Genomic DNA, 54,555 nt, shown 5'->3' on the forward strand with positions numbered 1-54,555 from the left:
CTCCGCCGGATATCTGGAGGCGCACCTCAGGGGCGTGATCGAGTGGATCGAGAAGGTCTCGCCGGTCCAGCTCGTCGCCATCGGCATCGGCCACGACGTCACCCGCTACTACCGCCGCGCGGTGACGATCATGGACGTCGAGCAACTGGGCGGCACGATCATGGAGCAGCTCGCCGAACTGTTCGAGGACGAGAAGGGCGTGAAGGGGCGGCGCTAGCCATCATCCGCGCTATTTTGAGGGGTTGCAATTCGCAACTCGATTGCCGCATTGGTTCACCTCGTCGACAGACTGCGCCACGCGCGCGTGCCACCGGGGAACCACAATGAACGTCACCGAAGCCGTCACATCCCGCCGTTCGATCCGCGAGTTTCTCGAGAAGCCCGTGCCGCTCGACGTCATCACCCGGGTGATGGACAAGGCGCGCTGGGCCGCCTCGGGGTGCAACTACCAGCCGTGGGAGGCGACGATCGTCACCGGCCAGCCGCTGCGCGACCTGCAGGCGAAGATCACTTCCACCCCGCCGCAGAAGCTCGAATACGACTGGGACGCGCCCAAGCAGGAGGAGGCCTACAAGCAGCGCCTCCACGGCATTTCGCGGGGGATGTTCGACGCGCTCGGCATCGCGCGCGATGATGGCGCGGCGCGCATGGCGGCGATGGGGCGCAACGCGACCAGCTTCGGCGCGCCGGCGGTGATGTTCGTCCATTTCCCGCGCCTGATGAAGGAGCCGCAGTGGTCGGACACCGGGATGTGGCTCGCCACCATCGCGCTTTTGCTGCGCGAGGAGGGGCTCGATTCCTGCTTCCAGGAGTTCATGGCCTACTACGCCACCGTGATCCGCGACTTTCTCGGCCTCGACCACGAGCGCACCATGTTCTTCTGCGGCATGGCGATCGGCTACCGCGACCCAGAGGCGCCGGTGAACAATTTCGTGCGCGAGCGCGTGCCGCTGGAGGAACAGGTGCGGTTCGTCGGGTTCTGATGTCCGTCGTCATTGCGAGCCGCGAAGCGGCGCGGCAATCCAGGGCGTCGGGCTCGCCGCTCTGGATTGCTTCGCTCAGCTAGCAATGACGAGGGAATTGACGTTGTGCGCGCCGCTGGCCAAAGCGCGGCCCATGACCGACGTCGCCCCCAAACAGAAGTTGAAGCTGTTCAACTCGCTCACCCGGCAGACCGAGGTGTTCGAGCCCGTCCACCCCGGCGAGGCGCGCGTCTACACCTGCGGGCCGACGGTCTACAACTACCAGCACATCGGCAACATGCGCGCCTATGTGTTCGCCGACACGCTGGGGCGCACGCTCCGCTGGAAGGGCTACAAGCTCACCCATGTCGTGAACATCACCGACGTCGGCCACCTCACCTCGGACGCGGACGAGGGTGAGGACAAGATGGAGCGGATGGCCGCGCGCGAGGGCAAGAGCGCGTGGGACATCGCGGCCTTCTATCAGGCCGATTTCGAGGCGGACCTCGCGCGCCTCAACGTCGAGCCCAAGCAGCACCCGCGCGCGACCGAATATGTCGAAGCGATGATCGCATGGGGCAAGTCGATCGCCGAGAGGCATTGCTACGAGCTCGAGAGCGGGCTCTATTTCGACGTGTCGACGGTGGCGGATTACGGCCGGCTGGCGCGCGCGCAGACGGACGATGGCGAGAGCCGCATCGGCGACGTCGAGGGCAAGCGCAACGCTGCCGACTTCGCGATCTGGCGGCGCACGCCGCCGGGCGAGACGCGGCAGATGGAGTGGGACAGCCCGTGGGGCCGGGGCGCGCCCGGCTGGCACCTCGAATGCTCGGTGATGGGCGAGGCGCTCTTGGGCTTCCCCTTCGACATCCACACCGGCGGGATCGACCACCGCGAGATCCACCACCCCAACGAAATCGCGCAGAACCAGGCCTATTGCTGCGCGGGCGGGCTCGACGATCCGCGCAATTCGGGCGCGCGGATCTGGATGCACAACAACTTCCTCGTCGAGCGTTCGGGCAAGATGTCGAAGTCTTCCGGAGAGTTCCTGCGGCTGCAATTGCTGGTCGACCGGGGGTATCACCCGCTTGCCTACCGGCTGATGTGTCTCCAGGCGCATTACCGCTCGGAGCTGGAGTTCTCGTGGGACGGGCTGGGCGCGGCGCTGACCCGGCTGAAGCGCATGGTGATGGCGGCCGCGCCGCTAATGGAGGTGCAACCGGCGCCCGACGCCGCGCATCCGAAGTTCGCGCCCATCCGCGCGGCTTTCGCAGCGGCGATGAGCGAGGACCTCGGCACGCCCAGCGCCCTCACGGCTCTCGAGGAAGCGCTGGCGGTGAAGAAGGTCGACGCCGAGATCAAGCGCGCGGTGGTCGGGGAGATGGACGCCGTGCTCGGTCTGGGCCTGTTCGGCCTCACCCGCGCCGACCTGCGCATCCGGCCCAAGTCCGCCACCATCACCGAGGCCGAAATTGAAGCCGCGCTCGCCCGCCGCAAGGAAGCCCGCGCCGCGAAGGACTTCGCCACATCCGACGCGATCCGCGAGGAACTCGCGGCACAAGGCGTCGAGGTGATGGACGGCGATCCGCTCGGCTGGGATTGGAAGCTCTAGCACCGTTCGTTTCGAGCGCAGTCGAGACACCTGCGCACTGCCTCTCGACTTCGCTCGAGGCAAACGGCGGGAGAGGCGTGGATCTGGACAAGCCCCCAGCCTTGCGGTTAAACCAGTTGCATGATGCAACCTATCCTCTGGCTGATCCTCGCGGCCATCCATGCCACGCCTGCGCTGGCGCTGTTTCGCCCCGCGACGCTCACCGCGCTCTACGGCCTCCAGCCGGACAATCCGCTGTTCCTGCTGATGCAGCACCGCGCGGGGCTGTTCCTTGGCGTTTTCGTCGCCTGTATCTGGGCCGCCTTCGTGCCGGAGGGGCGGCGGCTCGCGGTGCTGGTGGTGGGGATCAGCATGGTGAGCTTCTTTGTCCTTTACTGGCAGGCCGGATCGCCCCTGCCGCTCAAACGCATCGCGCTTGTGGACCTGGCCGGCCTGCCTGCTTTGGCAGGGGTGGCGTGGCTCGCTTTCCGGCAGTAACGCTGGTCTCATGACCACACTTGCGATTTCCGGCTTGATCCGCCCGATGCTCGAACCGCGCTTGCCCGAGGGCCTCGACGTGCGCTGGTTCATGTCCGCCGAACAGGCGAAGGAGGCCGTTGCGGACGCCGAGATCGGCTGGTTCGACATGAACGACAAGGAGGCGATGGCCGAGACCTTGCGGGCGGCAACACAGCTCAAATGGCTGAACTCGATCTACGCCGGGCTCGATTTCCTGCCGATGGACGTGCTGATCGAGCGCGGGATCACCGTCACCAACGGGGTGGGGATCAACGCCGTCACCATCGCCGAATACATCGTCATGGGGATGCTCAACATCGCCAAGGGCTACGCGCAAGTGATGCGCGCCGCCGACCGGCGCGAGTGGCTGTTCGACAGCCCGGGCAAGCGCGAGCTTGCCGGGTCGAAGGCGCTGCTGCTCGGCTACGGCGCGATCGGCAAGGCGGTCGCCCCGCGGCTTGCCGCCTTCGACGTCGATGTGACGGTGGTGCGCCGCTCGGGCGGGGAGGGCACCCTCGGCCCCGACGAATGGCGCGCGCGGCTGGGCGAATTCGACTGGGTGATCCTCGCCGTCCCCGCCACGCCCGAGACAGAGGGGTTGATCGGCGCGGCCGAACTCGCCGCGATGAAAGCGGACGCGGTGATCTGCAACTTCGCTAGGGGCTCGGTCATCGACCAGCCGGCGCTGGTCGAGGCGCTGAAGGCCAAGACCATCGGCGGCGCCTTTCTGGACGTGACCACGCCCGAGCCTCTGCCCGCCGACGATCCGCTGTGGGACTGCGAGACCGCGCATATCTCCATGCACCTGTCGGGCCGCGCGCAGGACAAGATGTTCGTCCGCTCCGCCGACCGCTTCCTCGACAACCTCGGCAAGTATCTGAAGGGCGAGCCGCTCGCCCCGCTGTTCGACCCGCGCCTCGGCTACTGATCGCGCCGGCGCGATTGCGCCGCGGCGCTTTTCTGCAATACTCCCCGCGCGCGCGCCGGCATGACAGGCCCGCAAGAGAGGGTCCGGCATGAGCGACACGAAGAAGGCATCGGACCTGTTCATCGAGTGCCTCGAGGCAGAGGGCGTCGAATACATCTTCGGCGTGCCGGGCGAGGAGAACCTCGATTTCCTCGAGAGCCTGTCGAAATCGACGAAGATCAAGCTGATCCTCACCCGCCACGAACAGGGCGCGGGCTTTATGGCCGCGACTTACGGCCGCCATACCGGCAAGGCCGGGGTGTTCCTCGCGACATTGGGCCCGGGCGCGACCAACATGGTGACCGCGATCGCCTATTCGCAACTGGGCGGGATGCCCACGCTGGCGATCACCGGGCAGAAGCCGATCAAGCACTCCAAGCAGGGGCGCTTCCAGATCCTCGACGTGGTGGGGATGATGAAGCCCATCACCAAGTTCACTCACCAGCTGGCGAGCGCCGACAACATCCCCAGCCGGGTGCGCGAGGCGATCCGGCTGGCCGAGGAGGAGAAGCCCGGCGCGACGCATCTCGAACTGCCCGAGGATATCGCCGAGGAACAAACCCGCAGCCGCCCGCTCGCCCCGAGCCTCGCCCGGCGCCCCTCGGCCGAGGAGAAGGCGGTGCGCCAGGCGGTGCTGGCGATCGAGGAGGCCAAGGCGCCGATCCTGGTGATCGGCGCAGGCGCGAACCGCAAGATGACGGGGCGGATGCTGCGCCAGTTTGTCGACAAGACCGGCATTCCCTTCGTGACCACCCAGATGGGCAAGGGCGTGATCGACGAGCGCCACCCGCTGTTCCTCGGCTGCGCGGCGCTGTCCGCCGGGGACTTCGTCCACCGCGCGATCGAGGACGCCGATTGCATCGTCAACATCGGCCACGACGTGATCGAAAAGCCGCCCTTCTTCATGAAGAACGACGGCGAAGGCGCGGTGGGATCGGACAGCAGGCCCAAGGTGATCCACGTCTCGACCCGCACGGCGGAGGTCGATCCGGTCTACTTCCCGCATATCGAGGTGATCGGCGACATCGCCAACGCGATCTACCAGATCAAGGAGGACATCGTGCCGCAGGGTCGGTGGGATGTCCGCAAGATGCTCGGCTACCGCGCCGCCGAGGTGGCGCACACCGAGGCTCTCGCCGCCGACACCCGCTTCCCGATCTTCCCGCCGCACCTCGTCAAGCGGGTGCGCGCCGCGATGCCCGAAGACGGGATCATCTGCCTCGACAACGGGGTCTACAAGATCTGGTTCGCGCGCGGGTACTCCGCTTACCTTCCCAACACCGTGCTGCTCGACAATGCGCTCGCCAGCATGGGGGCGGGGCTGCCGTCGGCGATGATGAGCGCGATGCTCTATCCGGAGCGCAAGGTGATGGCGGTATGCGGCGACGGGGGGTTCATGATGAACAGCCAGGAGATGGAGACCGCGGTGCGCCTCGGCCTCGATCTCACCGTGCTGATCCTGCGCGACGATGCCTACGGGATGATCCGCTGGAAGCAGGCGAACATGGGCTTTGCCGATTTCGGGCTGACCTACGGCAACCCCGATTTCGTCAGATATGCCGAAAGCTACGGGGCGATCGGGCACCGGGTGACGTCGGCGGAACACCTCACCGACTTGCTCGCCCATTGCCTCGCCACGCCGGGGGTGCACCTCATCGACTGCCCGGTTGACTACACCGAGAACGACCGGATCCTGAACAAGGATATCAAACGGCTGAGCGCGGAGCTCTAGCCCTCACCATCGCCTCGTCATTGCGAGGAGCGCAGCGACGCGGCAATCCAGAGCCACGCGCGATCCGCCCTGGATTGCTTCGCTGCGCTCGCAATGACGATCGGAAAGAGGACGCCATGCCCGAGCTCAAGGACACCTACCCGCTCTACCTCAACAACAAGGCGGTGCAGCCCAACACCGATCTCGAGGTGACCGACAAGTACACCGGCGAGATCGCCTTCCGCACCGCGATGGCGACGCCGGACATCATCGAGGAGGGGATCGCCGGGGCGGTGCGGGCGGCGGAGCCGATGGCAAGGCTCGCAGCCTACGAGAGGCAGGATGTGCTGATGCACTGCGTCAAGCGGTTCAAGGAACGCTCCGAGGAACTCGCCTATGCCCTGTGCGTCGAGGCGGGCAAGCCGATCAAGGATAGCGAGGGCGAGGTCAGCCGTCTCATCGACACCTTCCGCATCGCCGCCGAGGAGGCGGTCAGGAATTACGGCGAGGTCCAGCCGCTCGACATCTCGGCGCGGGCCAAGGGCTATATGGGGATGTGGAAGCGCGTGCCGATCGGGCCGTGCAGCTTCATCAGCCCGTTCAACTTCCCGCTCAACCTCGCGGCGCACAAGATCGCGCCCGCCATCGCTGTTGGTTGTCCCTTCGTGATGAAGCCCGCCAGCCGCACGCCGCTGGGCGCGCTGATCATGGGCGAGGTGCTGGCCGAGTGCGACATCCTGCCCGAAGGCGCGTTCTCGATCCTCCCCGCGCACCGCGACGGGGCGGACATGTTCACCGAGGACGAGCGGCTGAAGCTGCTCTCCTTCACTGGTTCGCCGGGGGTGGGCTGGGACCTGAAGGCCAAGGCGGGCAAGAAGAAGGTGGTGCTGGAACTGGGCGGCAACGCGGCGGTGATCATCGACCGCGACGCGGACCTTGCCGACGCGCTCGAGCGGGTGATCTTCGGCGCCTTCTATCAGTCCGGCCAGTCCTGCATCGGGGTGCAGCGCATCCTGATCCACGCCGAGGTCTACGACCGCTTCAAGGCGATGCTGGTCGAGCGCACGAAAACGCTGGTGGCGGGCGATCCCAAGGACCGCGCGACCTTCATCGGCCCGATGATCTCCGATAGCGAAGCCAGGCGGCTCAAGGGCTGGATCGACGAGGCGGTCGAGGCGGGCGCGACCCTGCTGTGCGGCGGGGGCCTCAGCCGCGGCAACATGCTGGAAGCGACGCTGCTCGAAGGGGTGCCGGGGGATGCCAAGGCCAAGAACGAGGAGGCCTTCGGACCGCTCGCGATCCTCCAGAAGTTCGACGACTTCGCCGGGGCGCTCGAGGAGGTGAACAATTCCAGGTTCGGCTTGCAGGCGGGGATCTTCACCCGCGACCTCTTCAAGATGTTCGCCGCGTGGGACCGGCTCGAGGTCGGGGGCGTCGTCATCAACGACGTGCCGAGCTACCGGGTCGACAACATGCCCTATGGAGGCGTGAAGGATTCAGGCCTCGGCCGCGAAGGGATCCGCTTCGCGATGGAGGACATGAGCGAGATCCGGAATTTGGTGGTGCGGCGGACCTAGGCTAACTCGTCATTGCGAGCGCAGCGAAGCAATCCAGAGACCTGAGCGTGACGCTCTGGATTGCCGCGCCGCTTCGCGGCTCGCAATGACGGCAACTTTCCTCACCCCTCCTCGAGCAGCAGCAGCACCGCGGTCACCTCGAGCCGCTCCATCGCGCCGAAGCGGTGGTCGACCTTGGTGATCGCCGCGTCGGCAACGAGCTGGCCGGGGAGGGCGAATTCGTGGTCGGGCAAGCGCTCGATCAGCTCCTCGCCCGCCGCAACCGCCTCCGCCCCGCAGAACTCGAGCACCACCTCGTGGCGCGTGCCGGCGAAGGTGATCGAGGCCCAGGCCTTCTCCGCGTGGCCGAGCACCGTGCCGTGCCCGCCGGTAAGCTGCATCAGGCCGGCGCGCACCCGGTCGGCAAGGCTGCGGCGCGGGCGCAGCGCGGCCGGGGCGGACACGGGCAGGGGCTGCGACTTCACCTCGATCTCGTCGAAGGCGGCGAACAGATGCGCGTGAGGATCGCGCGCGGAGCGGGTGAGCAGCATCAGGCCATCTCCCCCGTCCTGGCGTCGCCGGTCTCGGCGCTGACGCCGTCGGCATAGCCCTGCATCCACGCGCGCGTGCGCAGTTCGGTGTCGCGGCGCGGGGTGCGGCCCATCCGGAGGTCGAGGACGAAGCGCGGGTCGTGAGCGGCGAGGCGGCCGAACTTGGTGGCGGGCATCGCGTGAGCCCTGAGAAAGGTTTCGATGGTCCGTAGCAGCATGGTTTTGCGTCCCTGTTGAATGCTGATCCAGGCGGTTGTTTCCACGAAGCGAATCAGCCCCGTGTTCCCTTTTTGTTTCACTACATTTCCTACTTGTCTAGGAAAAATCCTTCATGTAGGAAGGGCGCATGGCCAAACCTGCTCCCGCCCCCCGTGAACCTCTGGCCGGACCGCGCGCCCGGCTGCTTCAGCTCTCGCAGGAGCGCGGGGCCAGCCTTGCTGCCCTGTCCGAGCTACTGGGCCGCAACCCGACCTATCTTCAGCAATTCATTCGCAAAGGAAGTCCCCGCAAGCTTGAGGAGCAGGACCGCGCGACGCTCGCCCGCTTTCTTGGCGTGGCTGAGGAGGAGCTGCGCGAAGCGAAGGATAATTCCTATGCTCAGCCCGTGAATCGTGACCCTGCCGGCGAATGGGTCGAGGTCCCCCGCCTCGACCTCGGCGCCTCGGCGGGGCCGGGACGGGTTCCGGGCGGGGAGGCGGCCTTTGACACCTTCCGCTTCTCGCGCCGCTGGCTCGAGGAGCAGGGCCTCGCCCGCGCCGAGCTTTCCGCGATCCGGGTGGAGGGGGATTCGATGGAGCCGCTCCTCAACGACGGCGACGAGATCCTCGTCGATCGCTCGCCAAGGCCGTTCCGCGACGGCCTCCACGTGGTCCGCCTCGGCGACACGCTCATGGTCAAGCGCGTCGCCAGCGCCGGGGCGGGGCGGATCGCGCTGCTCTCGCAGAACCTCGCCTACCCGCCGGTCGAGGTGGCGGCCGAGGAGGTCGAGATCATCGGCCGGGTGGTGTGGAAGGGGGGGCGAGTTTAGATCGAATTCATCTCTTTGTGGCAACAACTGCAACGCGAAACTCGGGCGGATTCATGATTGCTGTGGCGGCGGTTTTCGTCGCTCCTTCGTTCTTCGGCAGGGCCATCATTGGCGGAGATTGGCGGCAGGTCGCGGTTGCCTACGCGCTCTGGTTGGGTTTTTCTCGCAGTTGCATTCCTGCTCTCCAGAACTTGCGCATTGGCGCGAGAAAATTGGTCGGATAACAATCTCGTCGATATTTCTGTCCATGGTCGCGGTGCCCGTGCTGACGCGGAATCAGCGGATTGCAGACTTCGCTTTGGGCAGCCCCGGCTGATGAGCGCAGCTCGGATTGTTCGGGTCGTATGAGAAGGACGTGGGTGTGATGGCACAACTTGGTAACGCGATGAGCCTTGGCGGAGCCCTCTTCATAGTGCCAGTGCTGGCCACGCGGGCCTTCGTCGGAGCCACATGGCTTGAGGTTGCGATTGCGATACCGCTTTACTGGTTGTTGCTCATGCTCCTGCTCGGCTTCGGACGGATCGATCAGGAAGTATTGGGTTTCACCTTGATCGTATCCATGTTTACGTCATGGGCCGGGGTGCCCCTTGTCACATTGGTTCTTCGGCGGTTTTCCATCCCGCAAATGTTCTTGTAGTTTCTGCCCCATCTCAGCCGAGTCCATTATGACCGATACTCCCACACCCCTTCCCATGCGCGCCGCGATCATCCCCGTGACGCCGCTCCAGCAGAACTGCTCGCTGATCTGGTGCACTAGGACCATGAAGGGCGCGCTGGTCGATCCGGGCGGGGATCTGGACAAGCTCAAGGAAGGTGTCGCCAAGGCCGGGGTGACGCTCGAGAAGCTGCTCGTCACTCACGGGCACCTCGACCATTGCGGGCAGGCGGGGATGCTGGCCGACGAACTGGGCCTGCCCATTGAAGGCCCGCACGAGGATGACCGCTTCTGGATCGATCAGCTCGACGATGACGGCCCGCGCTGGGGGATGGTGGCGAAGAGCTTCACGCCGACCCGCTGGCTGAAGCACGGCGACACGGTGACGGTGGGGGAACTCACCCTCGATGTGATCCACTGCCCCGGCCACACGCCCGGCCACGTGGTGTTCTTCCACGCGCCCAGCCGCTTCGCCATCGTCGGCGATGTGCTGTTCCAGGGCTCGATCGGCCGCACCGACTTCCCGCGCGGCAATCACCAGGACCTCATCGACAGCATCACCCAGCGCCTCTGGCCCTTGGGCGAGGACGTGACGTTCATCCCCGGCCACGGCCCGACGAGCACCTTTGGGCGCGAGCGCAAGACCAATGCGTTTGTGAGCGATTACGCGCTGAGCTGATAATCCTCCCCTTAAGGGCAGGGGGGACCACCGGAGGTGGTGGAGGGGCAGGGGCCACTTTCCGGAGAGCCGCACCCGCCACGCCACCATGCTGCGCCCTTCGGCTGGCTGGCAAAGCCAGCCGCTCAGGACAGGCATGGTCCCCCTCTTTCAAGGGAGAGGATCACAGCACCCCCATCACGATCAGGATCGCCACCACCGCTAGGCCCAGCTGCACCAGCATCGTCATCAGCGTGCCGACCATCCGTCCGATCTGCGCCTTGCCGCCGTCCATGCCGAAGCCGTGGGCGATGCGGCCGATGAAATAGGCCGCCGCCAGGTAGGCCAGCCACCAGCTGCCACGCCCGGCGAGCTCGATCGCCGCGATCAGCAGCAGCACGAAGCCGGTGTTCTCGACATAGTTCAATTGCGCGCGCATCCGCCGTTGCAGCGCCTCGCTGCCGCCGTCGCCGACATTGATCTGTAGCGCAGTGCGCAAGGCGCCGATGCGGATGCCCAGCCACAGGTTGAGCACGGCGGCGGCCGCCGCCGCGGCGAGCGTCACAGGAAGCACGATCATGGCAGATATCCCTCGTTGATGGCCGCCCCGTGCTAGGAGGGGCTCGCCCGGCTTGCAACGCAGGAATTTTTCGCTATAGCGCGCGCCTTCCCGCCGCTGCTGGCCAAGGAACACGTGCACCTGCTGCTGCTTGTGCGCGCACGCTCCTTGCCGTAAGGGCGGCCGTCGAGAATCGCAGCGCCAGCCCGCGCTACACGTCAGTAATTCGAGGAAATGGTGCCGCCATGGCTGTCCCCAAGAGAAAAGTATCGCCCTCCCGCCGCGGTATGCGTCGCTCGCACGATGCGCTGAAGGTCGAGGCCTTTCACGAATGCCCCAACTGCGGTGAATTGAAGCGCCCGCACAACATCTGCGGCCACTGCGGCTACTACAACGGGCGCCAGGTCGTCGCCGTCGGCTGAGTGCCGCGAGGCGACGTGACACAGCGGAGACCAGCACGATGAGCCTGCCCCGTATCGCGGTCGATGCGATGGGCGGCGATGAAGGCGTGCGCGTGATGGTCGAGGGCGCGGCCCTCGCGCGCCGTCGGCACGAGGGCTTCAAGTTCCTGCTGGTCGGCGATCAGGCGCGGATCGAGGCTGCGCTCGACAATCACCCGAACCTGCGCGCGGCTTCCGAAATCCTCCACTGCGACGATGTGGTGGGCGGCGACGAGCTCCCCAGCAAGGCGATCCGCCGCGCCAAGACCACGTCGATGGGGCTTGCCGTCAATGCGGTGAAGACCGGCGATGCGGGCGCGGCTGTCAGCGCAGGCAACACCGGCGCGTTGATGGCGATGAGCAAGCTCGCCCTCAGAACCATGCCCGGCATCGACCGGCCGGCGCTCGCCGCGATCATGCCGACGCTGCAATCGCACGACGTGGTGATGCTCGACCTCGGCGCCAACACCGAGGCTGATGCGAGGAACCTCGTCCAGTATGCGGTGATGGGCGCAGCCTATTCGCGCATCGTCAACGGCTTCGAGCGGCCCGTCGTGCGCCTCCTCAACATCGGCACCGAGGAGATCAAGGGCACCGAGGAACTGCGCGAGGCCGCCGCGATCCTCGCCGCCGCCTCGGCCGAGGGCGAGGGCGGGCTCGCGCTCCAGTTCGACGGCTTCGTCGAGAGCGACAAGATCAACCGCGGCGAGACCCACGTGGTCGTCACCGACGGCTTCTCGGGCAATATCGCATTGAAGGCGATCGAAGGATCGGCGCGCTTCGTGACCGATCTGCTGCGCCAGGCTTTCACCTCCTCGCTGCGCTCCAAGATCGGCTTCCTCGTCTCGCGCCCGGCGACCGAGCTTCTCAGGCACCACCTCGATCCCAACAACCACAACGGCGCGGTCTTCCTGGGGTTGAACGGCGTGGTGGTGAAGAGCCACGGCAGCGCCACCGCCAAGGGCGTCGCCCATGCGGTCGCGGTGACCGCGCGGCTGCTCGAGAACAAGCTCACCGAACGCATCGCGCAGGATCTCTCGCGGCTCGGCGAAGGCACCCTGCGCCGCAGCCCGCGCGCCGCCGCGGCCGTAGCCCCGCCCGCGCCCGACAGCGAGGCGACTGCGTGACCGGTTCGCGCCTGCTCGGCACCGGTTCGGCACTGCCGCGCAGGATCGTCACCAACGCGGAGCTGGCGACACGGGTCGACACCTCGGATGAATGGATCACCGCGCGCACCGGCATCCGCCAGCGCCACATCGCCGGGGACGACGAGACCACCGCCACCCTTGCCACCGCCGCCGCCCGCGCGGCGCTCGTCGATGCGGGGGTCGAGGCGTCGAGCATCGGTCTGATCGTGCTCGCCACCGCCACCCCCGACAACACCTTCCCCGCCACCGCCACGAAGGTGCAGGCCGCGCTCGGCTGCCAGGGCGGGGTCGCCTTCGACGTCGCGGCGGTGTGCTCGGGCTTTCTCTATGCGCTCGCTACCGCCGATTCGCTGCTCAAGACCGGCATGGCGCGCCGCGCGCTGGTGATCGGCGCGGAAACCTTCAGCCGGATCCTCGACTGGGAGGACCGCACCACCTGCGTGCTGTTCGGCGACGGGGCGGGAGCGGTGGTGCTCGAGGCCCCGTCCGGGGATGGCGGGGGCGCCGGGATCCTCGGCACGAAGCTCCATTCGGACGGCGACCACCACGATCTGCTCTATGTCGACGGCGGCCCGTCGAGCACGCAGACCGTCGGCCATGTGCGGATGCGCGGGCAGGAAGTGTTCCGCCACGCGGTCGTCAACCTGTCCGCCGTGCTCAAGGAAGTCCTTGAGGACACGGGGTTTGTTCCGGCCGACCTCGACTGGGTCGTGCCCCACCAGGCCAACGCCCGGATCCTCGATGCCACCGCGAGGAAGCTCGGTATCGCGCCCGAGAAGGTGGTCGTCACCGTGCAGGATCACGCCAACACCTCGGCCGCCTCGGTCCCTCTCGCGCTCGACGTCGCGCGCAAGGACGGGCGCATCAAGGCGGGCGATCTCGTCATGCTCGAAGCGATGGGCGGCGGCTTCACCTGGGGGGCGAGCCTGATCCGGATGTAAGCCGGAAACAGGTCCTCGCTTGTCTCTTTTGCTAACAGGTTTGCGGAAAACACAATAAACCGCACAGCATCACTTTGCAAAACGGCGCAAAAACCGTAAGCGATACGCCTTCTTTCGGGTCGCTTCCGCGAAGGAGATTTCGCATGATGCGTTCGGTTGGCACTTTGACCCGCGCCGATCTGGCGGAGACCATCAATCGCAAGATGGGCTTCAGCCGCGCGGAATCGCTCGATCTGGTCGAGGCGATCCTCGGCAAGATGAGCGATGCGCTCGCCCGGGGGGAGAACGTGAAGATTTCCGGCTTCGGCAGCTTCGTGCTGCGCGACAAGAACGAACGGGTCGGCCGCAATCCCAAGACCGGGATCGAGGTGCCGATCACCCCGCGGCGGGTGATGACCTTCCGCGCCAGCCAGCTCCTGAAGGAGCGGATCGCCAAGGGGTGATCCTGAAGGAGGCGAGGCCTGATGAGCGCTTTCGATGACGGCAAGGATGCAGGCGCGCTGCGCACCATCGGCGAGGTCAGCGAGGCGCTCGGCATCCGCCCTCACGTGCTGCGCTATTGGGAGGCGCAGTTCCCGCTGCTGAAGCCGCTCAAGCGCAGCGGCGGGCGGCGCTACTACCGACCCGCCGATGTCGAACTGATCAAGACCATCGACCGGCTGGTCAACCGCGAGGGCTACACCCTGAAGGGTGCCGAGGCGGTGCTGCGCGCCGCCGCCCGCTCCCCCCTCGACCGCCGCGGCGGGGAGCGCCGCGCAGGCGACCGGCGCGCCGAGGAGGGCGAGGATGCGGCGCCCGGCGTCAGGCTGATGGTCTCCGAAGGCCCGGACATGGACGAGATCATCGCGGGCCTGAAAGCGGTCCGCGCCAAGCTCGCGGCGGCGCTGGGGGGCTGACCTACTCCGCCGCCAGCAGCGCCGCTTCGCCCAGATCGACGCTCACCAGCCGCGAGACGCCCTTTTCCGCCATCGTGACGCCGAACAATCGGTGCATCCGGCTCATCGTCACCGCGTTGTGGGTGACGATCAGATAGCGGGTGGTGGTGGTCGCGACCATCGATTCCAGCAGATCGCAGAAGCGCTCGACATTCGCGTCGTCCAATGGCGCGTCGACCTCGTCGAGGACGCAGATCGGCGCGGGGTTGGTGAGGAACAGAGCGAAGATCAGCGCGGTCGCGGTCAGCGCCTGTTCGCCCCCCGACAGCAGCGAGAGGGATTGCAGCCGCTTGCCCGGCGGCTGGGCGTAGATCTCGAGCCCGGCCTCCAGCGGATCGTCCGAATCGACCAGCGCAAGGTGTGCGCTCCCGCCCTCGAACAACCGGGTGAACAGCAAGCGGAAATGTCCGTCCACCGCCTCGAAGGCGGCGCGCAGCCGCTCGCGGCCCTCGCGGTTGAGGCTGCCGATCGATCCGCGCAGCCGCGCGATCGCCTCGACCAATTCGGCCTGCTCCTCGGCGCTCGATCCGTGCTCGGCCTCGATCCGGGCGAGCTCGTCGGCGGCGACGAGGTTGACCGGGCCGATCCGCTCGCGCGCGGCGGTGAGCTTTTCGAGCTCCGCGGATTCCTCGGAAGCCGGGGCGAGGCTGTCCTCGGCAAAGCCGAAGCGGTCCGGCAGGTGCGGCGGCGGGCACTGAAAACGCTCGCCCGAGATGCGGCCCATCTCGGCGCGGCGCAGTTCCTCGTTCTCGGCGCGCGCGACGAGGCTGGCGCGGGCTTCGCGGGCCTGGGCGAGCACTTCGGTGATCTGCGCGAGCGCGGTGTCGACGGCGCGGCTTCGCGTCTCGGCCTCGCGCATCACGGCCTCGGCGGCGGCGAGTTCCGCGGCCAGACGATTGCGGGTGTCCTCGCCCGCTTCGATCTCGGCGACGAGTGCGACGGGCTTGGCGGCGTGGACGGCGTGTTCCTCGGCGATTTCCGCCAGCCGCCGGGTGGTTTCGGCCATGCGCCGTTCGGCATCGGAGGCACGCGCCTGCCAGCCGGCGTGATCGGCTTGCTGCCCGGCAAGCCGCTCGCGGGCGACGGCAAGCGCCTGATCCTGCGCGGCAAGCTCGGCGAGCGCGGCCTGCACCGCAGAGCGCGCGGCGGCATTCCTGGCCTGCGCCGCCTCGAGCGCCTGCCGACCCGCATCCCGGGCCGGCAGCGTTTCCCGCGCGGCGCAGGCGGTGGCGACCTCGCTTCGGGCAGCGGCCAGCTGGCCGTCGATATCCGAGGCGCTGGCCGCCAGTTCGGCGAGGCGCGCGGCGAGGCGTTCCCTGGCGGCCTCGGCCTGATCGAGGCGGCGGAGCGCCTGCCGCTCGGCCTCGCTGGCGCCCGCGATCTCCCGTTCCCGTGCGATCAAGGCGGTCTGGAGCGCGGAGAGTTCCTCGCGCACCGCCTTGTCCTCGGCTTCGGCGGCGGCGGCAGCTTCGCGCAAGGGGGGGAGGGCGGCGTCCAGTTCGGCGAAGCGGTTCGCGGCCTCGAGCTGCGCGGCCTCGGCGGCGCCTTCCCCGCGGGCGACGAAACCGTCCCAGCGGCGCAAGTGCCCGGCGCGCGTCACCAGCCATTCGCCCGGCGCGAGGGCGCGACCATCGTCCGTCTCGACACAATGCACCAGCGCGAGGCGGGCGGCGAGTTGGTCGGGACATTGCGAGAGGCGCTTGGCGAGACTGTCCGCCACCGGCGTGGGCGCGGCCGCTCCCGTCCAGAACCGCCCGTCGGGTGTCCCCGCAGGCGCGCCCAGCGGCGATTTCCCGTCACGCCCCAGCACCGCGGCGAGCGCGCGTTCGTAGCCGGGGGTCACGGTCACGCGGTCGAGCGGCGTCGCCATGCCCTGCCTCCCGGCCTCGCGCTTGGCGCGCGCCTCGCGGTCGCGGGCGAGGGCGGCGTGTTCGCGCTCCACCCCGGCCAGTTCGGCGCGCGCGGCGGCGAGGGCGCTCGCGACTTCGTCGCGTCGCGATTGCAGGTCGGCCTTGCGTGCCTGATCCTCGGCGAGCTTTGCGCGCAGTCGCGCGAGGTCGTCGGCAGCTTCGTCGGCCGCATCGCGCGCGGCGATGACATCGGCTTCGGGGTCGCCCGCGCTCTCGAGTTCGGCGCGGGTGCGGGCGATGCGCGCGGCCTCGGCCTCGATCCGGGCGAGGCGGCTTTGCGCCTGATCGACCGCGGCTTCGGCGACCCGCCACTCGGCCTCGACCCCGGCCTGATCGGCGGTCGCTTTCGCCAGGGCGAGTTCGGCGGCGCGGCTGGCGCGCTCGCGGTCCTCGGCCTTCGCGGCGAGGCCCGGGCGTGCGGCTTCGGCGGCGGTGACGGCCTCGCGGCTCGCGGCGACCTCGTCGGAGAGGCGGGCCAGCGCCTCGACCGCCGCGCCGGTCAGCCGGTCGGCATCGGAGCGGTCCTCCTCCAGCCGCTTCCTTTGCCGGGCCAGATCGGCAAGCCGTGCCTCGGCCGCCTCGAGCTTTTCGGCCAGCGCGGCCATGCGGTGCCCGTGCGCGCTGGCGTCGTCGCGGCGGTCGGCGAGTTCGTCGCGCGCTTCGGACAGCGCCAGAGCGGCCGCCGCCTGTTCCTTCTGCGCAATCTCGACCGCGCCTTGCGCCTCGGCGACCTTGGCCTCGGCCGCCTCCGCCGCCGCGCGCGCTGCCTTGGCTGCGGCGGCCGCCTCGCGCCAGCGGGCGAAGAGCAGCCGCGCCTCGGCGGCCTGGATCCGGGTGGTGAGTTCGGTGTAGCGCTCGGCCTGCTTGGCCTGGCGCCTCAGACTGGCAATTTGCGCGTCGAGGCCTGCCATCAGATCCTCGAGCCGCGCAAGGTTCGCCTCGGCGGCGCGCAGCTTGCTCTCGGCATCCTTGCGCCGCACGTGAAGCCCGGCGATCCCTGCGGCCTCCTCCAGCATCGCGCGGCGCTCGGCCGGCCTTGCGGCGATCACCTGCGCGATCTTGCCCTGGCTGACGAGCGCCGGGGAATGCGCGCCCGTGGCGGCATCGGCGAAGGTCAGCGCCACGTCCTTGGCGCGCACGTCGCGGCCGTTGACGCGGTAGGCGCTGCCCGCCCCGCGCTCGATCCGGCGGGTGACGACCAGCTCCTCATCCCGGTCGTCGGAGGCGTGGAGCACCACTTCGGCAAAGTCGCGGGGTGGCCGCGTGGAGGTGCCCGCGAAGATCACGTCCTCCATCCCGCCCGACCGCATCGACTTGGCCGAGGTCTCCCCCATGACCCAGCGGATCGCTTCGAGCAGGTTCGACTTGCCGCAGCCGTTGGGGCCGACGACGCCGGTCAGCCCGGGCTCGATGCGCAGTTCCGCCGGCTCGACGAAGCTCTTGAAGCCGCTGAGCTTGAGCCGGTGGATCTGCATCGGCCGATCTGGCGCCCCCGCCCGTCAGCCTCAGCGCGCGCCGGCGCGCTGGAGCTGCGGTTCGACCTCGGCCCAGCTCGAGCCTTCGATCTTGCTGCCGTTGAGCGTGAAGGTCGGCGTCTGGGTGATGCCGTCTTCCGTGCCGTAGGCCTCGGAGACCTTGGACAGGCGCTCGAGCGAGGCGAAGTCGGCGAGGCAAGTGCGCGCCTGGTCTTCGCTGATGCCGCGTGCGGCGAAGAATTCGTAGAGGCCGGTGATCGTGCCGAACTGCACGTAGCGCTGGTTTTCGGGCAGGGCGTTGATGTTCTGGATCGCCGCCTGGTTGGCATAGGCGCGCTCCTGGATCGGGCCGAGGTTGGCCCAGATCTGGTCGGCGAGCGGCAGCGCGGCTTCGGGCGCGGAACAGCCGATCAGGCGGGTCAGCGCGAGATCGAGGGGCCCGTGGATGATGAAGCTGCGGAACTCGAAGCTGACGCGGCCCGAATTGACGTATTTCGCCATCAGCGGCTCCATGCCTTGCTCGGCGAAGTTCGCGCAGGCCGGGCAGGTGAGCGAGCCGTATTCGACGAGCTTCAGCGGCGCATCGGGATTGCCGACGCGGTAACCGCCCTTGTCGGTGGTGGCGACCGTCTGTGCCCAGGTGGTGCCCGCAGGCGGCGCGACCACCGGCAGCGGCTCGCTGCTGGCGGCGGGGCCATCGGCATTGTCGCCGCAGGCCGCGAGCAGCATCGGGGCGAGAAGCATCAGGCACAGGGAAAAGAGGCGGGTCAGGGTCATCTTCGTCGAAATCCTCGGGGGGTTGTCGGGCGGCAGGATAGCCGTGCAGGCGCCCTTGCAGCAAGCATGGAGGCGCCGGGCTGTGAACAAGTCTCCTCAGGGGGTGCGCTTGGCAAAGCGCGCGGATAGGACGGGGTAGAGCGCCTCCCAGTCGTGGACGCCCGCAAGCGGCTTGCCGTCGAGCGCGAAAGCCGGGAGGCGGGCGCCAAGGGGAGTGGCCGCCTTGCGCAGCATCGCGGCGGCGGCATCGTCGGACACGCAGGCGTCGAGCGCGGCGGTGGACCGGCCGGACCTCGCCAGCAGCGCGGTGAGGCCGAGCGCGTTGGCGGCGTTCATTCGCGCCGCCTTGTCGGCGCGTTCCCAAATCGCCTGCTGGCTGGCCGGGGCGCCGCGCGCCTTGGCGAGCCAGCGGCCCTGCGCGGCCATGAGCGCCCGGTGGCGCGCCCGGAACCCCGCCGGATCGCCGCACCGGGCGAGCAGGGTGGCCGTGATGTCGAGGCCATTGCGGATCGCGGGCCGCAGCTCGAGGCTCATCTCGCCCGGCATGACCAGCACGAGATCGAGCGCCTGCTCGCCGCGCGCGGTGAAATCGGCGCATTCGGGACAGGTGTAGCTCAAGGTGGCGGTGAGGCGGCCCTTGGCCTCGGGGTTGCCGATCAGGAAGCCGCCTTCGGGCGTGGGGCTGACGATGGTCTGCCACTTGCCCGCGCGGCTCTTGGGCGCAAAGCTGCTGCCGGGGCGCGCGAGGTCGGGCTTGCTCTGCTGCTTCTGCTGCTGCTGCTGCGCGCCCGCGGTCACGGCCAGCACCAGCGCCAGCGCGGCGGCGGTGCCCGGCAGGGGGTGCCGCCTCACGCCTCGCCTTCGGGAGGCGTCTGGGGCTCGCTCGCCGACAGGCTGCGGGCGAGGCTTTCGAGCACGGTGCGCAATTCGGGGTCACCGATGTCGCGCAGGCTGTCGCCGAGTTCGAGCGGGATCGGCTTCAGGGACGGCGGGGGCTTGGCGGGCTTGTCGGCGGCGGGCGGCGTGACCGTGCCTTGCCTGAGCTTGACGCGGGCGACGGCGCGGTAGCCGAAGAAGCAGTTCACTCGCTCGATGATCTCGGGGATCACCTGTTCGATCAGCGGCGCATGGGCCGGGACGACGACGAGCTGGAGGATGCCCTCGGCCTTCTCGCCCGGAGGAAAGCGGATCGCCTCGGGGCTGCACACGCGCGCGTGTCGGGGGCCGACGATCTCGGGCCAGCGGGTGACGACCGAGCTTTGCACGAAGCCGAAGCGGCGGAAGGCGGTGCGGCCGATCTCGGGCATGAGATCGCCGATCGCCCTGGCCCCCTGGCCGCGGGGCCGGGCATAAGGTTTGGGGGCGCCTTTGCGGCCTGCCGCTTCGCTCCTTGAGGCCGGGGGGGTCTTGTCGCTTTTCATGGGTGAGGCGGCCATGCCATAGGCGGCGCGTGACCGCCAGCATCTCCGCCCTGCTTCTCGACTGGTACGACAGGAACGCCCGCGACCTGCCGTGGCGCCATCCGCCGGGCGCAGCCCTGCCGCAGGACCCGGACTGGCCCTACCGCGTGTGGCTGTCCGAGGTGATGCTCCAGCAGACCACGGTGGCGGCGGTGAAGCCCTACTTCGCCAAGTTCGTGAGCACCTGGCCGAGTGTGGAAGCGCTCGCCGCGGCGCCGGAGGATGACGTCATGGCGGCGTGGGCTGGGCTCGGCTACTATTCGCGCGCCCGCAATCTCGTGAAATGCGCGAAGGCGGTGGCGGAGCGGGGCGGGTTTCCGGGCAGCGAGGCGGAGCTTCGCAAGCTCCCCGGCCTCGGCGACTACACCGCCGCAGCGATCGCCGCGATTGCCTTCGGCCAGCGCGCGGTGGTGGTCGATGCCAATGTCGAGCGGGTGGTGGCGCGGCTCTTCGCGATTGGCGATCCGCTGCCGGGGGCGAGGAAGGCGATCCGCGCGGCGACCAGCAGCATCACGCCGGACAGGCGCGCCGGGGACTTCGCGCAAGGGATGATGGATCTGGGCTCCCACATCTGCACCACGAAGGCGCCGCGCTGCCTCATCTGCCCGCTCGCCGATCCCTGCGAAGCGCGCCGCCAGGGCGAGCCCGAGCGCCTGCCGGTCAAGCCGAGGAAGAAGCCGGTGCCCGAACGGCGCGGCACCGCCTTCTGGATCACGCGCCCTAATCCTTCAGACGGGGGGAGCGAGGTGTGGCTCGTCACCCGCCCCGGCACCGGGATGCTCGGCGGGATGCGTGCGCTGCCCGACGACGGCTGGAGCGCACGCGCCGATGGCTCGGGCGAGCCGCCGCTGGAGGGTGAATGGCGCAGCCTCGGCGCGGTGCGGCACGGCTTCACCCATGCGAGCCTGACGCTCGCAGTGCTGGCGCTGGAAACGGGCGAGACGCCGCCGGGCGAGGGGCAGTGGTGGCCGCTCGCAAGGATCGGCGAGGCGGGGCTCGCCACCCTCTTCGCGAAGGCCGCCGCCCTCGCGATGGCGGGTTAGAGCAGGCCGCCGCCGAGCGACAGGCGCACCGCCGCGATCAGCAGCACGACGAGGCAGAAATTGCGCCCGCCGGTCTTGGACGACAGCGCGCCGAGGATGATCCCGACCACGATCAGCGGCAGGGCGAACCAGTTCGCCCAGCCCAGGAGCGGGATCTGCGCGGGGATGACGATCACCAGGCTGACAAGGCCGATGAGGAAAGCGAGGGCGTTCAGCATCTGTCTTATATGGATAAGGCACCCCGCCATTGCAAGCCGTGCCGCCGCAGCGTTGACGATGCCAGCCGCCTGCCGCAGACATGGCGCGACACGGACCGGAGATTCTGCCCTATGCCTGCCGACCTGATCGCCGCCTCCCAGGTTTCGCGCCGCGCGCTGCTGCGCTACAGCATCCTCGCTGCCGGGGGCGCGGCGCTCGGCGGGCTGCCGTTCGGGCGCATGGCCTTCGCTCATGACGTCGGCGAGGACTGGCCGGCGGTCGCCGCGCTCGCCGACAAATACGTCTCGGGCCGCAAGGTGGCCAACCTGCTGCTCACCTTCGGCTGGGGCCAAGAGGATCACGCCCACACCGTCGGCGGGGGCAGCCTGTCGTTGGCGAAGCCCGCGCCGGTCGACGAAAATTCGCTCTACCGCATCTATTCGATGTCGAAGCCGATCACCGGCATGGCGACGATGATCCTGATCGACGAGGGCAAGCTCGGGCTCGACCAGCCGGTCGCGGAGATCCTCCCCGCGTTCCGCAACATGCAGGTGCTGCTGAAGCCTGACGGCCCGCTCGAAGAGACGGTGCCGGCGAACCGCCCGATCACGATCCGCCAGCTGCTCACCCATACCGCCGGGCTTGGCTATCAGATCATCAGCAAGGGGCCGCTGCAACAGGCCTATAGCGAGGCAGGGCTTGTCGGCGCGCCGGTCAGCCGGATGCCGATCCCGGGTGTGCCCAAGGTCACCCCGGCGCCCGATCTGGCGACCTTCGCCGATCGCCTTGCCGGCTTGCCGCTGATGTATCAGCCGGGCACGAAGTGGAGCTATTCCTGCTCGCTCGACCTGCTCGGCCGGGTCATCGAGGTGGTGAGCGGGATGGAGTTCGAGGCCTTCCTCAAGGCGCGCATCTTCGACCCTTGCGGCATGACCAGCACCTTCTTCCAGGTGCCCGCGAGCGAGGCCGGGCGCCTCACCGACAACTACGGCATCCTGGGCGGCAACGTCTTCCCGCTCGATCCGGCCCCGGCCTCGACCTTCCTCGATGCGCCGAGCGTCAAGAACGGCGGCGGCGGGCTGGTGTCGAGCCCGAAGGACTACGACCGCTTTCTCAGGATGCTGCTCGGCTACGGCACCTTGGACGGCAAGTTCGTGATGAGCGAGAACGCGGTGCGGGTCGGCACCTCGAACCTGCTGCCGCCGGGCGTCGACACCAAGGGCACCTTCATCGATGCCGAGGGCCATGGCGCAGGCGGACGGGTCAAGGGCTCGACCTTCGGCTGGGGCGGGGCGGCGGGCACGCTCGCCAGCGTCGACTACGGCCTCAAGCTGCGCTCGTGCCTGTGGACGCAGTACATGCCGTCCGAGGCCTACCCGATCCGTGAGGAATTCGTCGCCGCGATGGAGAGCGACCTTACCGCGATGCGCGCCAAGATGGGCAGGAAGGCCGCCTGATGCACGCCCCCGCCGCTGCGCCGGGCATGGCCTTTTCGGGCTCGCCGCTCGACCGCGCCGATCACATCCGGGTCGATCCCGAGGCGCTCGCGGGCCTGATGAACTGGCGCGCGCGGGTGCTGCTGCTCGACGGGCTGCTGCCGGGGGTGGACGAGACGGGGGGCCTCGTGTGGGGCAGCCTCGCCGACGTGCCCGAGGAGGCGGAACTGGTGTTCCTCGGGATGCTGGACGGCAAGGCGCATTTCGTCCCCGTGCCAGCCGAGGGCGCGGAGGGGCCGGCCTACGCCATGCCGCGCGCGTGGCAGTTGATGAGCCTCCTCGCGCCGCCCGATCTCGCGATCTATGGGGGCGCGCGCAGCCTTGCCGACTGGCACGCGCGTCACCGCTTCTGCGCGCGCTGCGGGGCGCCCACCAACCTCGTCAAGGGCGGCTGGCAGCGGCACTGCGACAATTGCGGCGCCGACCACTTCCCGCGCACCGATCCGGTGACGATCATGCTGGTCGAGCATGAGGACAGGCTCCTCCTCGGCCGCCAGCCGCGCTTTCCGCCGAAGATGTATTCCGCGCTCGCGGGCTTCGTCGAACCGGGCGAGACGATCGAGGAAGCGGTCGCGCGCGAGATTCACGAGGAAGCGGGCGTGCGGGTGCGCGATGTCACCTACATCGCCAGCCAGCCCTGGCCCTTCCCGAGCCAGCTGATGATCGGCTGCCACGCGGTTGCCGACGATCCCGAAATCACCCTCGACACCGCCGAACTGGAAGACGCCCGCTGGTTTACCCGCGCCGAGCTGGAAGAGGCGCGTGCGGCGGGGGAGAAGGGGACCGACCTCCTCTACTTCCCGCGGCCCTTCGCCATCGCTCACCACCTCGTCACCTGGTGGCTCGACCGGTGACGGCGCAGACGCTCACCATCGACATCTACTCTGATGTCATGTGCCCGTGGTGCCTGATCGGCTACGGACAGCTCACCAAGGCGCTCGCGCAGCTCGAAGGCGAGATCGCGGCCGAGATCCGCTGGCGCCCGTTCGAATTGAACCCCGATATGCGCCGCGAGGGCGAGGAGCAGGAGGCGCACCTCCGGCGCAAATATGGTCGCCCCGCCGAGGAAGGCGCGAGGCTGCGCGGGCAGATGAAGGCCATCGCCGAAGGGGCGGGGGTCTCGCTTGCCTGGGAAGGCGAGGGGGAGGCCCCGCCCGCGATGATGTGGAACACCCGCGATTGCCACAAGCTGCTGGCCTTCGCGCTGGAGCAGGCGGGGCCGGAGGTGCAGACCGCCTTGAAGCTCGCGCTGTTCCGCGCCCATTTCAACCAGCGCCGCGACCTCTCCGACACCGCCCTGCTGCTCGACCTCGCCGCGTCCGTCGGCCTCCACCGCGAGGCGGCGAGGGCAGCGCTCGCCGACCCGGCGCTCGAGGCGCGCGTCGTCGCCGAAGAGCAGCAGGCGTGGGACATGAACATCTCGGGCGTGCCCGCGATGATCGTGGAGGGCAAGTTCCTGATTCCCGGCGCGCAGGCCCCCGAGGTCTATGTCAACGCGCTCAGGCGGGTGGCCGAGAAGGCGCGGGCGATCCCCTAGTTCCGCGCGGCGCGGGTGCAGACCTCCCGCGACCACCCGCCCCAAAACCGCGCCGCATGGCGCGCCGTCACCCACCCATGTCAGCGCCGCACACCCGCCTGCCCTGCGAGGAAGAGCCACGCGATCCGGCCGAGAAGCCGGACGCTCCAATCCAGCAGGAGAACAGCCATGTCCAAGGTATCCGCGATCTTCGACAGCCATGAGGAAGCGAACCGGGCGGTCGCCGACCTGAGGTCGCTCGGCCTCACCGACAACGACATCTCGGTCATCGCCCATCACAAGGGCACCACCACCCACCGCGCCGGTGACGGCGAGGTGACCGACGAGGATCACCGCAACGTGCTGCGAGGCGTGCTCGGCGGCGGTGCGCTGGGGGCCGGGCTCGGCGTTGCGGCGCTGGCGATTCCGGGCGTCGGCCCGCTCGCGGCGGCCGGGGCCATCGCCGCCGCCGCCGTGCCCGAAGCGATCGGCGTCGGCGCGGTGATCGGCGCGATCGGCGGGACGCTCAACGAGACCCTGACCAAGCACGGCGTCAGCGAGGAAGACGCGACCTACTACAACGACCGCATCAAGAACGGCGGCGTGGTGGTGACGGTCGAGGACATCGGCGTCGACGAGAGCGCCTTGCGCGACGTGCTTTACCGCAATGGCGGCCACAACGCGGGCAACGCACGCGCCGTCGGCTTCTGATCGCATTTCATTCGACAAAGGCCCGGGCGGCACCTTCGGGTTCCGCCCGGGCTTCATTGCCTTCCGAGGAGACGCACAGGCATGGCCGCCTATCCCAAGTCGCAATACAGGACCACGCACAGCCCCGCACCGATCCGGCGGACCGAATTCATGGTGCTCGGCGCGCTGCTGGTGGTGGTGGGCGTGGCCGCGCTCGCCTTCCCGCTGGTGGCGGCGCTGTCGTTCAACCTGCTGGTGGGCGTGACGCTGCTGGCGGGCGGGGTGCTGACGCTGGTCCATGCCTTCAGGGTGCGGCGCTGGCAGGGCTTTGCGGTGCAGATCCTGCTCGGCCTGCTCTATGTGGGCGGGGGGCTGATCTTCCTCGCCAATCCCTTCGCCGGCCTCCTCGCGCTCGGCTTCGCGCTGGGTGCCTTCTTCGCCGCCGATGGCGTCGCGCGGGTGCTGCTGGCCTTGCAGATCCGCCCGCAGCCGGGCTGGGGCCTGTTCCTCGCCTCGGGCCTGGCCTCCTTCGTGCTCGGCGCGATGGTGCTGTTCAGCGTGCCGAGCGGCTGGTCGATTGCGATCCTCGGTCTTGTGGTCGCGATCAACATGATCCTCACCGGCGCGGCCTTCCTCACCTGCACCGGCACGCTCGCCCCGCGCCGCCGCCCGGTGACGATGACCCGCCGGATCTAGACGAGCCCGAGCCGTTCGAGCTTCATGGCGAGCCGGCCGGGGAGCGCATCGCCGATCACCTCGCCCTCGGACACGTCCTGCGGGGCCTTGTCGGCGGCGAGGTAACGCCAGCCCTGATGCGCGCGTTTGCCCTGCTGGTGGACCCGCACGAGGCGCGGCTCCAATACGATGTCCCAGCGCCCGTCCTCGGTCTTCTCGAAGCCGAGGATGGCCGAGCGCGCGACAATCGCGTGGTTGATGATCCAGTAGAGCGATCCGCCCACGCATTCGGCATGGCGTGTCGGGCGGTTGCGGGTGGTGGGGCGGATGCCGGTGCGCCCGCGATACCAGCCCTCGAGATCGGCATAGTTCTTCGCCCCGTAGGCGATCTTGGTGAGGTGCAGCGGCATGGGGCCAATGTGGGCCGAAGCCTGCGCCGATCAAGCGAGCGGGGTGCAGCCGTCCACAACCCAGCGCCGCGCCCCCCGCCGAAGGGGCCGTCAGGCGACGAGGCCGCTCACCACCGCGAGGCCGAGAAACACGAGGAAGCCCATCGAATCCGTCGTCATGGTGACGAAGATCGAGGAGGAGATCGCCGGGTCTGCCTTCAGCCGCTGGAGCGTCAGCGGCACCAGCACGCCGGCAAAGCCCGCGATCACGATGTTGCACAGCATCGCCGCGCCGATCACGCCGCCAAGCAGCGGGTTCTGGAACAGCACCGCCACGATCCCGCCGATCACCACCGCCACCGTCCCGCCGTTCAATGCCGCAATCGACATCTCGCGCCGGATCGCGCGCCAGGTGTTCGCCTCGGTGAGCTGGTTGGTGGCAATCGCGCGCACCGTCACCGCGAGGGTCTGCGTGCCCGCATTGCCGCCGATCCCGGCGACGATCGGCATCAGCACCGCCAAGGCCACCATCGTCGCGATCACGTCCTCGAACTGGGCGATCACGGTCGAGGCGACCGAGGCGGTCAGCAGGTTCGCCAGCAGCCAGCGCACGCGCGCCTTGTAACTATCGACGATCGGCTCGTTGATGTCCCCGTCGCCCGCGCCCGAGAGCAGCAGCGCGTCCTCGCCCGCTTCTTCCGAGATGATGTGGACGATATCGTCGACCGTCATCTGGCCCACCAGACGCCCGCTTTCGTCCACCACCGCGGCCGAGATCAGCGCGTATTTCTGGAACATCAGCGCGACCTCTTCCTGGTCCATCGTCACCGGGATCAGGGTCTGGTCGCGCTTCATCACATCGGTCAGCTTCACATTGCGCGGCGTGGTCAGGATCCACGACAGCGCGCATGTGCCGACCGGGTGGTGCCGCTCGTCGATCACGAAGACCTCGAAGAAATCGTGCTCGAGATCGCCCTCGTCGCGCAGGTAGTCGATGAGGTTGCCGACCGTCATGTGCTCGGGGACAGCCACGAAGTGCCGGCTCATCAACCGGCCGGCGGTTTCCTCGGGATAGGCGAGCGCGCTCGAGACCGCCTCGCGCGTCTCGGGCTCGAGCTCGGCGATGACCGCGGCCTGATCGGCGGCGTCGAGGTCCTCGATCAGCTGCACCGCATCGTCGGTATCGAGCTGTTCGGCGATGGTCGCGACCGCCTGCGCGGGCAGGGCCTCCATCAGGTCCTCGCGCACGTAATCGTTCAGTTCCGCGATGACGTCGCTGGTCATCAGGTCGCTGATCGCGCTCGCCAGCTGGGCGCGCTCGGCCCGGCCGAGGAGTTCGATGAGGTCGGCAATGTCAGCGGCGTGGAGCGGCTCGACGAGGTCATAGACCGCGCCCTTGTCCCCCACATCGAGCGCATCGCGCACCGCGCCGACATAATCGGCCTTGAGGCGGTTTTCCTCGTCGTGGCGCTCGTCGTCGACGCGGTCGTCGGGGCGCACCTCGGCCTCCGCCGGATCGGCGGCGTGAAGATCGTCCTCGAGGATGCGCTCTTCGGCCATAGCGAGGCGTTTACGGAGGGGAGGGTGAAAAGCAAGGCTGGAGGGTGACAGGCGGGGAATGGCTGCTAAAAGCCTGCCCCGAACAACCCAACCCGTTCGCCCTGAGCTTGTCGAAGGGCTGCACTTCTCTTCATGCCCGGCGCGAAGAAAAGCGGTGCTTCGACAAGCTCAGCACGAACGGGTGTCATGACCCGGAGTATCGAACCATGGCCGAAACCCTCACCTTCACCCTCGACAACGGCACCGGCGAACACGGCGATGTCGTCATCCGCCTGCGCCCCGACCTCGCGCCCGGCCACGTCGCGCGCATCACCGAACTGGCGCAGGAAGGCTTTTACGACGGCGTGATCTTCCACCGCGTGATCGCCGGCTTCATGGCGCAGGGCGGCGATCCGACCGGCACCGGCATGGGCGGCAGCGACAAGCCCGACCTCGCCGCCGAATTCAACGCCGAGCCGCACGTCGAGGGCGTGTGCTCGATGGCCCGCGCGCAGAACCCCAACAGCGCCAATTCGCAGTTCTTCATCTGCCTCGACGACGCGCGCTTCCTCGACAAGCAGTATACCGTGTGGGGGCAGGTCATCAGCGGCATGGAACACGTCCACGCCATCCCCAAGGGCGAACCGCCGCGCAGCCCCGGCAAGATCGTCAAGGCGACGGTCGCCTAAGTCACCATGCGAGGCAAGGGGGCGGCAGTCCGGGCAACTGCGGCAGCGCTTTGCGCGCTGCTGGCGTCCGCCTGCGCGACTTTGCCCGACATCTCGCAATCGCGTTCGCCCTGCCAGCTTGAGCCGGGCGGGTGGTGCAGCTTCGTGCGCGACGCGGCGGTAGAGGCGTGGCCCTATGCGGTCGCCTCGACCAACGCTTACACCGGCGACGACGATCTTTTTGCCAAGCCTGGCCGCGTGCTCCAGCGGATCGAGCATATGCCGATCGCGCCCGAGGATGCGGGGAAGGGCTTCAGCTACGAGCTGTTCAATCAGTATGCGCCGGGCTCGGGCAGCGATGCGGCCCGCAAGCCTGTTGCGCGCGTGCTCGCTTTCCGCGGCACCGATTTCAAGGGCCTCTCCGACATCTTCTTCGGCACATTGCGCAATGACCAGATCGAACTGGCCCTGCGCTATTTCGATGCCGAACGCGCGCGTCTGGGCGATGATCTGCCGTGGGTGGTGGTCGGCCATTCGCTCGGCGGCGCATTGGCGACCGAGGTGTCCAACGCGCATCCCGAAGTGCGCGCCTTCCTGTTCAACACCTCGCCTTTCTATCGCGACGAAGTGCGCGCCAACGCCCTGCGGCGGACCGTATTCAACGAGCGCGGCGAGTTCTTGCGGCGGTTTGCACGCAGCAGCGAGCCGCCCGCGGCCAATGTCTTCACCATCAACTGCGAGCCGCGCAAGGGCACGATCACCAAGCACAAGGTCCGCCCGCTCGCCGACTGCATCACCTGGATTGCGGCCTACGCCAGCCTCGACGCCTTTGAGGTGATGAAGGCCAATGGCATTACAAAGCCCTTTGTAGAGTGCGGGGCGGAGGACAAGCCGCACCCCGGGCCGGGCAGCAAGCCGGACGAACCCTGCATCCACAACAGCCTGCGCCGCGAGGCGGGCGGGAAGGGCAAGGGCGATAGCGGACGCGACGGGCAGCGCTGATCGCAAGCCCCGCAAGGGGTGCGCTTGCCGGCCCCCAGACCCCCGCCAGACCCCTGCTTGCCCCCGCCCAGACCCCGCTCGCCCGCCCCTCGACCCCCGCTTGCGGCGGTGTTTCACGTGAAACACCGCTGGTGCGGCAGGCGTTGAACGGGAGGCAGCTTGGCGCTATGGGCGGCCCCCTCATGAAACCCGCCGCACCCCCCCGGACCTACAGGGTCAAGAGCTTCGGCTGCCAGATGAACGTCTATGACGGCGAGCGCATGGGCGAACTGCTGGCAGAGCGCGGGATCGCCCCTGCAAGCGAGGGTGAGGAGGCCGATCTGGTCATCCTCAACACCTGCCATATCCGTGAAAAGGCTCAGGAAAAGGTCTATTCGGACATCGGCCGGCTGGTCGCGGCGGGCAAGGAGAAGGGCAAGGCCCCGCTGATCGCCGTGGCGGGCTGCGTCGCCCAGGCCGAGGGCGAGGAGATCATGGCCCGCGCGCCCGCAGTGAGCATCGTGGTCGGCCCCCAGGCCTATCACCGTCTGCCGGAAATGCTTGATAAAGCAGAAAAAGGCGAGCGCGCGACCGACACCGACATGCCCGCCATCGCCAAGTTCGATGCCCTACCGGCGCGCCGCAAGCGAGGGCCGTCGGCGTTCCTGACGGTGCAGGAAGGGTGCGACAAGTTCTGCACCTATTGCGTCGTCCCCTATACCCGCGGCGCCGAAATCTCGCGGCCTTTCAAGGATCTCGTCGCCGAAGCGCACAAGCTGGTCGAGGCAGGCGCAAAGGAGATCACGCTGCTCGGCCAGAACGTCAACGCCTGGGCGGGCGAGGACGAGAGGGGCCGGCCCGTGGGCCTCGGCGGGCTGATCCGGATGCTGGCGCGGATCGACGGCCTCGCCCGCATCCGCTACACCACCAGCCACCCCAACGACATGGACGACGACCTGATCGCGGCGCACGGCGAGGTCGAAAAGCTCATGCCTTACCTGCACTTGCCGGTGCAGGCTGGAAACGATCGCATCCTGAAAGCGATGAACCGCCAGCACACTGCCGAGGGCTATCTGCGCCTCATCGAGCGGTTCCGCGCCGCCCGACCGGACATCGCGCTTTCGGGCGATTTCATCGTCGGCTTCCCGGGCGAGACCGAGGCCGAGTTCGCCGACACGCTGAGCATCGTCGACGCCGTCCGCTACGCGGCGTGCTTCAGCTTCAAGTATTCCCCGCGCCCCGGCACGCCTGCTGCCGCGTTGGAGAACCAGATTGCGCCCGAGGTCATGGACGACCGGCTCCAACGCCTCCAGGCGCGGATCGGGCAGCACCAGCTCGCCTTCAACCGGGCGAGCGTCGGCACGCGGTGCGAGGTGCTGGTCGAGCGCAAGGGGAGGCACCCCGGCCAGTGGCTCGGCAAGTCGCCGTGGTTGCAATCGGTATGGATCGAGGGCGAGGCCGCGATCGGCGATCTTGTCGCGGTGGAGCTCGCCGAGGCGGGCCCCAACTCGTTGAAAGGGCTGCCGATCTACTGACCGTTCGCCCGTGTCACGCGCTTCGCGGTCTCGACGAAAATCTGTCCGCTCGGTCCGTTTGCCCGAACCTTGTAGACGCTTTCGAGAAAGGCCATGTCGATGGCGGTCAGCCCGGCCGGGGCGGCGTCCGGGGCCTGGAACAGCGTCATGATCGTGGACGGGCCACCGGCGCCCGCCGCGGGCAGTTCCCCGATCGGCGCGATCAGCCGCATTGTCGCGTAATCAGCGAGTTGCTCGGCACTCTTGCCATCGATCCGGCTTCGATCGATCACCACCACCGATGTCTTGGTGACCAGCGTGTCCGGCGGGCTGAGGCGGCCGGTTGCCGGGGTGCGCAGCACCGGAACGCCGGTCAGGCCGAGAAGCGGGCTCGGTCCCTTGTCGAGTTCCCGGCCATCGACGTCGGCGATCTCGTTGATCTGCCACGCATACACCCCGTCGCGTGAGGCGATCATGGTCTGGAACTCGGAACGCGGCATCTCGCCAAACAGGTCGCGCTTGTGCTTGCGCAGCGAAATCAGCTGCTTGCGGCTGTCCTCGGCGAACATGATCATGGCGTTGGGACGGCAGCCCGGCTTGGCGATGGTCAATCCGGCGATCCGCGCATTCTCGGCGACGCGCCGGACGAAGCCGTCGCGGTATTCATCCTTCAGCCCTGCCACATCGAGGCACAGCGGAGCGTTGAAACGCGGGAAGGGCCGCAGCAGATCGATCTTCGAACCGATCTTGCGGGCGAGCGACTTGACCTCTTCGGCCGAATAGGGCCGGTCGGCCTCGACCACGATCGGGTCGGACCCGGACGGATCATAGTCCTGGGCCCGAACGGGAGCGACAATGGCTGTCAGCAGACTTGCGGTGATCGCCATCTTCATCATCATGATGATTCCTACCTGTCTGTGTCTGATGACCGCGAACGAGGCCCGATGTTGCGGCACCGGGAAAGCCCATGCCGTTCCGTCCAGTCTGCCAAGAATACAATCGCTTATCGCTTAACCTTGCATGAATGATCCGATCGGCGAGAGCCGGTGGCGGTGTGGCCGCAAGGCCTTTGCGACCGCCTCCGGCCGAGTTTCCCCCACCATCTCGCCGCACCCGCCTTGCTTTGGGCAAGGGCCTGATTACCTTCCCGACTCAAGGACGAGGGATTGTCCCGCGGCCTGTCAAGCAAAGGACCTCATGGGCCGACGACCTTCCCGTGCCGGACACCCGGCGCTCTCGCCCGATCCCCGCGGCATCCCGGCCCAGCGGCGCGCCCGCGTCGACCTCACCTTCGAGAACCAGGCCCTGCTCGGCCCGCTGTTCGGGCAGTTCGATGCCAATCTGGTGCAGGTCGAGAACCGGCTCGGGGTCTACATCCACGCGCGCGGCCATCAGGTGGTGATCGAGGGGCCCGAGGACGACGTCGCCCGGGCGCGCGAGACGCTCAAGACCATGTACGACCGGCTGGCGCGCGGCGAGGCGCTCGATAGCGGCGCGATCGATGCGATGATCGCCATGTCGGCCGAGCCGACCCTCGAGGGGATCATCGCGGGCGACCAGGGTGCGCCGCCGATCATGATCCGCACGCGCAAGAAGACCATCGTGCCGCGCTCGGCGACGCAGATCGACTATATGCGCGCGCTCGCCAGCGAGGACATCATCTTCGCCCTGGGCCCGGCGGGGACCGGCAAGACCTATATCGCGGTCGCGCAGGCGGTGAGCCAGCTCATCACCGGCTCTGTCCAGCGCCTGATCCTTTCGCGCCCCGCGGTCGAGGCGGGGGAGAAGCTCGGCTTCCTGCCCGGCGACATGAAGGAGAAGGTCGATCCCTATCTGCGCCCGCTCTACGATGCCCTCAACGACTGCATGCCGCCCGAACAGGTCGAGCGGCGGCTGGCGAACGGCGAGATCGAGATCGCGCCCATCGCCTTCATGCGCGGGCGCACGCTGGCCGACAGCTTCATCATCCTTGATGAAGCGCAGAACACCACGCGCGAGCAGATGAAGATGTTCCTCACCCGCTTTGGCCAGAACAGCCGCATGGTGATCTGCGGCGATCCGCGCCAGGTCGACATCCCCGGCGGCCCGCGCATGAGCGGCCTCAATGATGCGGTCGAGCGGCTGGAGGGCGTCGAGGGCTTCGGCACGATCCGCTTCTCCGCCGCCGACGTGGTGCGCCACCCGATCGTCGGTCGGATCGTCGAGGCCTACGAGGGCAAGGACGAAGAAGAGGGCTGAGCCGCGCTGGCATGGACCGCCTGAGCCCGCTAGGGCGCGTCTGATGCAGATCGATATCGACATCGAGGACTGGCCCCCGGGCGACTGGGAGGCGCTTGCGAGCCGCGCGGCTGCGGCGACGGGCGAGGGCGAGCCGCTGCTCGCCAATCCGCGCCTCACGGCCAGCCTGCTGTTCACCTCCGACGCCGAGGTCCACGCCCTCAACCGCGAGTGGCGCGGGCGCGACAAGCCGACCAATGTTCTCAGTTTCCCCATGCTGGAGCGTAAGGAACTCGAAGCACTCGCTGCGGATGGCCCGCCCGAAATGCTCGGCGACATCGCGCTCGCCCATGAAACCTGCGCGCGCGAGGCGGCGGAGAAGGGCGTCACGCTCGAAGCCCATGCCGCCCACCTGATCGTCCACGGCCTGCTGCATCTTGCCGGCCACGACCATGTGGAAAGCGACGAACAGGCCGAGGCGATGGAGCGGCTCGAGACCCGGATACTTGCCAAACTGGGCATCGCTGACCCATATGGCGACTGAAACCGCGTAGGAGCCACACACAAGGCCATGGCCGATTCCCATTCGCCCGCATCTCAAGCCGGAGACGCGGACAGTAGCAGCGGGCTGTGGCCCGCCTTGCGCAAGATCCTCGGGCTCGAGGCCGCGCGGTCTCTGCGCGAACAGCTCGAGGAAGCCATCGACGAGCACGAGGACGACGAGGGCTCGGCACGCTCGGACACGGGCAGCCAGGCCGGGGGCGACCTGTCGCGGGTGGAGCGGCAGATGCTGCGCAACCTCCTCCACTTCTCCGAACACGATGCCGACGATGTCGCAGTGCCGCGCGGGGAGATCATCGCGGTCGAAGCCTCGATCAGTTGGGACGAGATGGTCGCCGCCTTTTCCGAGCACGGCCATTCGCGGATGCCGGTCTATCGCGACACGCTCGATTCCGTGATCGGGATGATCCACATCAAGGATATCTTCCCCTTCCTCGCCAACGGCACCCCGCCGCCGCCCGACTGGACGACGCTGATGCGCCAGCCGCTTTACGTGCCGCAGGCGCGCGGCGCGCTGGACGTGCTCGCCGACATGCGCACGCAGCGCGTGCACCTTGCGATCGTGCTCGACGAGTTCTCGGGCACGGACGGGCTCATCACCATCGAGGACTTGGTCGAGGAGATCGTCGGCGAGATCGAGGACGAGCACGACGAGGCCCCGCAGGAGCTGATCACCCCCATCGGCGAGGGCATGTGGGACATCGACGCGCGCGCAGAGCTCGACGATATCGCCGAGAAGATCGACCCGCGCCTCGCCGAGGTCGAGGAAGCGGTCGACACGCTGGGCGGCCTCGCCTTCGTGCTGGCGGAGGCGGTGCCGCCGGTCGGCACGGTGCTGGAACACGCCAGCGGCTGGCGCATTGAAGTGACGGCGGGGGACGAAACGCACGTCACGCGCCTGCGCCTGCACCCCCCTTTGATCGAGGACCAAGTGCAGTAGGCGCAACTTTTCGCGTCCCGACGCTTTTTTCCTTCGATTTTTTGCATCCAATCTGCTTGGGGCGCGTATCTCCTCTCAAGGAGAGAGATCATGCCTGCACGTCGTCTGCCCCCCCTGCGCGCCCTCGAGGCCTTCATGCGTACCGTGCGCCTCGGCTCGGCGCGCGCGGCGGCCGAGGAGATCGGGCTCAGCCCTTCGGCCCTGTCGCGGCGGATCAGCAACCTCGAGGAATTCGTCGGCAAGAAGCTGTTCACCCGCGCGCGCCAGTCGATGCAGCTGACCGACGAGGGCCAGGCCTTCTACGAGGCGGTGAATCCGCACATGGAGGCGCTCGCCCGGGCGGTTGAGAGCCAGTCGGACAATATCGCGCTCTTGCGCCTCAGATTGGGCGTCCTGCCGATGTTCGGGAGCCAGCGGCTGTTCCCGCGGCTGGGGGAACTACGCAAGCGCCACCCGCTGCTGCACATCGACATCGACACCGCGCCGCATCTGGAGGACCGGGTGGGCGACACGCTCGATGCCGCGATCATCCTCTCGCGTGGGCCGGCGAGCGGGCTTCACGCGGTGCGGCTCGACCACAACCTCGTCCACGCGATCTGTTCGCGCGATACCGCGCGGGGGATCGGCCCCGACATCACGCCGGAAGCGATGTCGAAGCAGACTTTCCTGATCCACAACGAGCTGCCCGAAAGCTTCCAGGCGTGGAAGAAGGCGAACGGGCTCGAACAGATGGACCCGGCCGCGATCGACCACTACGATTCGGGCGCGCTAATGCTGGAGGCGGCCGCGCAAGGCCTCGGCATCGCGATCATGCACGACGATCATCTGCGCCGCGCCAACGACAACCGGCTGACCAACCTGCCGGGCAAGCCCGTGGAGAGCCCCTATTCCTACTGGTTCGTGTGCAAGCCCGTGGCGCTGGAAAGCCGCCCGGTGCGGATCTTCCACGACTGGCTGGTGCGCGCGGGACTTTAGTCCGCCGCTGCGGCCCTTGCCTCATAGCGCACCGGCGGGACCGAGTGCGCGAAGGGGCGTAAGGGGTGGCCCCTGATCTCGATCAGCGCCTCCTCGATGCGGCGGCGCGATTCCTGGCCGATCGCCTTCCGGCCCTTGAAGTCCTCGGGGCTGAACGGCTCGAGGTAGTGGAGCGCCACCCGGAAGCTGCCCTTGCGCGACAGCACCCGCTTGGCGTTGTTGAGGCCGCCTTCCTCGCCGATCCAGCCGATCCATTCTGCCACCGGGCCGTAGTCGAGGATCACCGGCTGCACGAGCACGCCCGGCGGCGGCGGCTCGAGGACCGAGAGCATCGAGGTCTTGAACGGCAACAGCGACTGCCCGTCGGTGGTGGTGCCTTCGGGGAAGACCGTCACCGACCAGTTGTCGACGAGGGCCTCCTTCAGCGCGTTGATCTGCTCGGCCACGCCCATGCGGTGCTCGCGCTTGACGAAGACGGTGCGGTTGAGGCTCGCGAGCCAGCCCACCACCGGCGCCTCGGCCAGTTCCGCCTTGGCGACGAAGGCCGTGCCGCTCGCACCCGCCAGCGCGAGGATATCGACCCAGGAGATGTGATTGGCGACGAAGAACACATCGCGTTTGAGATGCGTGCCGTGGACCTCGACCCGCGCCCCGCACACCCGCGCGGCATAGCGCAGGAACAGCATCGGGAAGGGGGAGCCATAGGCGAACAGGCGGTAGAGGTAGTGGAGCGGCACGAACACGGCGAGCAGGCCGATCAGCCCCGCCGCCCGCAGCGCGATCCGCAGCCAGCCGGCAAGCGAGATCGGCGTCGGCTCGCCGCGCGCGGCGGCCTGCCGCAGCGCCCAGTCGGTCATCGCGCGCCGTCAGTCATTGCGGGACAGCCGCACGCCGTAAAGCTCCATGCGGTGATCGACCAGCCGGTAGCCCAGCCGCTCGGCGATCTGGCGCTGGAGCGCCTCGACTTCCGGATCGACGAATTCGACGACCTTGCCGGTCTCGACGTCGATGAGGTGATCGTGATGCGCCTCGGGCACGGGTTCGTAGCGGGAGCGGCCGTCCCCGAAGTCGTGCCGGTCGAGGATGCCGGCTTCCTCGAACAGCCGCACGGTGCGGTAGACGGTCGCGATCGAGATGCGCGGATCGACGGCGGCGGCGCGGCTGTGGAGCAGTTCCACGTCCGGATGGTCGTCGCTTTCCGAGAGCACCTTGGCGATCACCCGGCGCTGTTCGGTGATGCGCAGGCCCTTTTCGGCGCACAATTGTTCGAGATCGATCTTCTGGGTCAATCGCCGCTCCATCGCCGGGCCTCGCTGCGCCGAGAGCACAGCAGCCTCATTCCTACAGGGGTGAGGCTGCTTGCTCAAGCGTGCCCTGCCGCCCTGTGAACAGGGTCGGCCGGGGCGCGCCGCTTATGCGGTCTTGCGCGGGCGCCGGGTCTTGGGCGCGGCCTCGCCGGGCTTGCGGCCGAGGCCGATCTTCTTGGCGAGATCGCGGCGCTTCTCGGCATAGTTGGGGGCGACCATCGGATAGTCGGCCGGCAGGCCCCAGCGCGCGCGGTATTCTTCCGGGCTCATGTTGTAGTTGGTGCGCAGGTAGCGCTTGAGCATCTTCAGCTTCTTGCCGTCTTCGAGGCAGACGATGTATTCGGGCTTTACCGAATTGCGCACCGAAACGGCCGGCTGCGGCTTGGCTTCTTCGACGACCGGGGTTTCGCCAAGGTTGGCGAGCGCGGTGTAGACGTTGGTGATCAGCGCCGGCACGTCGGTGACGGCGACATCATTGTTGCTGACGTGCGCAGCGACGATGTCGCTGGTCAGGGTGATCAGTGTTTCCTTCATGTCGATTTCCATGTTTTCCATGAGTTCCTCGCGCAGCGGCGTGCGACAGGCGCCGTTATTGCCACATGACCGAAACATGCAGTCGATGCAACCGGGTTGCTTTGCCTATATGCCGATTTGCGACAGACGGTGTGCTATTCGATTGTCGTGGCGAAAGTAATGGCGTCGATCCGTTCGCCATTAGCCATCCGATAATAGTTTCGCCGCTCGCCGATCGGTTCGAAGCCGAAATTGCGATAGAGATGGATGGCGGGGTTGCCGCGCCGCATTTCTAGGAAGATGCGGCTGGTGCCTCTCTGCCTTGCTGCGGCGAACAGCTGCGCGATGAGCGCCGAGCCCACGCCGCGGCGGCGCACGCCCGGGACGACGGCGATAAGCAGCAGTTCTTCCTCGTCAAGGACATGGCGGGTGAGGACGAAGCCCGCCGGCGCGGCGGCGCTGCCTTCGTCGATGGCGGCGCCGTCGGCATCGATCACCAGCGCGTGGGTGTTGGCGAGCGTCAGGGCATCGGCGACCTGGCGGCGGGTCCAGGCCTCGCCATAGGCAGGGTCGAAGGCTGCTTCCATCACCACCATGATCCGGTCCACCAGTGCGGGGCTCGGAGGGCCGGAAGCGGGGGTGGCGGCGGTCATGCCGGCAGGCGCCCGGCCATCGGGGTGGCATCGGGGCCGCGGCCATAGATCGGGGCGAGCGCGGCGGTCAGCAGGCCGGGGGCGAGCAAGGGCAGGGCGCGGGCGTCGGGGAGGATCGGCAGCGCCTGCCGCTTGCCATCGAGCAGCGCGGCGAATTCGGCGGCGCGGTTGCCGGCTATCACCCCTTGCGCCCCGCGCGCGGTGGCGGCGGCAGGGGCGAGCGAGCGGCTCTCGCCGAGCGGCTCGCCATCCGCGCCGAAATCGGCGACGAACCATTCGCCGTGCCCGCCGTTCATGCACACCGTTACCGGCGTATCCGCCTGGGCCATGGCCGCGACCAGCGCGAGGGTGGGGTAGCCGAGCACCTCGGCGCCCCAGGCAAAGCCCAGCGCCCTCGCGGTGGCGAGCCCGATCCGCACGCCGGTGAAACTGCCGGGGCCGCGGCCGACGCAGATCCGCGCCGCGCGGCCCTTGTCCGGCAGCGCGCCGATCATCGGCACCAGCGCCTCGGCATGGCCGCGCCCGATCACCCGGTGATCGTGGGCGACGAGGCGCGCGCCGTCAAACAGGGCGACGGAACACGCCTCGGATGCCGTTTCTATCGCCAGGACCCGCATGAGCTGGGCGATGCCTTACCGCGCGCGGGCGCGCAAGCGGGCATTGTGCCCGGCCCGTGGCTTGTCAGGCGATGGTGTTGAAGCGGGCGAAATCGGGGCGCGGGGAGCGCGGGAAGATGCTGGCCGGATCGCCATAGCCGACCGAGCAGATGAAATTGACCCTGTGGCGCGGCGCGTCGGCGAAAAAGGCGGCGTTGACCGCCGCCGGATCGAAGCCCGACATCGGTCCGCAGTCGAGCCCCAGCGCGCGCGCGGCGAGCATCAGGTAGGCGCCCTGAAGCGAGGAATTGCGGAAGGCGCCCTCCTCGCGGCCCTTCTCGTCGCCCTCGAACCAGCTCTTCGCGTCGGTGTGGGGGAAGAGCCAGGGCAGCTCCTCGTGGAAGTCGATGTCGTAGCCGATGATCGCGGTGACGGGCGAGGCGGCGACCTTCTTCTTGTTCCCTTCCGAGACGCATTCCACGAGCTTCGCCTTGGCTTCTTCGGACTTGACCCACACGATGCGCGCGGGCTGCATATTGGCCGAGGTCGGGGCCATCTTCACGAGGTCCCAAATCGCGTGGAGCTGTTCGTCGCTGACCGGCTTGTCGAGCCACCCGTTGTAGCTGCGCGCCTCGGTGAAGAGCTGGGCAAGCGCCTCGGGCGCCAGCGCGTGATCGTGAAACTGCTGGCTCATGCCGCGCGCACCTCGGTGACTTCGGGGACGTAGTGCTTCAGGAGGCCCTCGATCCCGTGCTTCAATGTTGCGGTGCTCGACGGACAGCCCGAGCACGAGCCCTGGAGCGTCAGGTACACCACCCCGTCGCGGAAGCCCCTATAGGCGATGTCGCCGCCGTCGCCCGCCACGGCCGGGCGCACGCGGGTTTCGAGCAGTTCGTTGATCGCGGCGATCACCTCGGCGTCCTCGGGCCGCTCCGCGATCACCATGTCCTCCTCGGGCGGGGGAACGGCGATGCCGTTGCCGGTGGGACCTGCGAAGAGCGGGGCCTCGGAGACGAAATGGTCGAGCAGAACGGCGATGACCTGCGGCCGGAGCGCGCTCCAGTCGGCGCCCGGCGCGGCGGTGACGGAGACGAAGTCGGCGCCGAAGAACACGTTCACCACCTCGCCAGTGTCGAAGATCGCCTGCGCCAGCGGGCTCGCCTCGGCGGCTTCGGGGGTGGCGAATTCGCGGGTGCCGCTCGCCATCACCGGCTGGCCGGGGAGGAACTTGAGGGCAGACGGGTTGGGGGTGGTTTCGGTCTCGATGAACATGGGGCGCAATCTAGGGGCGCGAGGCCCGGGCGGCAAGGTGCCAATCCCGGAGGAGGGGCCGAGCATTCACTATCGCTTCACATTTTGCCGCCCTATAAGCCCGGCCCATGACGTCGTCTTCCCGCGCGGTTCGCGCTCTCGCCCTCGTTCTCGCCCCGCTCGTTGCCCTGCAGCCGCTGCTTGCCGAGCAGGCGCAGTCCGGCAGCGCCGCCGCCCAGCAGCACGCGCCCGGCCACGCGACCCCGCCGCCGGCCGTTCCCGCGCCGCAGGCGCTTCAGGCGGCCGGACAGGCATGGCTCTACAAGGGTTCGGACGTCCCGCCCGACGAGCAATGGCTGTTCGGCGAGATGAAGAATGGCGTCCGCTATGCCGTGCGGCGCAACGGCGTGCCGCCGCGCCAGGTCTCGATCCGGGTGCGGATCGACGCGGGCTCGCTCTACGAGCAGGACAACGAGCAGGGCTTCGCGCACCTGCTGGAACACCTCCTGTTCCGCGAGAGCAAATATCTCGGCAAGGCCGAGGCGATTTCCGCCTGGCAGCGATTGGGTGCGACCTTCGGCAGCGATGCCAATGCCGAAACCAGTCCCACCCACACCGCCTACAAGCTCGACATTCCCAACATCGACAACGCCAAGCTGGCCGAAAGCTTCAAGCTCCTTTCCGGCATGATCCGCGAGCCGGTGCTGAGCGACGCCAATGTCGCCGCCGAACGCCCGATCGTGCTCGCCGAAAAGCGCGAGCGGGGCGGGGCGGGGCTGCGTATGGCGGACCTCACCCGGCAGACCTTTTTCGCCGGGCAGCGGCTGGCAACGCGCAACCCGATCGGCACCGATGCCACGCTAAACGCGGCGACCGGAAAGGCGGTGAAGGCCTTCTACGACCGCTGGTACCGGCCGGAGAACACCGTCATCGTCGTCGCCGGGGATGCCGATCCGATGGTGCTCGCCGGGCTGGTCGAACAGTGGTTCGGCGACTGGAAGGGCACGGGCAAGGCCGGCACCGCGCCCGATTTCGGCGATCCGGCGCCGCCCGCTGGCGCAGGCGATCCGGCCGGCCCCGCAACGCCCATCGGTCAGCTCGCCGTCGGGGTGGAACCCGACCTTCCGCGCAGCCTCACCTACGCGGTCATGCGCCCGTGGCGCCAGGTCGAGGACACCATCGCCTACAACGAAGACCTGCTCACCGATGCGGTGGCGCAGGCGATCATCAACCGCCGGCTGGAAAGCCGTGCGCGCGGCGGCGGGAGCTTCCTTTACGCGCAGGTCCAGCAGGACGACGTCTCGCGTTCGGCGGATGCGACCTTCGTCACCTTCGCGCCGCTCTCCGCCGACTGGCAGGCGGCGCTCGCCGATGTCCGCAGCGTGATCGCCGATGCGCTCGCCAACCCGCCCACGCAGGAGGAGATCGACCGCGAGGTCGCGCAGTTCGACGTGGTGTTCGCCAACCAGGTCGAGCAGGAGAGCGTGCAGGCCGGATCGACGCTCGCCGACAACATCGTCAACGCCGTCGACATCCGCGAGACCGTTGCCGCGCCCAAGGTGGTGCTCGACGTGTTCCGCGGGATGAAACCCAGGCTCACGCCCGAGCGGGTGCTGAAGCGCACCCAGGGGCTGTTCGAGGGCACGGTGACGCGCGGGGTCTATGTGACCCCCGCGGCGGGCGAGGCCGATGTCGCCTCGTTCCGCACCGCGCTCGCCAGCGAGGCCAAGGTCGATGGCACGGCCCGCCTCGCCGCCAAGACCATCGCCTTTGCGGATCTGCCCCCCGTGGGGGCGCCCGGCACGATCACCGCGCAAGGGCCCGCAGGGGCGCTCGAGGTTGAGCGGATCGACTTCGCCAACGGGGTCAAGGCGTTGGTCTGGGCCAATGATGCCGAACCTGGGCGCGTCACCGTGCGGGTGCGCTTCGGCGCCGGCCAGCGCGCCTTCGACAAGGACAGCGCGGTCTATGCCGCGCTGGGCGAGCAGGCGCTGGTCGGCTCGGGGATCGGCGAGCTCGGGCAGGACGAGCTCGACCGGCTCGCCACGGGCCGCAAGCTCGGCTTCGAATTCGACGTCGGCGGGGCGGCCTTCACGCTGACCGCGCAGACCCGCTCGGAGGATGTCAACGACCAGCTCTACCTGTTCGCCGCCAAGCTCGGGATGCCGCGCTGGGACAAGGAACCGGTGCTGCGCGCGCGGGCGGCGTCCGAACTGGCCTACAACACCTATTCGACCAGCCCGGGCGGCGTGCTGTCGCGCGATCTCGAATATCTCGTGACCGGCAAGGACCCGCGCTTTGCCACCCCCGATCCGGACGCGCTCAAGGCGGCGACGCCGGAAGGCTTCCGCGCGGTCTGGGAGCCGCTGCTGAAGCAGGGTCCGGTCGAGGTGCTGGTGTTCGGCGAGTTCGACAAGGCCAAGGTCACCGAGCAGCTGCGCCTCACCTTCGGCGCGCTACCGCCGCGCGATCCGATCCCGGCCGATGTCGCCGCGCGCCTGCCGGGCTTTGCAGCGCCCTCGGACAAGCCCACTGTCGTTACCCATCGCGGCGATGCCAATCAGGCCGCCGCCGTGGTCGCCTGGCCGAGCGGGGGCGGGACGGCGGGGCTGCCGGAAAGCCGCCAGCTGGAAATCCTCACCCAGCTGTTCAGCAACCGCCTGCTCGACGCGCTGCGCGAGCGCGCCGGGGCGAGCTATTCCCCGCAGGCCTTCTCGAGCTGGCCCACGGACCTTGCCGGCGGCGGCCGGATCACCGCCGTCGCGCAGCTCACGCCGGAAACCGTCCCGGTGTTCTTCGCCGAGGCCGACCGGATCGCCAAGGACCTCGCCGCCAACCCGCCCACCGCCGACGAGCTGGCGCGGGTCACCGAGCCGCTCGGCCAGCTGATCCGGCGCGCTTCGACCGGCAACCAGTTCTGGCTCTACAACATCGAGGGCGCGACGCAGGACCCACAGCAGATCGCGCAGCTGCGCAGCCTGCTGCAGGACTATTCGCGCACCACGCCGGCGGCGATGCAGGCGCTCGCCGCGCGCTATCTGGCGGGCGGCGCGGCGTTCCGGCTGGCGGTCATCCCCGACGGGCAGACTCTCGCTACGGCGGCGAAGGGCGCGGCGCAGGCGCAGCCGGCAGGAGCGCGCGGCAAGAGGCGGTGATCGGCTCGGTCGTTCAGAGTGGCCGGGAAATAATGTTGTGCCCGCGCCCTTTGCGGCTTTACAATTCATGCTCGCTGCCTGTAGCGGGCCCCGCCTTGTGCGCAAAATGACGAGAAAGAGTGACGCGACGTGCCAGAGACCTGGACCCCGGAAAGCTGGAAGGCCCACGAAGCCCGCCACCTGCCGCATTACGAGGATGCCGCGGAGCTTGCGGAGGCGGAGAAGACCCTCTCCTCCTATCCCCCGCTGGTCTTCGCTGGCGAGGCCCGGGCGCTGAAGGCCGATCTGGCCTCGGTTGCCAGCGGCCACGGCTTCCTCCTTCAGGGCGGGGACTGCGCGGAAAGCTTTGCCGAGTTCCACCCCAACAACATCCGCGACACCTTCCGCGTGCTGCTCCAGATGGCGGTCGTCATGACCTTCGCCAGCAAGCGCCCGGTGGTGAAGGTGGGGCGCATGGCGGGCCAATTCGCCAAGCCGCGCTCCTCGCCGACCGAGACGATCGATGGCGTGACCCTGCCGAGCTATCTCGGCGACAACATCAACGGGATCGAGTTCGACCCCGCCAGCCGCCGCAACGATCCGGCTCGAATGGTCAAGGCCTATTCGCAGGCAGCCGCCACCTTGAACCTGCTGCGCGCCTTCGCCGGTGGGGGCTATGCCAACCTCAGGCAGGTCCACCAGTGGACGCTCGATTTCATGGGCCGCACGCCCTGGACCGAGAAATTCGCCGAGATGGCCGACCGGATCGGCGAGGCGCTCGATTTCATGGAGGCCTGCGGGGTCGATCCCGGCACCGTGCCACAGCTCAAGGGTACCAGCTTCTACACTAGCCACGAGGCGCTGCTGCTCCCCTACGAACAGGCCATGACCCGGCAGGATTCGCTGACCGGCGACTGGTATGCGACCAGCGCGCACATGCTGTGGATCGGCGACCGGACCCGCTTTCCCGGCAGCGCACACATCGAATTCGCGCGCGGGATCGGCAACCCGCTCGGCATGAAGTGCGGGCCCAGCCTCGAACCGGACGCGCTGCTGCGGCTGCTCGACGATCTCAATCCGGGACGCGAAGCCGGGCGGATCACGCTCATCAGCCGCTTCGGCCACGACAAGGTGGAGGAGGGGCTGCCCAAGCTCGTGCGCGCGGTTGAGCGCGAAGGTCACCCGGTGGTGTGGTCCTGCGATCCGATGCACGGCAACGTCGTCAAGTCCGACTCGGGCTTCAAGACCCGTCCCTTCGACCGCATCCTTCGGGAAGTGAAAGGCTTCTTCGCCGTCCACCGCGCCGAAGGCTCGCACCCCGGCGGTATCCATATCGAGATGACGGGCCAGGACGTGACCGAATGCGTCGGCGGGGCGGTCGCGATCACCGAGGAACGCCTCGGCGACCGCTATCACACCCATTGCGATCCGCGCCTCAACGCCGAACAATCGCTGGAACTCGCCTTCCTCGTCGCCGAAATGCTCAACGATGCCGCAGGCGGCGCACGCGAAGCCGAGGTCAGCGCACACGCCGCCTGACGCCGGGCAAAAGCTGATCGACGTGATGATTTGCCGATATCTTGTGAGGTATCGAGCGGCTTTCCTGCGGAATCGCAGCGGGGCATGATGGCCACGTCCGACGGCAACGCAAAAGGGGGGAGAGCCAGGTGCAGCGCAGCGATCCGATCACGGGAAAGGCAGGCCTCGGGGCAGCGGTGCTCGCGGAGCGGTTCGGCAGCACCCGCGCGCTGACCGAGGCGCTGGCCCTGCCGCTCAGCGATGCCGATGCAAGCCTTCAGTCGATGGAGGACGCAAGCCCCGCCAAGTGGCACCTTGCGCACACCACATGGTTCTGGGAGACCTTCCTGCTGCGCGAGCACGCGCCGGGATACCGCCTGCACGACGAGCGCTGGCCCTTCCTGTTCAATTCCTATTACGAGGCCGAGGGCGCACGCATCGCGCGGACCGCGCGCGGCCTGCTGTCGCGCCCGACCCTCGCCGAGGTGCTCGAATGGCGCGCCGCTGTCACCGCGGCGATGGAGCCATTGCTTGGGGACCCGGCGCTCGCCCCGCTGATCGCGCTCGGCATCGCGCACGAGGAGCAGCACATCGAGCTGCTGCTCACCGACATCAAGCACGCGCTGTTTCAGAACCCGCTCGGCCCGGCGATGTGGCAGGGTCCCCCCTCCCGCTCGCCGGAGGGGCTAGGGGTGGGCAGGGCGAGCCCGCTCGGCTGGCACGATCACCCCGGCGGGATCGCCCGCGTCGGGCACCAGTCGGACGGCTTTGCCTTTGACAACGAGGGCCCCGCGCACCGCGTGCTGCTCGAGCCCTTCGCGCTTGCCGATCGGCTCGTCACGAACGCCGAGTGGGAGGCCTTCATCGCCGAGGGCGGCTATCGCGATGCGCGCCTGTGGCTCTCCGACGGCTGGGCGTGGGTGCAGCGCGAGGGCGTGGCCGCCCCGCTCTACTGGGGCGCGGATGACACCCATTTCACCCATCAGGGCTGGCAGCCGCGCGACCCGCACGCGCCCGTCACCCACATTTCCTTCTTCGAGGCCGACGCCTACGCCAGCTGGGCAGGCGCGCGCCTGCCGACCGAGTTCGAATGGGAGGCGATCGCGCGCGGGCAGAACGGCGCCTCGCCCGCCCCGGCGCATGATCCGGCAGGCGGCGTGCAGCTCTCTTGCGCAGGCCCCGTCCAGCCGATCGGAGCGCCCGGCCTGTTCGGCGATTGCTGGCAGTTCACCCGCTCCGCCTACCTGCCCTATCCCGGCTTCCGTCCCGCGGAGGGAGCGGTGGGCGAATACAACGGCAAGTTCATGAGCGGCCAGGTGGTGCTGCGCGGCGCGTCCTGCGCCACGGTGCGCGGCCATTCGCGCCCCTCCTACCGCAACTTCTTCTACCCCCACCAGCGCTGGCAGTTCACCGGGCTGCGCCTTGCCAAGGATTGCTGACATGGCCGTGACCAAGAGCCTCAAGCTTGTCGACCGCGACGCCGACGGTGTCGACCTCGCCTTCCGCGCCGACGTTCTGGCGGGCCTCGCGGAAGCCCAGAAGGCGATCCCCGCGCGCTGGTTCTACGACGATGCGGGCTCGGCCCTGTTCGAGGACATCACGCAGCTTCCCGAATACTACCCGACCCGCGCGGAGACCGAGATCCTCCATTCCCGCGCGGGCGAAATCGCCGATCTGGTCGGCGAGGGCCGCGCGGTGGTGGAGTTCGGCTCGGGCTCCTCGGTCAAGACCCCGCTGCTGCTTTCCGCGATCCGTCCAAGTGCCTACGTCCCGCTCGATATCGCGGGCGATTTCCTGCGCGCCTCCTCGGCGGCGCTCGCGGCCAAGTTCCCGGGGCTGCCGGTCCACCCGGTCGAGGCCGATTTCATGCGCCGCGTCGAGCTGCCCGGCGAGGTCGCGGACCTGCCGAAGCTCGGCTTCTTCCCCGGCTCGACGATCGGCAACATGATCGCCCGGACAGCGACCGACCTGCTGCGCTCGATGCGCGCGACGCTGGGCGAGGGGTCGCTGCTGCTGATCGGCATGGACCTCGTCAAGGACGTCGATGCGCTGCTCGCCGCTTATGACGATGCCGCCGGGGTGACGGCGCGCTTCAACCTCAACCTTGCCGAGCGGATCAACCGCGAGCTCGCGGGCGACATCCCGGTGGAAAGCCTGCGCCACGAGGCGCGCTGGAACGACACCTTCGCGCGCATCGAGATGCACCTCGTGGCGCGCGAGGACATCGCCTTCACTGTCAGCGGCACGCGCTTCGCGATGCAGAAGGGCGAGAGCATTCACACCGAGAACAGCCACAAGTTCACCCGCCGCTCGTCCCAGCTCTTGCTGGCGGCGGCCGGCTGGGAGCCGCGCGCGCGCTGGACCGACGAGGGCCGGCAGTTCTCGCTGGTGCTCGCCGAGGCCGCGCGCCCGCGTTCGGCACCTTGAAACCGGACCGCCCCTCGCGCATGGGCGGGCGATGGACGACACGGCCGACATCCTGATCATTGGCGGCGGCATCGCCGGCCTTTCCGCCGCGCGGGCCCTAGCCCCAGCCGGACACCGCATCCTCGTGCTCGACAAGGGCCGCGGCCCCGGCGGGCGCATGGCGACGCGGCGGGTCGAGGTCGGCGGGGCGACCCTGCGCTTCGATCACGGCGCGCAGTATCTCACCGCCCGCGATCCGTCCTTCCGCGCGGTGGTCGCAGCGTGGGAGCGGGATGGCGTTGCCGCGCGCTGGCCCGCAGCGGGCGCGGACACGTGGGTCGGAACGCCGGGGATGAACGCCTGCGTCAGGGCGATGGCGGACGGTCTCGACGTGCGCTGGGGTGTGCGGGCCGAGCGCCTGCGGCGCGAAGGTGCGCTGTGGCGGGTGGAGGCGGGCGAGGCGGTTTTCGCCGCGCCCACGCTGCTCGTCGCGGTGCCGGCTGAACAAGCGGCGGTGTTGCTCGCCGACGCCGCTCCCCACTTCGCGGCGCGGGCCGCCAGCATCCGTTCGGCGACGTGCTGGGCGGTGATGGCAAGCTTTGCCGAGGTCGTGCCGCTCCCCGATACCTTCCGTTCCGACACCGGCCCGGTCAGCTGGGCTGCGCGCAATTCCGCCAAGCCGGGGCGTGGGGGCCCGGAGGCCTGGGTAATCCACGCCAGTCCCGATCGCAGCCGCGCACTGATCGATCAGCCGAAGGAGGCGGTCGCGGCGGCGCTGCTCGGCGACTTCTTTGCGGCCGCCGGTATCGCCCCCGCCGCGCCGCTGCATTGCGAGGCCCACCGCTGGCTCTATGCCCTGCCCGAAGCCCGGCAGGGCGAGGGCCCGCTCTTCGACCCCGCCCTTGGCATCGGCATCGCCGGCGACTGGCTCCACAGCCCGCGTGTGGAGGGGGCGTGGCTCTCCGGCAGGGCGCTCGCGCAGGCGACCGCCTGCGCGCTCTAGGCCCCGGTGGCAGCCGCTTCCGGGAGAGCGTCCTCGATCGCGCCCACGATCAGGTCCATGTCGGCGGCAAGCTTCGCGGTCATCGCCGCGTCGTCCATCGCGTCGAAGGCGGTGACCTGCGGCATCGACAGCCCGACCCTGAGCGTCGCCCCCCAGCGCCCGTCGGGGAGCTTCACGCACTTGACCGGCTGGCCGAGCCGCACTCCCCGCGCCACCAGCGCCTTGTGGAGCCGCACCGCCGCGTCGAAATCGGGTGATCCCGGCAGGCCGCGCAGGTCGATGGTCGACAGCGTGCGCATCTCCACCGGGTGCGCATCCCCCTCTGGCCGTGCGCCCGGCTCGTAGGGGGCGAGCCGCCGCCCGCCGAGCCGCTCGACGAAGGTGGCGCGCACCGCCGCATGGAAGGCCAGCACCACCCGCTCGACCCGGGGCAGCGGGATCGCCTGGAAGCGCTCCAGTTCGAAGACGCTCGCCTCGAGCCGCATCAGCAGGCCGAGGTTCGCCTCTGCCTCGAGCGCCTGCGCGCCGGGCCATTCGCCCGGCCATTCGGCCCGCGCGAAGATCGCCGCGAAGCCGCGCGGCAGGTCGGCGGCGTTCTCGAGCGCGCCGTGCGGCACCAGCGCGAAGCCGCTGAACGGCGGGCCGCCCATGAACTTGGAGCCGGTCAGCATGACGATGCACCCGCGCGCCAGGTAGTCGTGGATCGCGCGCGAGGTGATCCGCGCCTGGCAGGCGTCGACGATGAAGCTCACCGCCTCGCCGTGCCGCGCCAGCAGCGCGTCGATGTGATCGAGGTGCGGGACGACCAGCCCGGTCTTGCTGCCGTGGAGCACGTGGACCAGCGTGTGCTTGCCCGCCGCTTGCGCCTCGGCGACGGCGCGGTCGATCGCCTCGGCCATCTCCGCCGCCCTGAAGGCGCGCCCGGCATCGTCGCGCACCGGGATGTTGTAGAGCTCGATCCGGCCCGGCAGGGTCCCGCCGATCGGCTCGCCCTTGGTCGCCGGCAGCCCGCGCGCGGTCTCGCTCGCGAAGAACTCCCCCCGGGCCGAGAACACGCACCCCGATCCGACCTCGTCCGCTCCGAGCAGCACGTTGCGGATCGGCCGCCCGCCCGCACGCCCCTTGGCATGGGCGAGGCCGACATATTCGAGATCGGTGCCCGAAGCGGCGAAGACCACCGTCGCGGGCAGGCGCACTTCGTAGGCGGCGAGGATGCGCAGGCGCAGGTCGCCGAGCGCGGCGGCGTAGGCTTCGGGCGAAAGGACGCCGCCCGGGGCAAGCTCGCCGAGGCGCTTCAGGCCCACCGCATAGGCATCGGCCGAGATGTCGTTTGCGGTCGAGGAGGCGTACGCCACGGTCGCGGCCGGCCAGGGCGAGCTCATGTATGGGTTGCGCCCGGTCGCCGGGTCGATGCGGATGCGGGCGTCGCCGCCCTGGCTGAGGACATGGCCGAGGCGGTCGGCGTGGGGGAGCGGGTCGGTCACGGGCGGGCGCATGGCAGCGGTGTTCGTGACGGTTCTCTAATCTAGATTAGGATATTGGCGCGGGCGATTGATTATCGGCGCGCACGCTCCACATGGGGCCAACCCCCTCTCCTCACCCCCGGACCCCTTCTGTGACGCAACCCATCATCCCCACGCGCATTCCCGATGAAGCGCGCCAGCGCCTCACCACGCTGTTCATCGCCAAGCACGCCCTGGGTGACGGTTCGCTGCACCCGGAGGACGGCAATCACGCGATCTACCATCACGAGGTGCGCACCATCCTCGAGGGTCTGGGCATCGGCCTCGAGGTGGCCAACAGCTACGATGCGCTGTTCGCGCGGCCCGAGGGCGTCGACTTTGTCTTCCCGCTGCTGAACCGGGGCGGCTTTCTCAATTCCGAGATGATGCTGCCGCTGCTCTGCACCCGGCTCGGCCTGCCCTATGTCGGTGCCTCGCCGATCCTGCGCGGGCTGTCGGACGACAAGCACCTTTCCAAGCTCGAGGCGCAGGCGCGCGGCGTGCCGACCGCGCCCTGGGCGATCTTCCGCCGCGGTGCGCCGGTCGATGTCGGCATCGTGCCCCCGGCCGCGCGGTGGGTGATCAAGCCCAATGCCTCCTCGGCAAGCTGGGGCGTGCAGGATGCGTGCGACGCGGCGGGGCTCGAGGCGGCGATCGCCTCGGTCCACGCCGACGGGCACGATGCGATCGTCGAGCCCTTTCTCGTTGGCAGCGATGTCGAGGTGCCGGTCATCACCATCGGCGGCAAGCCGACGATCCTGCCGATGCTCCAGTTCCTCCAGGCGGACCCTGCGCACCTCAGAACCTATTACGAGAAGCGCGATCTCGTCGACCGCGCCAACAAGTACAGCCTCGTTGCCTATGACCGGCCCGAGATGGTCGCGCGCATCGCCGCGATGACCGAGACGCTGTTCGGCATCTTCGCGCCCTTCGATTACGGCCGCTTCGAATTCCGGGTCGACGACGAGACCGGGCGGATCGACTTTCTCGAGGTCAACCTCAACTGCAACCTGTGGTCCGAAAAGGTGTTCGGCCGCGCGGCGATCCTCGCCGGGATCACCCAGGAAGAGCTGATCGAGACGATCCTTGCCGAAAGCATGAAGCGCCAGGGGCTGTTCGCATGAGCGGCGGGGTTTTGGGCGCGGCGAGTGCGCTGGTGCTGGCGGGCCGGCGCGAGGGGAGCATCGACCCCCTCGCCGCCGCGCACGGAGTGGCCGACAAGTGCCTCGTGCCCGTCCTCGGCACGCCTTGCATCGAACACGTCCTGCGCGCGCTCGAGGCCGCGCCGGAGATCGGCGATATCGTCGTCTCGATCAACGATCCGGCGATCCTCGAGGGCCTGCCCACCGCCGACCGGCTGGCGGCGGCGGGGCGGCTCAAGGCTTTCAAAGCCGAGCACAACCTCGCCGAAAGCGTGCTCGCCGCCGCCGCGCACGCGCGCTTCCCGATGCTCGTCACCACCGCCGACAACGTGCTGATGACGCCGGAAAGCATCGCACTGATGATCGCCGGCGCGGGCGATGCCGACGCGGCTGCCGCCTTCGCGCGCAAGGCCGATATCCTTGCCGCCCATCCCGAAGGCCAGCGCCGCTTCTACGAGTTCTCGGACGACGGCTATTCCAACTGCAACACCTATTGGATCGCGCGCGCCGAGGTGCTGCGGGTGGTCGAGATCTTCCGCGAGGGCGGGCAGTTCGCCAAGAACCCGGCCCGCGTGATCAACGCTTTCGGCCTCATCAACACGCTGATGTTCCGGCAGGGCTGGCTGAGCCTCAAAGGCGCGCTGGTGCGCATCTCGAAGCGGATGAAGGTGCGGCTCGTGCCGGTGGTGTTCGCCGATGGGTCCTACGCGATCGACGTCGACAACGAGCGCACCCACGCCTGTGCGAGCGAGATCATGGCGCGGCGGATGGCGATCCCCGCCTAGGGCAGCACGATCTCGAAGCCCTGCGGCATCGGGTCGAGCCCGTCGATCACCGCCTGCAAAGCTGCCTTGTCGCCGGTGACCTGAAGCCCCGCCTTTTCGAGCGCGACGACCGGCTGCTTCAGGAACAGCATCGCCAGCAGCATCGCGCGCGGCCCTTTGATGCTGGCGGCGGGGGAGGGCGGCAGCGCGCCGACCCGCCCGATCATCGCCTGCGGCGTGATCTCGATCATCGCCAGCTCCTGCCGGTCGGTCAGTTCGATGCCGATGGTGATCCCGCGCGGGCCCGGCCGTTCGGGGGCGAAACGGGTCGCGGCCGAATCCAGCAGCTCCTGTGTCGCCAGCGCGGTGATGAGCTCGTTGGGCTGGGTGGGGGTCATCAGCGTCCGGCCGCGCCTCAGGTCGCTTGCCGCGGCGAGGAACGGGTTGCGCCAGATCGCGCTTTCGGCCTGGTAGCCCTGCTGTTCGTAGCTGTCAGCGAGCAGCGCCTTGGCTGCGGCGTTGTCGGGCGCGGCGAAGACGAGGCTTTGCAGGAGGTCCGAGGACCAGCGGTAGTCGCCCGCGGCATAGGCGTTGCGCGCCAGGGCGAGCGTGCGGTCCGCGCCGCCCAGCGCCTCGACCAGCTTCTTCGCCCGCTCGACCGGCGGATGGCGATGGAGGTTCGCCGGCACCGCGTCGTACCAGCCGAGGTAGAACTGGTAGATCGCCTTGGCGTTGTGGCTGATCGTCCCATAGTAGCCGCGCGTCGACCACTCCGCGCCGTTGACGGGGGGCGGGGCGCTGTCCAGGCCTTCCGCGATCTCGTCCATGGTCTCGCCCCGGTTCATGCGCCGCACGGTCTGGTCGTGGAGCCAGCGGTACTGGTCGCGCTGGGCGGCGAGCCATGCGGTTCCGGCTGCGCGGCCGAAGATCGGCCAGCAGTGGCTCGAGATGACGGTGTCGGCCTCGGGCGCGTAGCGGGTCACCGCCTCGTCGAGGTAGTGCGCCCAGGCCCGCGCGTCGCGCACCTTGGCGCCGCGCGGGGTGAGGATGTTGTGCAGCGTGCAGGTCGCGATCTCCGCGGCGAGGAAGGTCTTCTCGGGCTTCACGAAGACGTTGAATTCGGCCGGCGCCTCGGTGCCCGAGACGATCTGGAATTCGAGCGCGACGCCGTCCACCACGCGTGTCTCGCCAGTTTTGGCGACCGTGTCGGTGGGCGGGATCAGCGAGAGCGTGCCGGAGGACAGGCCAAGGCCGATGCCGCTGCCCATCTGCCCTTTCGCCCCCGGCTGGAGCCCGGTGCCGAACTGGTAGGCCGCGCGGCGCATCATCGCGCCCCCGGCCATGACGTTCTCCGAGGTCGCCTCCTCCATGAAGCCCGCAGGCGCGATGATCGGCACTTTCCGCGTGGCCGCATCGGCCGGATCGACGACGCCCTTCGCGCCGCCGAAATGGTCGCCGTGGCTGTGCGAATAGATGAGGCCGGTCACCGGGCGCTTGCCCAGCGTCTGCTCGACCAGTTCCATCGCCGCCTTCGCGGCTTCTACGCTGGTGAGCGGGTCGATGATGATCCACCCCGTGCTCCCACGCACGATCGTCATGTTCGAGACGTCAAAGCCGCGCACCTGCCAGACGTTCTTCGTCACCTCGAACAGCCCGTGGCGCTTGAGGTGCCCGGTATGGCGCCACAGCGATGGGTTGACGGTGTCGGGCGCCGGGCCGCTGACGAAGGCATAGGCCTCGAGGTTCCAGACCGGCCTGCCGCCCGGGCCGAGAATCACCGGGTCCTTGCGCGTCGCGAGGAAGCCGCGCTGCGAATCGGCGGCATCGCGCGTCCCCTCCGGCGGGAGCGCGGCGACGACCGCTTTTTGCGCGGCGCGGGTGTTGGCGCTTGCCTCGCCCGGCGCCTGCTCCTGCGCCCGGGCGCCCGGCGCGGCGACGAGTGCGCCGGCAACGGCGAATACCAGTGCGCGCGCAGCGCACCAATCGGCCATGCTCATGTGACGTTTTCCCCCCGTGTCTCCCCAAGGCAGGATGCCCGGCAGGGCCGGCCAATGCAAGACGCCGTGCGGGCGGAGGCCGTCAGACGGATTGATGCATCCAGAAAGTCGAACGAGGCCAACAAAAGATTGAAGTTTCGCGTGCGGCGCTTCGCGCGTAATAGCCGGCCGAATCCTTGGCGAGGCGTGAGGATCGGGGCAGATGGACCACACCAGCGACAGGCCGCGCCGGCCTCCTGCGGCGCACGCCGCAGGGCCCGACTGCGCGCCCGGCCTCGCGCTGGTGGGCGGGGCCTTGCGGCTCGCAGAATGCGCCAACCGCGCGCCGGGAGCTTGGCGTGCGGCGCTCGGCGCATTGCTCGACTGGCTTGCCATCGAGCCCCGCTTCGTGCCCGCACCCCACCGACGACGGCTGGCGGGCTGGCCCGGCGCCGGTCATGGCAAGGAGAGCGATGCGCCGGTCTTCGCCCCGTGGACCGCCTGGTGCCCGACCGCTTTCCAGAACGGCGGCCTGCCGGGCCTGCCCAAGGCCGATTTCGTCGCCAGCTACGCCCTTGCGCCCACCGGCCCCGCACCCGATTCGCCCTGCGCCCTGACCGACATCCTGCTCCTTTCGCCCCATCCGATGCGCCTCACCGCCGAGCAGAGCCATGGCGACTGCCTGCCGCAGGCCGGGATCATGCGCGCCATGATCCGCGCCGCCTGCACGGAGGGTCGGACACGCATCGCGATTCTCGTGCACGCCCGTCACCGCGCGGCGATCGGGCGGCTGCGGCTGGGCGAGGACCTGCGGCTCTGCCCGGCGGGCACCACGCTCGAGATCCGCACCCTCGAGGAGGCGCTGCCTATGATGATGGCGGGCGCGGCGCGGTGGGACGCGATCATCGCCATGCCGGACCTGCGCGGCATGGTCTTCGCGGTGTTGGCCGAGACCGCCGGGGTGCAAGGCGGCTGGCCGATGCTGTGGTGGACCCGCAAGGGCGTGGTGCGGATCACGGCCGAGGCACTGGACGACAGCGCGAGCTCCGCGCCGCTGGATGCGCGGCTGGCGGTGCAGGCGCTCGCGCTTGCCCTGCGCGAGGCGGGACTTGACGACGCGGCCCGATGCCTTCACGGGGCTTGGGCGCAGGCACCCGGCTGTGTTGCCGCGAGCACCGATGCCGGGTCCATCGCGCGGCTGACCGGCGAGCCAGCTCCCGGTCAGCGCTTCGAGCCACAGTGGCGTGCGCTCGAAAACAAACAAATGTCAGTTTTCGGGAACCGGACCCCCACTCTGCGCATTGTGCCTTCAAATCTCGCTAGCTCTTAACACAAGCAGGAAGAGGTGCCCTGATGCCGAGCCGCACAATCGTTGCGAATGAACTGGCGCACGTCCTGCGACAGATTTCCCATCCCGACCGGATTCGCCTGCTGCTGAAGCTTCAGGCCGGTGAGCAGACCGTGAACGAGCTCGGCGATATCCTCCAGATTTCGCCGACCCGCGTGTCGCAGCATCTCGGCGTGCTGCGCGCCGTCGCACTGGTCG

General features: G+C 68.8%; 57 protein-coding genes (2 of these 57 cut by a window edge). 37 read left to right on the forward strand and 20 right to left on the reverse strand.

The window, feature by feature from the left end; genetic code table 11:
* The 7 genes from cobT to OPU67_RS03190 form a co-directional block, all read left to right on the forward strand.
* Positions 1–217: the 3' portion of a cobaltochelatase subunit CobT gene (gene cobT / locus OPU67_RS03160; protein WP_267617506.1), read on the forward strand. 1,625 nt of this gene lie to the left of the window's left edge; the window shows 217 of its 1,842 coding nt (coding positions 1,626–1,842); its start codon lies off the left edge, out of view; the stop codon is at positions 215–217.
* 106 nt (positions 218–323) lie between these two features.
* Complete coding sequence (locus tag OPU67_RS03165) at positions 324–983, forward strand: nitroreductase (protein ID WP_267617507.1); 660 nt, start codon at positions 324–326, stop codon at positions 981–983.
* Positions 984–1,116: 133 nt separating this feature from the next.
* Complete coding sequence (cysS, locus tag OPU67_RS03170) at positions 1,117–2,574, forward strand: cysteine--tRNA ligase (RefSeq protein ID WP_267617508.1); 1,458 nt, start codon at positions 1,117–1,119, stop codon at positions 2,572–2,574.
* A 120-nt stretch (positions 2,575–2,694) separates the two neighbouring features.
* On the forward strand, positions 2,695–3,051 hold the full coding sequence (locus OPU67_RS03175) for a hypothetical protein (protein WP_267617509.1): 357 nt from the start codon (positions 2,695–2,697) through the stop codon (positions 3,049–3,051).
* Positions 3,052–3,061: 10 nt separating this feature from the next.
* Positions 3,062–4,000 (forward strand): D-2-hydroxyacid dehydrogenase, encoded by a 939-nt coding sequence (locus OPU67_RS03180; protein WP_267617510.1) that lies wholly within the window; start codon positions 3,062–3,064, stop codon positions 3,998–4,000.
* Between the two features lie 88 nt (positions 4,001–4,088).
* Positions 4,089–5,771 (forward strand): acetolactate synthase large subunit, encoded by a 1,683-nt coding sequence (locus tag OPU67_RS03185; RefSeq protein ID WP_267617511.1) that lies wholly within the window; start codon positions 4,089–4,091, stop codon positions 5,769–5,771.
* A gap of 116 nt (positions 5,772–5,887) precedes the next feature.
* Positions 5,888–7,327: an aldehyde dehydrogenase family protein gene (locus tag OPU67_RS03190; protein ID WP_267617512.1), complete on the forward strand. Its 1,440-nt coding sequence runs from the start codon at positions 5,888–5,890 to the stop codon at positions 7,325–7,327.
* A gap of 101 nt (positions 7,328–7,428) precedes the next feature.
* Here the strand turns inward: OPU67_RS03190 and OPU67_RS03195 are convergent, their stop codons facing one another.
* Both OPU67_RS03195 and OPU67_RS03200 read right to left on the reverse strand, forming a co-directional pair.
* Positions 7,429–7,857 (reverse strand): hypothetical protein, encoded by a 429-nt coding sequence (locus tag OPU67_RS03195; protein WP_267617513.1) that lies wholly within the window; start codon positions 7,855–7,857, stop codon positions 7,429–7,431.
* Positions 7,857–8,075: a hypothetical protein gene (locus tag OPU67_RS03200; protein WP_267617514.1), complete on the reverse strand. Its 219-nt coding sequence runs from the start codon at positions 8,073–8,075 to the stop codon at positions 7,857–7,859. Before OPU67_RS03200 ends, OPU67_RS03195 begins: the two co-directional genes overlap by 1 nt.
* Positions 8,076–8,203: 128 nt before the next feature.
* Between OPU67_RS03200 and OPU67_RS03205 the strand changes: the two genes are divergently transcribed.
* From OPU67_RS03205 to OPU67_RS03215, 3 genes are all read left to right on the forward strand, one after another.
* Positions 8,204–8,884 (forward strand): S24 family peptidase, encoded by a 681-nt coding sequence (locus tag OPU67_RS03205; protein ID WP_267617515.1) that lies wholly within the window; start codon positions 8,204–8,206, stop codon positions 8,882–8,884.
* A 364-nt stretch (positions 8,885–9,248) separates the two neighbouring features.
* The gene (locus OPU67_RS03210) at positions 9,249–9,521 is read left to right on the forward strand and encodes a hypothetical protein (RefSeq protein ID WP_267617517.1); all 273 of its coding nucleotides are present in this window, start codon (positions 9,249–9,251) and stop codon (positions 9,519–9,521) included.
* A 28-nt stretch (positions 9,522–9,549) separates the two neighbouring features.
* Complete coding sequence (locus tag OPU67_RS03215) at positions 9,550–10,218, forward strand: MBL fold metallo-hydrolase (protein ID WP_324255331.1); 669 nt, start codon at positions 9,550–9,552, stop codon at positions 10,216–10,218.
* A 163-nt stretch (positions 10,219–10,381) separates the two neighbouring features.
* On the opposite strand, the gene OPU67_RS03220 is transcribed toward OPU67_RS03215, so the two are convergent.
* Entirely contained in the window at positions 10,382–10,777 is a 396-nt protein-coding gene (locus OPU67_RS03220; protein WP_267617518.1) for an MAPEG family protein, read from the reverse strand.
* Positions 10,778–11,001: 224 nt separating this feature from the next.
* On the opposite strand from OPU67_RS03220, the gene rpmF reads away from it, so the two are divergent.
* From rpmF to OPU67_RS03245, 5 genes are all read left to right on the forward strand, one after another.
* The gene (rpmF, locus tag OPU67_RS03225) at positions 11,002–11,178 is read left to right on the forward strand and encodes a 50S ribosomal protein L32 (RefSeq protein WP_267617519.1); all 177 of its coding nucleotides are present in this window, start codon (positions 11,002–11,004) and stop codon (positions 11,176–11,178) included.
* A gap of 38 nt (positions 11,179–11,216) precedes the next feature.
* Positions 11,217–12,323: a phosphate acyltransferase PlsX gene (gene plsX, locus OPU67_RS03230; protein WP_267617520.1), complete on the forward strand. Its 1,107-nt coding sequence runs from the start codon at positions 11,217–11,219 to the stop codon at positions 12,321–12,323.
* Positions 12,320–13,285, forward strand: a complete 966-nt coding sequence (locus OPU67_RS03235; protein ID WP_267617521.1) for a beta-ketoacyl-ACP synthase III — start codon at positions 12,320–12,322, stop codon at positions 13,283–13,285. The genes plsX and OPU67_RS03235 overlap by 4 nt, the downstream gene beginning before the upstream one ends.
* Positions 13,286–13,428: 143 nt before the next feature.
* Complete coding sequence (locus OPU67_RS03240; RefSeq protein WP_267617523.1) at positions 13,429–13,728, forward strand: integration host factor subunit alpha; 300 nt, start codon at positions 13,429–13,431, stop codon at positions 13,726–13,728.
* Positions 13,729–13,749: 21 nt separating this feature from the next.
* Positions 13,750–14,181 (forward strand): MerR family transcriptional regulator, encoded by a 432-nt coding sequence (locus tag OPU67_RS03245; RefSeq protein ID WP_267617525.1) that lies wholly within the window; start codon positions 13,750–13,752, stop codon positions 14,179–14,181.
* Position 14,182: 1 nt separating this feature from the next.
* Here OPU67_RS03245 and OPU67_RS03250 read toward each other — a convergent pair whose 3' ends face one another.
* The 4 genes from OPU67_RS03250 to OPU67_RS03265 all read right to left on the reverse strand — a co-directional run bounded on the left by OPU67_RS03250 (position 14,183) and on the right by OPU67_RS03265 (position 19,818).
* Positions 14,183–17,605: a chromosome segregation SMC family protein gene (locus OPU67_RS03250; RefSeq protein WP_267617527.1), complete on the reverse strand. Its 3,423-nt coding sequence runs from the start codon at positions 17,603–17,605 to the stop codon at positions 14,183–14,185.
* A 30-nt stretch (positions 17,606–17,635) separates the two neighbouring features.
* On the reverse strand, positions 17,636–18,382 hold the full coding sequence (locus OPU67_RS03255; RefSeq protein WP_267617528.1) for a DsbA family protein: 747 nt from the start codon (positions 18,380–18,382) through the stop codon (positions 17,636–17,638).
* Positions 18,383–18,478: 96 nt separating this feature from the next.
* The gene (locus tag OPU67_RS03260; RefSeq protein WP_267617529.1) at positions 18,479–19,234 is read right to left on the reverse strand and encodes a DsbA family protein; all 756 of its coding nucleotides are present in this window, start codon (positions 19,232–19,234) and stop codon (positions 18,479–18,481) included.
* Positions 19,231–19,818 carry a DUF721 domain-containing protein gene (locus OPU67_RS03265; protein WP_267617530.1) on the reverse strand — a complete coding sequence of 196 codons (588 nt, stop codon included), beginning with the start codon at positions 19,816–19,818 and terminating at the stop codon, positions 19,231–19,233. The genes OPU67_RS03260 and OPU67_RS03265 overlap by 4 nt, the downstream gene beginning before the upstream one ends.
* A gap of 14 nt (positions 19,819–19,832) precedes the next feature.
* Between OPU67_RS03265 and OPU67_RS03270 the strand changes: the two genes are divergently transcribed.
* Positions 19,833–20,885: an A/G-specific adenine glycosylase gene (locus OPU67_RS03270; RefSeq protein ID WP_267617531.1), complete on the forward strand. Its 1,053-nt coding sequence runs from the start codon at positions 19,833–19,835 to the stop codon at positions 20,883–20,885.
* Here OPU67_RS03270 and OPU67_RS03275 read toward each other — a convergent pair.
* Positions 20,882–21,103: a hypothetical protein gene (locus tag OPU67_RS03275; RefSeq protein ID WP_267617532.1), complete on the reverse strand. Its 222-nt coding sequence runs from the start codon at positions 21,101–21,103 to the stop codon at positions 20,882–20,884. The two genes, OPU67_RS03270 and OPU67_RS03275, sit on opposite strands and share 4 nt — an antisense overlap.
* 111 nt (positions 21,104–21,214) lie before the next feature.
* Here OPU67_RS03275 and OPU67_RS03280 point away from each other — a divergent pair, with 111 nt between their 5' ends.
* The 5 genes from OPU67_RS03280 (at position 21,215) to OPU67_RS03300 (ending at position 25,481) form a co-directional block, all read left to right on the forward strand.
* Positions 21,215–22,540, forward strand: a complete 1,326-nt coding sequence (locus OPU67_RS03280; protein WP_267617534.1) for a serine hydrolase domain-containing protein — start codon at positions 21,215–21,217, stop codon at positions 22,538–22,540.
* The gene (gene nudC / locus OPU67_RS03285) at positions 22,540–23,433 is read left to right on the forward strand and encodes an NAD(+) diphosphatase (RefSeq protein WP_267617536.1); all 894 of its coding nucleotides are present in this window, start codon (positions 22,540–22,542) and stop codon (positions 23,431–23,433) included. Before OPU67_RS03280 ends, nudC begins: the two co-directional genes overlap by 1 nt.
* Positions 23,418–24,116, forward strand: coding sequence for a DsbA family oxidoreductase (locus tag OPU67_RS03290; protein WP_267617537.1), 699 nt, complete (start codon positions 23,418–23,420; stop codon positions 24,114–24,116). Before nudC ends, OPU67_RS03290 begins: the two co-directional genes overlap by 16 nt.
* A gap of 168 nt (positions 24,117–24,284) precedes the next feature.
* Positions 24,285–24,806 (forward strand): hypothetical protein, encoded by a 522-nt coding sequence (locus OPU67_RS03295; protein WP_267617538.1) that lies wholly within the window; start codon positions 24,285–24,287, stop codon positions 24,804–24,806.
* A gap of 81 nt (positions 24,807–24,887) precedes the next feature.
* A complete protein-coding gene (locus OPU67_RS03300) occupies positions 24,888–25,481 on the forward strand; it encodes an HdeD family acid-resistance protein (protein WP_267617539.1) in 594 nt (197 codons plus the stop codon).
* On the opposite strand, the gene OPU67_RS03305 is transcribed toward OPU67_RS03300, so the two are convergent.
* Together OPU67_RS03305 and mgtE are read right to left on the reverse strand one after the other, a co-directional pair.
* Positions 25,478–25,870, reverse strand: coding sequence for a DUF1489 family protein (locus OPU67_RS03305; protein ID WP_267617540.1), 393 nt, complete (start codon positions 25,868–25,870; stop codon positions 25,478–25,480). The genes OPU67_RS03300 and OPU67_RS03305 overlap by 4 nt on opposite strands.
* Positions 25,871–25,960: 90 nt before the next feature.
* Complete coding sequence (gene mgtE / locus OPU67_RS03310) at positions 25,961–27,409, reverse strand: magnesium transporter (protein ID WP_267617541.1); 1,449 nt, start codon at positions 27,407–27,409, stop codon at positions 25,961–25,963.
* A 206-nt stretch (positions 27,410–27,615) separates the two neighbouring features.
* On the opposite strand from mgtE, the gene OPU67_RS03315 reads away from it, so the two are divergent.
* The 3 genes from OPU67_RS03315 (at position 27,616) to miaB (ending at position 30,572) form a co-directional block, all read left to right on the forward strand.
* Entirely contained in the window at positions 27,616–28,077 is a 462-nt protein-coding gene (locus OPU67_RS03315; RefSeq protein ID WP_267617543.1) for a peptidylprolyl isomerase, read from the forward strand.
* Positions 28,078–28,158: 81 nt separating this feature from the next.
* Positions 28,159–29,058 carry an alpha/beta fold hydrolase gene (locus tag OPU67_RS03320; protein WP_267617544.1) on the forward strand — a complete coding sequence of 300 codons (900 nt, stop codon included), beginning with the start codon at positions 28,159–28,161 and terminating at the stop codon, positions 29,056–29,058.
* A gap of 182 nt (positions 29,059–29,240) precedes the next feature.
* Complete coding sequence (miaB, locus tag OPU67_RS03325) at positions 29,241–30,572, forward strand: tRNA (N6-isopentenyl adenosine(37)-C2)-methylthiotransferase MiaB (RefSeq protein ID WP_267617546.1); 1,332 nt, start codon at positions 29,241–29,243, stop codon at positions 30,570–30,572.
* Here the strand turns inward: miaB and OPU67_RS03330 are convergent.
* Complete coding sequence (locus OPU67_RS03330) at positions 30,566–31,450, reverse strand: hypothetical protein (protein WP_267617547.1); 885 nt, start codon at positions 31,448–31,450, stop codon at positions 30,566–30,568. The genes miaB and OPU67_RS03330 overlap by 7 nt on opposite strands.
* 298 nt (positions 31,451–31,748) lie before the next feature.
* On the opposite strand from OPU67_RS03330, the gene OPU67_RS03335 reads away from it, so the two are divergent.
* The 4 genes from OPU67_RS03335 (at position 31,749) to OPU67_RS03350 (ending at position 35,244) form a co-directional block, all read left to right on the forward strand.
* Positions 31,749–32,789: a PhoH family protein gene (locus OPU67_RS03335; RefSeq protein WP_267617548.1), complete on the forward strand. Its 1,041-nt coding sequence runs from the start codon at positions 31,749–31,751 to the stop codon at positions 32,787–32,789.
* 43 nt (positions 32,790–32,832) lie between these two features.
* Entirely contained in the window at positions 32,833–33,312 is a 480-nt protein-coding gene (ybeY, locus tag OPU67_RS03340; protein ID WP_267617550.1) for an rRNA maturation RNase YbeY, read from the forward strand.
* A gap of 27 nt (positions 33,313–33,339) precedes the next feature.
* Entirely contained in the window at positions 33,340–34,269 is a 930-nt protein-coding gene (locus tag OPU67_RS03345) for a hemolysin family protein (RefSeq protein WP_267617552.1), read from the forward strand.
* Between the two features lie 90 nt (positions 34,270–34,359).
* Positions 34,360–35,244, forward strand: a complete 885-nt coding sequence (locus tag OPU67_RS03350) for a LysR substrate-binding domain-containing protein (protein WP_267617554.1) — start codon at positions 34,360–34,362, stop codon at positions 35,242–35,244.
* Here the strand turns inward: OPU67_RS03350 and OPU67_RS03355 are convergent.
* The 7 genes from OPU67_RS03355 to OPU67_RS03385 form a co-directional block, all read right to left on the reverse strand.
* Positions 35,241–36,101, reverse strand: a complete 861-nt coding sequence (locus OPU67_RS03355) for a lysophospholipid acyltransferase family protein (protein WP_267617555.1) — start codon at positions 36,099–36,101, stop codon at positions 35,241–35,243. The two genes, OPU67_RS03350 and OPU67_RS03355, sit on opposite strands and share 4 nt — an antisense overlap.
* Before the next feature lie 9 nt (positions 36,102–36,110).
* Positions 36,111–36,533, reverse strand: a complete 423-nt coding sequence (locus OPU67_RS03360) for a Fur family transcriptional regulator (protein WP_069311290.1) — start codon at positions 36,531–36,533, stop codon at positions 36,111–36,113.
* Positions 36,534–36,656: 123 nt separating this feature from the next.
* Complete coding sequence (locus OPU67_RS03365; RefSeq protein WP_267617558.1) at positions 36,657–37,106, reverse strand: MucR family transcriptional regulator; 450 nt, start codon at positions 37,104–37,106, stop codon at positions 36,657–36,659.
* Positions 37,107–37,219: 113 nt separating this feature from the next.
* Positions 37,220–37,717 carry a GNAT family N-acetyltransferase gene (locus OPU67_RS03370; RefSeq protein WP_267617560.1) on the reverse strand — a complete coding sequence of 166 codons (498 nt, stop codon included), beginning with the start codon at positions 37,715–37,717 and terminating at the stop codon, positions 37,220–37,222.
* Positions 37,714–38,334, reverse strand: a complete 621-nt coding sequence (gene tsaB / locus OPU67_RS03375; protein WP_267617562.1) for a tRNA (adenosine(37)-N6)-threonylcarbamoyltransferase complex dimerization subunit type 1 TsaB — start codon at positions 38,332–38,334, stop codon at positions 37,714–37,716. Before tsaB ends, OPU67_RS03370 begins: the two co-directional genes overlap by 4 nt.
* A 64-nt stretch (positions 38,335–38,398) precedes the next feature.
* Entirely contained in the window at positions 38,399–39,007 is a 609-nt protein-coding gene (locus tag OPU67_RS03380) for a malonic semialdehyde reductase (RefSeq protein WP_267617563.1), read from the reverse strand.
* Positions 39,004–39,585 carry a NifU family protein gene (locus OPU67_RS03385; protein ID WP_267617565.1) on the reverse strand — a complete coding sequence of 194 codons (582 nt, stop codon included), beginning with the start codon at positions 39,583–39,585 and terminating at the stop codon, positions 39,004–39,006. The genes OPU67_RS03380 and OPU67_RS03385 overlap by 4 nt, the downstream gene beginning before the upstream one ends.
* A 107-nt stretch (positions 39,586–39,692) precedes the next feature.
* Between OPU67_RS03385 and OPU67_RS03390 the strand changes: the two genes are divergently transcribed.
* From OPU67_RS03390 to OPU67_RS03410, 5 genes are all read left to right on the forward strand, one after another.
* Complete coding sequence (locus OPU67_RS03390; RefSeq protein WP_267617567.1) at positions 39,693–42,719, forward strand: M16 family metallopeptidase; 3,027 nt, start codon at positions 39,693–39,695, stop codon at positions 42,717–42,719.
* A gap of 129 nt (positions 42,720–42,848) precedes the next feature.
* Complete coding sequence (locus OPU67_RS03395; protein WP_267617569.1) at positions 42,849–44,237, forward strand: class II 3-deoxy-7-phosphoheptulonate synthase; 1,389 nt, start codon at positions 42,849–42,851, stop codon at positions 44,235–44,237.
* A gap of 128 nt (positions 44,238–44,365) precedes the next feature.
* On the forward strand, positions 44,366–45,655 hold the full coding sequence (gene egtB / locus OPU67_RS03400) for an ergothioneine biosynthesis protein EgtB (RefSeq protein WP_420708948.1): 1,290 nt from the start codon (positions 44,366–44,368) through the stop codon (positions 45,653–45,655).
* 1 nt (position 45,656) lies between these two features.
* Entirely contained in the window at positions 45,657–46,643 is a 987-nt protein-coding gene (gene egtD / locus OPU67_RS03405) for an L-histidine N(alpha)-methyltransferase (protein WP_267617571.1), read from the forward strand.
* A gap of 31 nt (positions 46,644–46,674) precedes the next feature.
* Complete coding sequence (locus tag OPU67_RS03410; protein WP_267617573.1) at positions 46,675–47,625, forward strand: NAD(P)/FAD-dependent oxidoreductase; 951 nt, start codon at positions 46,675–46,677, stop codon at positions 47,623–47,625.
* Here the strand turns inward: OPU67_RS03410 and OPU67_RS03415 are convergent.
* Positions 47,622–49,109, reverse strand: a complete 1,488-nt coding sequence (locus OPU67_RS03415; protein WP_267617575.1) for a hypothetical protein — start codon at positions 49,107–49,109, stop codon at positions 47,622–47,624. The two genes, OPU67_RS03410 and OPU67_RS03415, sit on opposite strands and share 4 nt — an antisense overlap.
* A gap of 131 nt (positions 49,110–49,240) precedes the next feature.
* On the opposite strand from OPU67_RS03415, the gene OPU67_RS03420 reads away from it, so the two are divergent.
* Positions 49,241–50,251, forward strand: a complete 1,011-nt coding sequence (locus tag OPU67_RS03420; protein ID WP_267617577.1) for a D-alanine--D-alanine ligase family protein — start codon at positions 49,241–49,243, stop codon at positions 50,249–50,251.
* Complete coding sequence (locus OPU67_RS03425) at positions 50,248–51,054, forward strand: nucleotidyltransferase family protein (RefSeq protein WP_267617579.1); 807 nt, start codon at positions 50,248–50,250, stop codon at positions 51,052–51,054. The genes OPU67_RS03420 and OPU67_RS03425 overlap by 4 nt, the downstream gene beginning before the upstream one ends.
* Here the strand turns inward: OPU67_RS03425 and OPU67_RS03430 are convergent.
* Positions 51,051–53,030: an alkyl/aryl-sulfatase gene (locus OPU67_RS03430; protein ID WP_267617581.1), complete on the reverse strand. Its 1,980-nt coding sequence runs from the start codon at positions 53,028–53,030 to the stop codon at positions 51,051–51,053. The genes OPU67_RS03425 and OPU67_RS03430 overlap by 4 nt on opposite strands.
* A 202-nt stretch (positions 53,031–53,232) precedes the next feature.
* On the opposite strand from OPU67_RS03430, the gene OPU67_RS03435 reads away from it, so the two are divergent.
* Together OPU67_RS03435 and OPU67_RS03440 are read left to right on the forward strand one after the other, a co-directional pair.
* On the forward strand, positions 53,233–54,339 hold the full coding sequence (locus OPU67_RS03435; protein WP_267617582.1) for a hypothetical protein: 1,107 nt from the start codon (positions 53,233–53,235) through the stop codon (positions 54,337–54,339).
* A gap of 23 nt (positions 54,340–54,362) precedes the next feature.
* Positions 54,363–54,555, forward strand: the 5' portion of a protein-coding gene (locus OPU67_RS03440; protein ID WP_267617583.1) for an ArsR/SmtB family transcription factor. It continues 182 nt past the right edge of the window; 193 of the gene's 375 nt are visible here — the first part of the coding sequence; it begins with the start codon at positions 54,363–54,365; its stop codon lies off the right edge, out of view.

This window comes from Erythrobacter sp. WG, assembly GCF_026586795.1.
GTDB lineage: Bacteria > Pseudomonadota > Alphaproteobacteria > Sphingomonadales > Sphingomonadaceae > Erythrobacter.

Bases quoted from the DNA above. Each gene is read 5' to 3' on its own strand.
- OPU67_RS03365 (WP_267617558.1), bottom strand. From the start codon at position 37,106: ATGGAAAACATGGAAATCGACATGAAGGAAACACTGATCACCCTGACC.
- OPU67_RS03280 (WP_267617534.1), top strand. From the start codon at position 21,215: ATGCCTGCCGACCTGATCGCCGCCTCCCAGGTTTCGCGCCGCGCGCTG.
- OPU67_RS03355 (WP_267617555.1), bottom strand. From the start codon at position 36,101: ATGACCGACTGGGCGCTGCGGCAGGCCGCCGCGCGCGGCGAGCCGACG.
- OPU67_RS03185 (WP_267617511.1), top strand. From the start codon at position 4,089: ATGAGCGACACGAAGAAGGCATCGGACCTGTTCATCGAGTGCCTCGAG.
- mgtE (WP_267617541.1), bottom strand. From the start codon at position 27,409: ATGGCCGAAGAGCGCATCCTCGAGGACGATCTTCACGCCGCCGATCCG.
- OPU67_RS03435 (WP_267617582.1), top strand. From the start codon at position 53,233: ATGGACCACACCAGCGACAGGCCGCGCCGGCCTCCTGCGGCGCACGCC.
- OPU67_RS03350 (WP_267617554.1), top strand. From the start codon at position 34,360: ATGCCTGCACGTCGTCTGCCCCCCCTGCGCGCCCTCGAGGCCTTCATG.
- OPU67_RS03175 (WP_267617509.1), top strand. From the start codon at position 2,695: ATGATGCAACCTATCCTCTGGCTGATCCTCGCGGCCATCCATGCCACG.
- OPU67_RS03240 (WP_267617523.1), top strand. From the start codon at position 13,429: ATGATGCGTTCGGTTGGCACTTTGACCCGCGCCGATCTGGCGGAGACC.
- OPU67_RS03190 (WP_267617512.1), top strand. From the start codon at position 5,888: ATGCCCGAGCTCAAGGACACCTACCCGCTCTACCTCAACAACAAGGCG.
- ybeY (WP_267617550.1), top strand. From the start codon at position 32,833: ATGCAGATCGATATCGACATCGAGGACTGGCCCCCGGGCGACTGGGAG.
- nudC (WP_267617536.1), top strand. From the start codon at position 22,540: ATGCACGCCCCCGCCGCTGCGCCGGGCATGGCCTTTTCGGGCTCGCCG.
- OPU67_RS03425 (WP_267617579.1), top strand. From the start codon at position 50,248: ATGAGCGGCGGGGTTTTGGGCGCGGCGAGTGCGCTGGTGCTGGCGGGC.
- OPU67_RS03255 (WP_267617528.1), bottom strand. From the start codon at position 18,382: ATGACCCTGACCCGCCTCTTTTCCCTGTGCCTGATGCTTCTCGCCCCG.
- OPU67_RS03315 (WP_267617543.1), top strand. From the start codon at position 27,616: ATGGCCGAAACCCTCACCTTCACCCTCGACAACGGCACCGGCGAACAC.
- OPU67_RS03250 (WP_267617527.1), bottom strand. From the start codon at position 17,605: ATGCAGATCCACCGGCTCAAGCTCAGCGGCTTCAAGAGCTTCGTCGAG.
- miaB (WP_267617546.1), top strand. From the start codon at position 29,241: ATGAAACCCGCCGCACCCCCCCGGACCTACAGGGTCAAGAGCTTCGGC.
- rpmF (WP_267617519.1), top strand. From the start codon at position 11,002: ATGGCTGTCCCCAAGAGAAAAGTATCGCCCTCCCGCCGCGGTATGCGT.
- OPU67_RS03210 (WP_267617517.1), top strand. From the start codon at position 9,249: ATGGCACAACTTGGTAACGCGATGAGCCTTGGCGGAGCCCTCTTCATA.
- OPU67_RS03200 (WP_267617514.1), bottom strand. From the start codon at position 8,075: ATGCTGCTACGGACCATCGAAACCTTTCTCAGGGCTCACGCGATGCCC.
- OPU67_RS03380 (WP_267617563.1), bottom strand. From the start codon at position 39,007: ATGAGCCAGCAGTTTCACGATCACGCGCTGGCGCCCGAGGCGCTTGCC.
- OPU67_RS03195 (WP_267617513.1), bottom strand. From the start codon at position 7,857: ATGCTGCTCACCCGCTCCGCGCGCGATCCTCACGCGCATCTGTTCGCC.
- OPU67_RS03370 (WP_267617560.1), bottom strand. From the start codon at position 37,717: ATGACCGCCGCCACCCCCGCTTCCGGCCCTCCGAGCCCCGCACTGGTG.
- OPU67_RS03430 (WP_267617581.1), bottom strand. From the start codon at position 53,030: ATGAGCATGGCCGATTGGTGCGCTGCGCGCGCACTGGTATTCGCCGTT.
- cysS (WP_267617508.1), top strand. From the start codon at position 1,117: ATGACCGACGTCGCCCCCAAACAGAAGTTGAAGCTGTTCAACTCGCTC.
- OPU67_RS03265 (WP_267617530.1), bottom strand. From the start codon at position 19,818: ATGGCCGCCTCACCCATGAAAAGCGACAAGACCCCCCCGGCCTCAAGG.
- OPU67_RS03345 (WP_267617552.1), top strand. From the start codon at position 33,340: ATGGCCGATTCCCATTCGCCCGCATCTCAAGCCGGAGACGCGGACAGT.
- OPU67_RS03305 (WP_267617540.1), bottom strand. From the start codon at position 25,870: ATGCCGCTGCACCTCACCAAGATCGCCTACGGGGCGAAGAACTATGCC.
- OPU67_RS03390 (WP_267617567.1), top strand. From the start codon at position 39,693: ATGACGTCGTCTTCCCGCGCGGTTCGCGCTCTCGCCCTCGTTCTCGCC.
- OPU67_RS03215 (WP_324255331.1), top strand. From the start codon at position 9,550: ATGACCGATACTCCCACACCCCTTCCCATGCGCGCCGCGATCATCCCC.
- OPU67_RS03245 (WP_267617525.1), top strand. From the start codon at position 13,750: ATGAGCGCTTTCGATGACGGCAAGGATGCAGGCGCGCTGCGCACCATC.
- OPU67_RS03330 (WP_267617547.1), bottom strand. From the start codon at position 31,450: ATGATGATGAAGATGGCGATCACCGCAAGTCTGCTGACAGCCATTGTC.
- OPU67_RS03385 (WP_267617565.1), bottom strand. From the start codon at position 39,585: ATGTTCATCGAGACCGAAACCACCCCCAACCCGTCTGCCCTCAAGTTC.
- OPU67_RS03335 (WP_267617548.1), top strand. From the start codon at position 31,749: ATGGGCCGACGACCTTCCCGTGCCGGACACCCGGCGCTCTCGCCCGAT.
- tsaB (WP_267617562.1), bottom strand. From the start codon at position 38,334: ATGCGGGTCCTGGCGATAGAAACGGCATCCGAGGCGTGTTCCGTCGCC.
- OPU67_RS03205 (WP_267617515.1), top strand. From the start codon at position 8,204: ATGGCCAAACCTGCTCCCGCCCCCCGTGAACCTCTGGCCGGACCGCGC.
- egtD (WP_267617571.1), top strand. From the start codon at position 45,657: ATGGCCGTGACCAAGAGCCTCAAGCTTGTCGACCGCGACGCCGACGGT.
- OPU67_RS03300 (WP_267617539.1), top strand. From the start codon at position 24,888: ATGGCCGCCTATCCCAAGTCGCAATACAGGACCACGCACAGCCCCGCA.
- OPU67_RS03220 (WP_267617518.1), bottom strand. From the start codon at position 10,777: ATGATCGTGCTTCCTGTGACGCTCGCCGCGGCGGCGGCCGCCGCCGTG.
- plsX (WP_267617520.1), top strand. From the start codon at position 11,217: ATGAGCCTGCCCCGTATCGCGGTCGATGCGATGGGCGGCGATGAAGGC.
- OPU67_RS03165 (WP_267617507.1), top strand. From the start codon at position 324: ATGAACGTCACCGAAGCCGTCACATCCCGCCGTTCGATCCGCGAGTTT.
- OPU67_RS03275 (WP_267617532.1), bottom strand. From the start codon at position 21,103: ATGCTGAACGCCCTCGCTTTCCTCATCGGCCTTGTCAGCCTGGTGATC.
- OPU67_RS03295 (WP_267617538.1), top strand. From the start codon at position 24,285: ATGTCCAAGGTATCCGCGATCTTCGACAGCCATGAGGAAGCGAACCGG.
- OPU67_RS03410 (WP_267617573.1), top strand. From the start codon at position 46,675: ATGGACGACACGGCCGACATCCTGATCATTGGCGGCGGCATCGCCGGC.
- OPU67_RS03180 (WP_267617510.1), top strand. From the start codon at position 3,062: ATGACCACACTTGCGATTTCCGGCTTGATCCGCCCGATGCTCGAACCG.